Below are 43,941 nucleotides of genomic sequence, written 5' to 3' on the forward strand. Positions count from 1 at the left end.
CGTTCGACATGAAACTGCGCAAAACCAACGCCCAATCGGGCGCTCGCAAAACGCACTAGAGGTAGTACCTGCTGCCCAAGGTTGCAGATTCTCTCGATTCAACGCCTTGCTCGGCTCCCCAAATAATCACGGCTGAGTTCTCCGATTGGTGGCAAATTTGCTCGACCCACCTCCTCCCAACAAAGACAACTAGCGGCGTCTTCCGAAAACGCCGCCTATGATCTCTCCCAACGACCGCGAAAGCGCCCCATCCCAAGTTTTCCTTCCGGAAATAATTGGGCGTGCCTTCGCCAAGGGCGGCTATCTGCAAACCGCTCTCCAGCTCGAACATCGCCCCCAGCAAGAGCAAATGGCCCGAGCCGTTGCCGCTGGCATGGAACTGGACGAGCCGCTCATTTTCGAAGCAGGAACCGGCGTCGGAAAATCGCTCGCCTACCTCCTCCCCGGGATCATCCACGCCACCGAAAGCCAACGCCCCTGCGTCGTCTCCTCCCACACCATTTCCCTCCAAGAGCAGCTGCAAAAGAAAGACCTCGAAATCTGCCGCACCCTCTTCCGCGGAATCCCAGAACTGGAAAAATACGCCGACTTCAAATCCGCCGTCCTCGTCGGCAAAGGCAACTACCTCTGCCCCACTCGACTCGCCAACGCAGTTCGCAACAAGACCGAACTCTTCCCAACCGAAGAAATGGAAGAGCTCAGCCGAATCGCCGCTTGGGCCGAATACACCAAAACCGGACTCCGCCAAGAACTGAATCCAATTCCCAACTACGATGTCTGGGAACAGGTCAATGCCGAGGGCTCCGCCTGTAATCGCAAGAATTGCGACCACAACAGCTGCCACTATCAGCGAGCACGAGCCGAGATGCGCAAAGCGCAAATCGTCATCGTCAACCACTCACTGCTCTTCGCCCTACTCAACGCGGGCGGGCTGGCCCCTGGAGCAAAAGGCATCCTTCTCCCCGACGACTTCCTCGTCATCGACGAAGCGCACACCACCGCCGAAGTCGCCACCGAACACTTTGGAGCCCGCATCAGCAGCTACGGCGTAGACCGCCAGCTCAAGATGCTCTTCAACCCGAAGCGGAAATCGGGCATCGTGCGCAAGTTCGCCCACCCAAAGCAAATCCAAGCGATCTTAGACGCCCAGGAGGCCTGCCAGGAATTCTTCGGCTACCTGATCGCCACACACCTAGCCAAGCACAAGATCGTCCGCATCTCCGAACTCGGCTGGTGCGAGCCTACTCTCCTAGGTCCGCTCAAAGCCTGCGTGCAAACAATGGACGGCATCCTCTCCAAGATCGAGGACGGTCCCATGCACGACGAGATCAAGGACCATCGCGGTCGTATCCACAGCTATTATACTGGCATCCGACGCTTCATCGATCTAGCCGAAGACGACCACGTTCATTGGATCGAAAAAAGCGGTCGTACCGGAAACATCTGTACTCTCCGCACCGCCCCCACCGACATCGCCCCTTACCTCCGAGAGGAGCTTTTCAACAAAGAGATCTCTGTCACCCTGACAAGCGCGACGCTCTCCATCGCCCGCGATATGCAGCCCTTCAAAGAGAAGATCGGCGCGGAAAACGAAACCTCAGAGATGGTCGACTCCCCCTTCGACTACGAGAACAACACCCGCATCTACGTTGCGACCGACGTTCCCGTCCCCTCGCCTCAAGACAAAACGTTAGCCATAGAGACACTCACCGACTATATTCGTTACTGCGTATCCAAAGTTTCAGGCGGCACACTCGTTCTCTTCACAAGCTACTCGGATCTCCGTAAAGTCTCCGACACCCTCGAAGCCGAGTTTCTGAAACAAGGCCGCCCATTCTTCGCCCAAGGCCAGGGCATGGGCCGCACCGACATGGCGAACGCCTTCCGCGAAGCAGGCAACGGCGTCCTCTTCGGCACCGACTCCTTCTGGACCGGCGTCGATGTACCAGGCCCCTCCCTTGAGCAAGTTATCATCACCCGCCTCCCCTTCGACGTGCCCACCCATCCAATACCCGAGGCTAAATCAGAGCTCATCAAAGAACGCGGCGGCAACCCCTTCGCCGAACTCAACCTCCCCGAAGCGCTCGTCAAATTCCGACAAGGCGTCGGACGCCTCATCCGCACCAAGAGCGACCAAGGAATCATTACCATCCTCGATTCCCGTATACTCCAAAAAAGCTACGGACGACAATTTCTACAAAGTCTCCCTAAACCCAAATTCATTCGCATCAGCAAAGTCGACCGCGACGAACGTTTCCAAGAAATCCACAGTCCCCTACCAGGCCGCCGCAACCTCGACCCAGATTCACCGAACAGGTAATAATTTTCCCACGAAGATCACTAATAAATAAACTTCGTGCCCCTTAGTGTCCTTCGTGGGCAGAGCACATTCCATGAAAATCGAACGCTTCCAGACACTCGTATCCAAGAACCCAGACAACGAACTCTTCCGCTTTTCCCTCGCCCAGGCGCTTATCGACGACGAACGCCACGAAGAAGCTATCGAGCAGCTCGACTTCTGCATCAACAAAAAGGACGACTGGATGATGGCCGAAATCCTCAAAGGCAAATCCCTCCTCGCCCTCTCCCGCCCCGCCGACGCCAAGCCCGTCCTCGAACGAGCCCTTCATCTCGCAGTCGACCAGCACCACGAAGCTCCCGAAGCCGAAGTCCGAAAACTCCTAGAGAGCCTGTAAGGTAGCGGCCATCGTCCCCGATGGTCACCCAGCAACCCAGCCGAAAGAAAACGGGTTAGCCCCCTTTCCAAGAAAAGGCAGTGGCACAATTTGACAGTAACACTGTTTTGTGTCTTTATAGCTGTCATGAATTTCAAAACTGTCGAAGAACTAGCATCCGCCGTAAACGACTGGTGCCAGCAAAACCAGGTAAGTCCGGCGAGTGGACAGGCATCAAACACTACCACCGCACGAACCGTGCGCTACTACCGCTCGCAATCTCTAGTCGATGCTCCGCTCAGGAATTCGGAGGAACCATACGATGAAAAGCATTACCTCCAACTGATAGCAGTACGCCTTCTGCAAGCGAAAGGACTACCTCTCTCCAGAATTCAGGAACTGCTCATCGGTCGAAAAATAACAGACCTTCGTCGCATCCAAAAACAAGGCCTCAAGGAAATCGAGTCCACCTCAAGTGATCGACTCCCAGCACTAAGCACCTCTGAAACGTGGCGGATGATTCCCCTCAATGAGGACTGGCTCATTGCTTCCCGTCGCGATCGCGCCCTTTCGCCCGAGCAAATCTCCGCCATCCGAGCGATTTTGACTCCGACCCCCACCAACTCCAACTAAGTATAGACAATGCCAAACCGCCACATTCGACTCAGTAACACCGAGGAAGACTTCGGCCTTATAGCCTGGCTGGAAGGAACTCGATTCAAGCTCCCTCTCAAAGCCGTCGATGTTCGCTTCAATATCGCCGACGCCTTCGCCAAGGTCGAAATAGATTCCGTCTTCCTCAACTCTCAAGACTCCGCGCTCGATGTCTCCTACCTGTTCCCCCTTCCCTGCGACGCCAGCGTCTACCGCTGCGAACTGATTGCCGACGGGAGAACGATCAAAGCCATCGTACAGAAAGAAGAACATGCCCGAGCCATGTTCGAAAAAGCAAAAGCCGAGGGACACCGAGCCGCACTCATCGAGTATCGTCGCGACAACCTATTCAACCTAAGCCTTGGCAATGTTCAGGCCAATGAAGTCGTCGTGCTGCGTCTCGCATACATACAAGAGCTCGAAACAGCAGTCAAAAGCACCTCACTCAGAATTCCCCTCAACCCCTGTTCACGCTACGTGCCTGGTAAACCGCTCCTTCGCAGCAACCAAGGGTCAGGTTCTGCTGACGATACCGACGAAGTGCCGGATGCATCACTCGTCTCCCCTCCTCGAATCGATCAACTTCATCCCGATGCCGCAACTCTACGAATAACGGGAAGATTCCCCAAAGGGGCCATTTCAGTGGATACACTTCACTCTCCCAGTCACTGTATCGTCACGCGTTCAGCAGACTTCCCTTGCGTCAGCTTGGCGACCGACTCCGAGATTCCAGATCGCGAATTTGTACTACGCTGGGAAGAACCAAAACTTCTAGCCGGCACTTCGACACTTCTTTGCTCGTCTGAAGCAGATTCGTCTCCTGGATACCTCACCATAATGCCACCACCTCTCGAAGCGGATGATCTCCATGTTGAACCACGTTCGATCTGGTTCCTCCTAGATTGCTCGGGGTCGATGTCAGGAGCCAAGTGGGAAAACACCTGCAAAGCCCTTATCGCAGCAGTGCAAAAGCTGTCCCACCACGATAGAGTCAGTATCGCCTTGTTCGATACATACGTACGTCACTTCGCTGAAAAACCACTATCCCCCGACCAACTTCTTAAAGATCCCAACTTCAAGAACATAGTTTCACTTTTCACTGGAGGCGGCACCCATCTCCTTTCCGCCATCCAATCAGTACTGACTCAACGAACCCATGCAGGAGATCCGACCCTCGAGGATCATCTCGTCATAATCACCGATGGCGAAGTAGGCAACGAACGGGCCATTCGACAAGAACTCGCAAACTCCGAGAAAGCCCTATTCGTGCACACAATCGGGATTGCTCTCAATCCCAACGACAGCCTTCTCAAGCCGCTAGCCAAAGATCACGGCGGACAGTGCATGATCCTCTCCCCTCAAGAATCAATCGAGGAAGCGGTTGAACTCATACTTTTGGGAACAGGCCAGAGCTCCTTAACCGACCTTAAAGCATCTGACAACGTTACTCCTATAGGAGGCCTCCCAAATCGCTTGTATCCAAACCTACCTCACAAAATTCCCGTAACCGTTCATCAAGCAAACAAGACACGGCTAAACGCAACCACCGCAGATCGAAGAGACTGGCAGAACACCCCAGTACTACTCTCTGGAGACGAAGAACTCCTACGCTTAACCCAAGCCAGAAAGGAAATTGATCTGTTCCTAAAAGCAAGGAGCACAGCCTCTGCCATAAGAATCGCCCGGAAACACAATCTCCTCTGCGAAGGGGCCTCATTCGTCGCCATCGACCAAGAGTCGAAAGCTACGATCGCTACCGAAACCTTCGAGCAACCTTCAATCGAAGAACCCTTTGGCTTCGGCTCCGGCGGTACAGATTTTTGCGCCTCACCGAGCCGGCCAAACATCAGAGCTTCCATTGCCGCGCCATCAATGCGCTTCGGATCAGAAAACGAGGAAGACCTCCACATATCGGAAGTTCCCCCAAGCAAAGACGACTCACCAAAAGTAGAAGGCTTCGACTGGCTACGATGGGTCAGGAATTTGACTGAACGAATCGAAGAATCCAATTCCGGTGAACTAAACTTCAACACGTTGATCAGCGAAGTAGCTCAGCTCCTCGAGGAAGCAACGAGCGAGTTCTCGCTCAAACCAGAAGCTGCACCCAAGCTGCTCGCGCTCCATTGGGCCAACGAAATGAAATGCGCTCGGACAGCCATCACCCAAATAGATGAACGCTGTCCTGAAGTCTCAAAAACGCTCGTACAAATCGGAAACCAACACGACACAACCGACCAAGAAACACCCGATTGGCTGGAACAAAATCCGGAACTGGAATCTCACTACCACGACTTCCAAAAAGAGGTAACCGCTTATCGAAAAATAAGGGAGCTCCTGAAATCGAACCACTTCGTCTTAAGCAGACTAGACGACCTGCGCGTATCCATACTCACGCAGTCTCTACTGACTAGCAAAGCGACACCTTAGCCGACAAAGGCCCAACCTCCTGATCTTCCAATGGGCCGCCAGCTTTTTGGCGGCCTTATTGCGTAGCAGAAGCTACGCAGCCGTCAGCACGATCGGTTCGCCACGCGTGATAATAATCGTGTGCTCGAATTGGGCCGTCAAATTGCCGGGCTTGGTCATAACTGTCCAGCCATCGCCCTTGTCGAAAACTCGCTTAGGTCCCGTCGACAAAAAGGGTTCAATCGTCAAAACAGTACCCTCCACAAAGCGTCGCTCGTCTCTCCGATCACCCCAACAGGGAATATTCTGCGGCTCCTCGTGCAAATGCCTGCCCACTCCGTGACCCACAAGATTCTCGATCACAGAGAATCCGTACTTTTGCGCCACTTTACGAACCGCCTTTTCCACGTCTCGGATCCTCCTTCCATGCCGAGCCACCTTTAGCGCTTCAGCAAGGGCCTGCTTAGACGCACGACACAAGCGCTCTGCCTTTCGGTTTCCTGCTCCGACAGGCATCGTATATCCTGTATCCGAGAAATAACCACCGAGCTCAGCCGAGATATCGATGTTCACCAAATCGCCATCTCGGATTATCCGATCACTCGGCATCCCATGGGCGACCTCTTCGTTTATGCTAATCATCGTCGCGTACGGAAACCCATAACAAAGCTTCGGAGCCGGCTTAGCCCCATGCCGCTTCAATACGGCAGCTCCAATCGCATCCAATTCTAACGTAGTCATCCCTGGCTTCAGTCGATCAAACATCGTCCGTAGCGCCTCAACCACAGCCGCGCTCACTCGCTTCAACCCCTCTATATCCTCACTTCCCTCAACTGACATGAACCCAAGCAAAAACAATTGTCACCAAGCCACAACGACAAAGAAGCCGGCTAGCGCCACTACCAAGTTAAAGCATCGTAAAACAACAGTCACACTCCCACCCCACTAGCAGCATCAGCATCTTCCGGGTCGCCTTTCACGAAGCAGACCGAACAGATCCCTTCTTCCGAAGAGAGATTCATCAAAAGGTCGCGACCGGAGGTTGCGCCAGACAAAGCCATGGACGGCTCCTTCGCTCAACCGAGTCGATAGTATCCTCTCAACTATAAGGCCTTATCCAAATCCCCGGTAGCGCTCGCGTACCGAAACCGACCTTGCTCTAGCAAAAGCTGAGCATCCGTCCGATTCGTCTCCGCTGATGCCAGCCCCAGCTGGGCTTCGATCAGTTCCCGGTTATCGCCGGCGCCGTTCTGGAAACGATCCAGCGCGAATTCGAAAGTCGCTTTGGCCAACTCCAGAGACTCTTCGGCCAACCCAAGGCTAGACTCAGCCTCTTGCAAGCGCTTCGCCGATATATCCACTTCGCTGCGGACACTCCGCTCGAGTTCTCGTATCCGAAATTCAGTGGCAGCAAGATGCGATTCAGCCATCGCCTTTTCCGCTCTATTCTTTCCTCCCTCCCAGATAGGCACCGAAAACGCGAGCCCCACAGTCCAATTCTCCTCCTCTTCTCCATCGAGAGCCTCTTCAGTCACATACCCATAATCTCCATACGCATTGAGCGTCGGCAAGCGTTGCCATTCAGCGGCCTTCACGAGAAGGCGAGCACGGTCCTCCTCTGTCAGACGTGCCAAGTAGTCCTCTCTCTGCATCAACATCGCTTTGTAATCGGGAGCACCAATTGGTTCGAGCTGCAACGACTCCACGGGCAACAACTCTAGGCCCAGCTCCAGATCAATCCCTAACAAAAGCTTCAGCAAATGCTCGCTCTCAAAAACCAGGGTCTCCCTCGCAACCACAACCTGCTTCGCGCTACTGACCTCCAACCTTGCTCGCATAAGATCGATCCGGTTGGCCGCTCCCGCTTCTACCCGCTTCTCCGTTATTACGCTCAACTCTTCCGCACGACTCAGAGCTTCCTCGCCGAGCGACAAAGACCGTCGGGCCCGCATCGCTCCCAAATAAGCCTCCGCCACTGCTAGCTTGATGTCCTCCAGCGCCGCCTGGTATTCGAACTCAGAGATCTGGCTCGCGTACTTGCTATCCCGATACGCGGCAATGCTCACGAGATCGATCAGAGGTACGTCGACAGCCACCCCCGCATTAAACCGATTAAACGGATCGCTCTGCCGAGAAACTCCAAACTCCTCCAACCCAAGTCCCACCGTAACCGACTGGTTGCGCGACTGACCTGCTACCGCCTTTACATTCGGCAACAGGCCAGCGCGTGCCCGCCTCACACTTTCCACTGCCTGCTCCAACCCTTCTCGAGCAGCAAGCAAACTCAAATTTGTATTCTCCACTTCCGCCAACGCGGTCGGCAATGAAAGGACACGCTTTTCAGCCCCAAATGCTGCCGGCGACACAACAAGCATCGCCAGCAGCAACCTACCCCATATAAAATTTCTCATAGCGACCTACCTCGAACTCAGTTAAACAGTCACCGTCTCCGATCTTCCAATACGGAAAAGAATCGAATAAATCGCTGGCACCGCGATCAAGGTAAGCAGGGTCGCAAACGCCAAGCCAGCCATGATCGTAACCGCCATCCCCACGAAAAACGCATCAAAGACAAGCGGAGCCATCCCTAAGATCGTGGTCACAGAAGCCAAGATCACAGGACGTGCCCTGCTCACGCTCGCATCTACCAACGCATCGTAGCGGGGTTGCCCCTCTCCGATCCGAGCATCGATCTCATCTACCAGCACAATGCTGTTTTTCAGCAACATGCCAGTGAGGCTGATCATCCCTAGCAACGCCATGAATCCAAACGCGACTCCCGTCCCCAATAGTCCAAGCGTCACTCCGATGATCGACATCGGCACCACGCTCCAAACCACTATCGGCTGGCGAACCTTTCCGAATAAAAGAACGACAACAACCAACATTCCGATGTACCCCAATGGAAGCCCCTTAAACAATGCGGTCTGCGCTTCCGTAGAGCTCTCGTACTCTCCGCCCCACTCCAGCCTGTATCCATCGGGCAACTGCAACCGCTCCACTTCGGGACGTACTCTCGCGAAGGCCGAGCTCGCTAAAACACCAGCCACCGGCTCTGCCTCCACGGTTAAGGTACGCTCGCGATTTTTCCGGCGAATCAAGCCCTCTTGGCTCTTTAGCTCCATTCCAGAGATTACACTTTCGAGCGGCACCCAACCATTGCGTCCAGGACTCCAGATCAAACGGTTATTCATGTCGCGCGGGTCTATGCGATCCGCTTCCGGTAAACGTACACGAACCGGAATCAGCTCATCGTCTTCACGATACACGCCAAACACGCTCCCCTCGCTCAGCATTTTCATCTGCGCCGCAAAGCGAGCCCGCGACAAGCCCTGCAACTGAGCTCGATCAACGTCGAACTCTGGCACGAGTACCGTTTCCAATTCCCTCCAGTTCGTCCGAACTGCTTCCAACTGCGCATCCTCTACAAAAACGCTCTGAATTCGATCCGATATCTCACGTAGTTTGACAGTATCCGGACCGATGATACGCGCTTCAATCTTAGCCCCGCCACCCGGACCTAGCCGAACCCGCTCCGTCTTCATAAATAGGGCTGGATTTATCTTCGCGATCTTTGGCTTTATGTCTGCGATCAAGCCTTCAATTTCCAACACGTCATGTGTCCGAATGATGAACTGCATATAGCTCGGATCGGGTTGTTCAGGAGCATACACCAACATAAAACGCTGAGCCCCCGCCCCAACAAGAGTCGTCACATCGTCGACACGCTCGTCCGCCATCAGCACCTGCTCTACTTCGCAGGCGATCTCGTCAGTTGCCCGGATATCAGCGCCATAAGGTTGCCAAACGTTCAGATAAAAGACAGGCGTATTCGAATCCGGGAAAAAGCTCTGCTTTACGAATCTGAAACCGACTAGGCTCCCCATAGCCATCAAGCCAAGAGCCAGAACCGTGAGAATCCGGAAGCGAAGCGATATACCCAAGATCGACTTGTAAACTGAATACAGAATCCCCTTGTACGGATCTACCTCATCCTCCTGAGCGTCAGGCTTCTTGAGAATATAGTTACCCAGCAACGGAGTCACTGTCACCGCGAAAACCCAGCTCAACATCAACGAGACCGCGATGACCACGAAAAGCGAAAACGTGAACTCACCCGTAGCATCCTGAGAAAGCCCGATGCCCGAAAAAGCCAAAATACCGACCACAGTCGCGCCAATCAGCGGCAGCCACGTCGAGCGCACTGCCGCGCTCGCTGCCTCAAGCTTATCCATCCCTTTCTGCACACGTACCAGCATCCCCTCAGCCACGACGATCGCGTTATCGACTAGCATTCCCATGGCGATGATGAGGGCTCCAAGCGAGATACGCTCCATCTCGATTCCCAGTATGTTCATTCCGAATACAGTCGCCGCTACAGTAAGGAAAAGCACCCCTCCCACCACAAGACCGGAACGCCACCCCATGAAAACGCAAAGCACGCCCACTACGATGACCACCGACATTGCCAAATTCAGCACGAAGCCGGTAACCGCTTTGTCCACCACCGCATGTTGCTCGTATATCGGAGAGATATCGATCCCCTCCGGGCGCTCGTTCTCCAGCTCAGCGATACGAGCTTCCACTCGCTTGCCCACCTCGACGATGTTTACCTTCGAGCGACCCGCGACTCCCAAGAGAATCGTATTGTCTCCATTAAAACGAACAATGCGCGTAGGACGTTCTTCATATCCACGGCTCACCTCCGCCACGTCGCCAAGCTTCAAATACGCCTCGCCCGCCTTCCGCCCGATCGGCAGGTCCGCTAGCTCCTCCACATCACGGTACATGCCTGTTGGCTGAAGACGAGCGAAACGCCCTCCTACTTGAAATCCTCCCGCATCGGTCACTGCATTCTGAGTGGTGATGCCACTTAAAAGCTCTTCCGGGCTAAGACCGAAAGTCGCCATCTGCTCCGGCGAAATATCCACATGCAACTCTTCCGAGATATCGCCCAGAATCTGCACATCAGCCACATCCTGCACCTGCATCAGCTGCGTCTTCAACCGCTTCACGTAACGGTGCAAACTCGCGTAGTCCACCCGCTCGCTACTCACCGCATAGAGCAACCCGTACACGTCTCCAAAGTCGTCGTTTACCAAGGTCGGTCGCACTCCCGGTGGCAACATCGGCTGGATGTCGCCCACCTTACGCCGAAGCTCGTCCCAAATCTGAGGAATATCATCCGGCCCAGCCGTCCACAATAGCTCCACTTCGATCACCGAACGCCCCGCATAGGATCGCGAACGGATTTCCTTAACGGAACCGAGACGCTGAATCTCCGCCTCGATCTTGTCGGTCACCTCTCGCTCCACCTCTTCCGCGCTCGCGCCTGGATACAGAGTGAAGACCACCGCCTCCTTGATCGTGAACGCCGGATCCTCCAAGCGGCCTACCTTGAGAAAGCCCCAATAGCCCCCCAGCAGAGACGCCACGATCAGCAGCCAGGTCAAAACCGGCTTCTGAATTGAAACTCTTGCGAAATCCATCGTCCTAGGCGTCTCGAAGAGCCACCACTTGAGTGTCGTTTCGCAGCATCGTGGATCCGCTAGTGACCACCCGGTCCCCAACTTCAAGTCCACCTACGATCTCAACCATCAGGCCAGCCACTTGACCGACCTCCACCTTACGCGAAACCGCTTCACTCGCCCCTTCAGCAAGCAGCCAAACGGAAAATCCACCCACAGGATCCGCTACCAAGGCGTCGCTTGGAATCTCCACAGGCAAGTCGCTCAACATCCCAAGACGCTCGATCACCGACAAACGAACCGGAGCTCCCGGCAGCATTGTCACTTGCCGATTCGACTCCACAACGAAGGTCACGCGATACGCCCCGCTCAACGGGTCCGGCGTCGTCGAATAGTCCTTCAGCGAGAGCCCAGAACCGCGCAACGCCCCATCCGCAATCCGCACCGCGGAATCACCACTTTCGACCCCCGCCAACAGGCGAGTCAATTGTACCTCCGTCCGGAAGAAATCCACCTCGGTCTCGCCCGCCTCCTGGAAAACCAGCACCGGCATGCCCGGTCCAACAAAACTTCCCTTCTCCACATGCTTGGCCGCAAGCTTCCCGTCAAACGGAGCCAACAACACGCTATCGTCCAAATCCTCTTGAGCCCGCTCACGTGCGATTCGAGCCAGTACGGTGGCATTCTCCACCCGGTCGAATTCGGCCTGAGTCGAACTCCCCCCCGCTAGCAAGGCACGCATACGCCCGAGTTCCTTCTCCGCGTATACCAGACGCTGTTCAGCTTCCGCCAATGCAAGTTCGTAACGCCTCGAATCCAAACGCCCGAGCTCCTCCCCTGCCTTAAAAAAAGTACCTGTCGAATCCGCGATGCTCACGATCCGACCAGCGAGCTCAAAACCGAGCTCCACTTCCTTGGGAGCCCTAACTCGCCCGACAAACTCTCCCTCGCGCACCTCCAACGCCCTTTCGACGGTAAAGGTCTCCACCAGCCTCACAGGCGTTTCGGGCACGTCCACCGCCTGCGAATCCGCGCAGCCAGCGATGAACAAGCCCGCGGCAGCGAATCCCGCTACTCCTAAAAACTTGGCTCCGACACTCCACCAGCCACCAGCGACGACATTGCGAACGTTCCATTTCATTTCGAATTCCTCTGTTTTGATTAGTTCAAGCATCCTACTTTGCCCCACAGAAAACAGTATGGAACAAAGCCTACCTTTAGTAGTACGAACGTTCTATCTATTTACTGCAACCTCCGTCAAGTCTTTCATAGAATATTCATTCTATCTTAAGAAACGCCTAAACATGTGTAATAATCGGGCTAACAAATTAAACTTGCCTCACATTCGTAGAACCCGCGTTCTAATATTCGATGAGATCCGTTGACCCAACTCTAGTAAGCGAACGCCGCCGGCAGATCCTCGAAGCCGCCCTGTTCTGCTTTCGCGAGAAAGGGTTTCACGGAGCGTCCATGTCCTCCATCTGCAAAAAGGCGCAGATGAGCCCGGGCCACCTCTAGCACTATTTCAAGAGCAAGAACGACCTCATCAAGTCCATCGTCGAGTCCGACTCCGCCTACCATGAGGAAAAGATGGCCTCGCTTGTAGAAGGCGGAAACACCCTCGAAGTCATGCTCTCGCGCATCGAGGAGATTTGGCAGAAAGACAAGGATCTCGACGCCGCTCTCTACTCCGAGATCATGGCCGAAGCCAGTCGCAGCTCTGAAGCGGCAGCGATTATCCGCCAACACGAGATACGCCTGCGCGAACGTTTCGCAAAGGTCATCGCCCACGGCCAAGAGCAAGGCACGATCGACAAAGAAATCGACGCCCACGGCTTCGCCACCGTCATTGTGGCTGCCGTGACGGGACTCCGTATCGCCGATCAAGCGGGCACTCTGCTCGACCGAACGCCCGCCACTCAAGCGCTCGCCACCATCGTCAGCCGCACGCTTCTCCCTAAATAGGAAGCGTCTCGCACAGCTTCTTCCACGGGCGAAAGACTCGCCCTTACGGTCAACCGTTGACTCTTCTCGACCTCGCTCCAAAGCGCTGCCTTAGAAGACTGAAGCTTCACCCCACTACAAACGCTACACCTCAATGAATCTACACCGCAGAGAATTCATCGGTAAGCTGGGCATGGCCTCAGCTGCCTCTATCCTAGCCACTCACCCCCTTTTCGGAAAAAAGGCTAAGTCCACCGACAATCAGTCGGTACTCGTCGAAACCGCCCACTTTTCCAACACCGGAGGCTGGAGCCTCGACAACCAATTCGAAACCCACCTCGGATTCAGCTACCTCTTGGCACACGGCATGGGCAAACCGGTCGCAAATGCCAGCGGCGAAATCCGCTTCCCCCAAGCCGGGAAATACAAAGTCTGGGTTCTCACCAAAGACTGGTGCCAGGGCGAATGGGATGCACCCGGCCAATTCAAAGTCCTCCTCGGCGGCAAAGCCCTCAAAACAACCTTCGGAACCGAGGCCGGATGGGCATGGCAAAACGGCGGAACAGTAAACGTATCCAAATCCCAACTCTCGTCTAAGGTAGAACTCCAGGATCTCACCGGTTTCGACGGACGTTGTTCCGCCATCTACTTCACGCTTGATCAAAGCGAGCAACCGCCCATCGAGCGCAAAACCCTCCCCGCATGGAGACGTAAGAAAGCCGGGCTTCCCGAACAAGCGGAGGAATACGGCGAATACGACGTCGTCATCGTAGGCGGCGGCATCACCGGTTGCGCCGCCGCCCTGGCAGCCGACAAGCAAGGCCTCAAAACCGCCCTCATCCAAAACCGCCCCGTTCTCGGCGGGAACGCCAGCAGCGAAATCCGAGTCCACACCCTCGGCATATACGGTTACTGCAAAGACATTCTCTCGAAGATTGACACGCCACACTACCCGAATGGAGACGCCGAAGCCATTCCCGCTCAGGAACGCAGAGAACAGAACATGGCGGCGGCTAAGAACGTCGAAATCCTCACCAACCACACGATGATGTCCCTTCAGAAGAAGGGCAACCGAATCGTATCCGTCGACGCAGTACAATCCGCCAACGGAATCCTCCGTCGCTTCCGAGCTCCTCAGTTCATCGACTGCACCGGTGACGGCTGGCTAGGAGCCATGTCAGGAGCCGAATTCCGCTACGGCCGCGAAAGAGCGGACGAGCATGACGAAGCTTGGGACGAACATGGCGAGCTCTGGGCCCCCTCAAAGGAACGCGACAACCGCGTGATGGGAACCAGCCTCCTTTGGTACACCAAAGAAACCAACAAGCGGGTGAACTTCCCATCGATCCCCTGGGCAAAGGCGGTCGCGAAGAATCACATCTCCCCCAAGGGCGAATGGCAATGGGAGTACTCCAACAACGACCTCAATCAAGTCGACGACGCCGAAGAAATCCGCGACCACATGCTTCGCGCGATCTACGGCACCTATTCCAACACGATCAAACGCCGCCAATACGCCAACCTCGAACTCGACTGGGTTTCCTACGTCGGCGGCAAGCGCGAGTCACGCCGCATCATTGGCGACCACATCTTCAGCGGATCCGACGCCCGCGACTCTATCGAGTTCCCAGACACAGTTGTGATCGAAAGTCGAAGCATCGACGTTCACTATCAGGAAAAGGAAATCGGCCGCGAGGAAGATTTCCTCTCAGAAGCGCTCTTCCAGAGGCCAAAGAACGGCTACTACTACATTCCATACCGCTCACTCTATTCAAAAGACGTTGCCAACCTGCAAATGGCAGGGCGTTGCTTCAGCTGTACACACATAGGTCTCGGAGGTCCCCGCGTCATGAATACATGCGGACAAATGGGAGTCGCCACAGGCTACGCCGCGTACTTGGCGAAAAAGCATGGAGCAGATCCCCGCGAAATCGGCAAAAAGCACCTTGTCGAACTCCGCAAGCTTTGTGGCTATCCAACAGACGAGCCACCCGCTCTCACGCCCCACCAAGAGAAGCGAGCCCGCGAGCGAGCCCTCAAAAAGGAAGCTCAAAGGAAGACAACATAGTCGCTCAATCAAGAGCCTGTTGTCATGAGTAAATACGAATGACACCTGTTCGCAGAAGGCGACCTGACAATAGTACTTTGTCAGGATCCGCATACGCGGATACAGGTCGACTGCGTCGATTAGGTTTCGATTGAATGTTTGGGGTAATCGATTAGATACGTGTTCCAATGAAGCACTACGTCAACATTAGCCTACTCTTTGCGTTCGCGATCTTGATAGCCAGCGCCGTGCTTCGCTTCACTGAAGCATTCAGCATTATCACTACCCGAGTACACATCGTATTCGGGCTGATGATACTTCTGCTTGTTGGGCTTCATCTGTCTTCACGTTTCAATTACCTCGCACGCGCTATCGTCTATCCGCGACGAAAAGCCGACAGGGCTCCCACCCGTGCAAAACTGCTCGCCCTGCCCGTCCTAAGCTGCGGATACCTCCTTTTCGCCTGCTTCCTCAATTGGTGGCCCGTACCGCAATTAATCTCACTTGGCTACGAAGCGCGTCATAGGGCGATCATCTTCCGCCCTGAAGAAGGTACCGCCATCCGCCCGATCGACAATGGGATCCAACTCAAACGCCAAGGGCAGAACGACATATCCCTCTCCATCGAAGTCGAATGGGGTCCTGCCTTCGATCCAAGCGCCCGCTTCCCTGCCCCTTTCAACAACGCCCGTCCACAGATCGCGATCTGGGCCGAGTCATCCGCTGGCGCCTTGATCGAAACCTTCTTCGTCTCCGAAGAGAGCGCCTTCACCGAGAACCTCGATTGGGCCGGAACCGAAAAACGCCGCGTCGACATTCTCCCAGTTTGGCGACGCCAGTTCACCTTTGTTTCCGGAGTCGACCCAGACGGCAAAGTAGATGCCTATTCTGGCGCGACCCCCGAGCATAGCTTCTCAGTCGATAACTATATCGGCGACGATCCCAAAGGCTTCTATTTGAGCGTAGAAGTCAACGCACCCAACGACCCCAACAAATACTATCACTCAAATCAGGCCCCTGAAAACGACGGGTATTCACTTCCTGGAGTCGGCCAGCCTTCCCTCTACTACAGCGCCTTTATCGACCCTGAGGATCCCAAGGACTACTACCTGATGGAGTACGTTGGCCACGGCGGCACCAACAACCAAGACGGCGATCTCAATTACGATTCCAAACACATAACCTCCGCCCACGACCTAATAGAGAAGATCCTGGTGAATGTACGCCGGAAGTAGCGTACGTAGCGCGGAGCTTTAGCCCGCGTCTCCAGTGCAAGACCCAGTCCCAGATGACGCGGGCTAAAGCGCCGCGCTACCACACGAAAAAGCCCCCGCTTGCCTACAGCGGGGGCCCAATCAAACCTAGCTCGGTTTTACCTAACTAGAAACGGAATGTGTTCGTGAGATAGAACTCTTGAGCATTCGGTATACGGATTCTGGATATGCCACCGTCCGCATCAGCACGTACCGGAATATCATCGTTACCGTCCGCACGGTAGAGATTTCGAGCATTGAACTGGATGATCCAGTCAATCTTTTCGTCGAAGATCTTCTTGCCATAACGTACGAACAGATCGGCGTTCAGTGAGTCTGGTCCCATGATCGGATTCTCAACATCTGGGATCACATCACCATCTTCATTGAGCATGTTCGGGTAACCAATCGCGACGTCGTCTTGATAACGAACTGGAGTACCGAAGGTGAGGCCCTTCAGCTAGACGTATCCGACAACGGGATCGGCATACCCAAAGAAAAGATTCCAAATGTAACAGACCCGTTCTATAGAGCCGATTACAACCTAGGCGACCAGGGCAGCTCTGGCATAGGACTCGCCTTGGTGTCAGGCCTCGTTCAGGTATGGGGAGGACACATTCAAATCGAAAGCGAAACGGGTGGACCCAAGCGAGGTACCGCCGTCACGATCAATCTTCCGCTCAACCTGTTCAAAGGTTCGATCGCAAATCCAGAATTCAATTCAGTCGCGCCAGAACCCGAAGAGTTAAACGAGCAAGAGCTTCAAGAGGAAACCGTATCCAAACCAAGCATACTCGTAGTCGAAGACAACCCAGACGTCTTGAAGTTTCTGAAGGACGAAATTTCCGAGCATTTCGAGGTACGCTCCGCAGAGAACGGAATTGAAGGCTTGGAAAAGATCAGCGAATCGCACCCCGATCTAATCGTAACAGATGTAATGATGCCAGAAATGGACGGCATCGAGTTTTGTAGAAAAATCCGGGAAGACAACGAGACCTGCCACATTCCGGTGATCATCCTCACCGCTCGAACCGCAGACGAGCATTACATCGAGGGCATCGAAACGGGAGCAGACGAATACTTCTCGAAGCCAGTCCGTGCCGAACTCCTAATTGCCCGTATCCACAATCTACTCAACTCCCGTCAACGCCTGAGAGATCGCTTCACCGAGCAAGTCCTCGTCGAACCCCAAAGCGTCACAGTCGTGTCCTCAGACAAACTCTTTTTGGAAAGAGCCATCAAAACACTGGAAGACAACATGCAGACCGAAGGCTACGACGTGGAAGCCTTCGCGAACGATCTCAAGATGAGCCGAGTCACCCTCTATCGTAAGCTCAAAGCGATAACAGGAATGCCAACCGTAGACTTCATTCGAACCATGCGACTGAAACGGGCCGCTCAACTCCTGAAAGCAACGGACCTACCCATAGGAGAAATCCTCATCCAAGCGGGCTACTACGACGCCAGCAGCTTCAGCAGAGCCTTCAAAAAGGAGTTCGACATGACTCCTACCCAATACCGCTACAAAGGATCAGAAAGCCTAGAAACAAGCCCACGCGCTTAAAAACCAGCTTTCGCTCGCTTACGTTTCCAAGCCACCTCGCTTAATCGTCCCCGGGAAGTGCGCCGGCGAAACACCGTATGTATTTTTGAATACACGCGAAAAATGGGCCGAATCCGCAAACCCCACTGCTTCGGCTGCGTTTTTGACCAACACGTTTTCTCGAAACAGTAAACGGGCCGCGTGGTTCATCTTCAGTCGAATGAGTTTCTTGTAGGGAGTCTCCTCATCGAACTTGCTGAAAAGGCGGGCAATATAGGCTTGGTCCAGATTCACCTGATCAGCCAACTCCGCGATCGAATTGAGAGCATGGTATCTCTCTTCGATCATGTCCTTACACTTCCGATAGCTCAAAAAAGCTGCCGACGCCCCTTCGGACTTCTCCTGCTCCGACTCCTCGACCTGCAGCAGCAAAACCTCCGCAAGCAAGTTACACGATCGTTCCGCCTTCGCTCCACCCCGACCGCCAAACTTCAACATCTGCCGAAACGTCTCTTCGATCCAGCGCACTCCAGAAAACTCCAGAACTTGCAGCTCCCCAAGCGGGCTTTTCTGAAAAAGAGACAAGGCCTCCGAGCCATGGATATCCACGAAGTACTTCGTTAGCGGATAGACTCCGCTGTTCTCAATCGTGAGGTCAGAATTCGGCATGTAGCCAAACAAACTGCCCGGTCGCAAATCGAAGGATCTCCCCCCGATCGTCACTTTTGCCCGCCCCGAAACCACATACTCGATCCCCACATAGCTAAACTCGTCACGGCTCACTTTATACTCTGGGGCGCACTTCTCCATCCCGCCGCAACTCACCCCGAAACGGGCCTCCGAGCGGGGATTCAGATTCAAGAAAAAGTAGGAGGCGTCCAAGACCTGCCGGGAAATAAAACTGGGGAGCGAGCTTTCCATTTCACCTTCAAGCAGCCTTCACTTCCCGTCAGAAGCAACCCGAAAGGTCAAAAATATCTATCTAGTGGTCACAAGGAGCCATTCCCAAGCACTTACAAAAACGATAGAGTAACTAGCCTCGACCGCCCACCCCGCGGCATTTCAACACAGACACTCCAAAACCCTCTCCGTCGTACGACACCGGCCATACCATGCCTGTCGCCACGCCCTAGAATCACAAAGACATCAAATATCATCAATATGTCCACACAGACACAGATCGATCCGCAATCCGTTCCAACACGGACCCTCAATACAGGCTCTAAAATGCCAGCCATCGGACTCGGCACCTTCGGCTCCGACCACGTCACCAACGAAACAGTCGCGGAAGCCGTCAAGGCGGCCATCGACATCGGCTACCGCCACATCGACTGCGCCTCCGTCTACGGCAACGAAGCCGAAATCGGCGCCGCCCTCAAGGAAGTCATCGACGCAGGCAAGGTTAGCCGCGAGGACCTCTGGATCACTTCCAAGCTCTGGAACGACAAACACGCCGAGGAGGACGTGCTCCCTTCCCTTCGTCAAACATTGGCTGACCTCCAGCTCGATTACCTCGACCTCTACCTCGTCCACTGGCCATTCCCGAACTTCCACGCCAAGGGCTGCGACGTCGACTCTCGTTCCGAGCTGGCTAAACCTTACATCAACGAGAACTTCATGAAAACTTGGCGCCAAATGGAAAAGGCGGTCGAGCTCGGTCTCGTTAAAAACATCGGCACTTCGAACATGACCCAGGCCAAGCTCGAAGTCATGCTTCCAGAAGCCAAGATCAAGCCAGCCGTCAACGAAATGGAGATCCACCCCCACTTCCAGCAGCAAGAGCTTTACGACTACGTGGTTTCCCAAGGCATCCAGCCAGTCGGCTTCTGCCCCATCGGTTCCCCAGCCCGTCCAGAGCGCGACAAGACAGCCGAAGACACCGTCGACACAGAGGATCCGGTACTCCGCGAGATCGCTGAAAAGCACGGTCTCCACCCAGCGACTCTCTGCGTAAAGTGGGCAGAGCAACGCGGCCAAATCCCGATCCCCTTCTCCACCAATCCTCGCAACATGGCAGCCAACCTCGCCTCAGTCGTTGGTGATCCGCTCACAGACGAAGAAATGGAAGCCCTCTCCAAGATCGACAAGAACTGCCGCCTCATCAAGGGCCAGGTATTCCTGTGGAAGGACGACCAATCCTGGGAAGACCTCTGGGACCTCGACGGCGTCATCGCCCAATAAGCACCTCACCATCTGTAGGGCCGGGCGTTGACCGGCCAATCAGCCGACTCATCGCGACGCCCTACAGCAATCACTCTAAAAAGTTCAATTTCAACCCCCTCTTAAAACACCATGTGCACCTCAGCCACTCATGACCACGCCACAATGAAAGGCGCTGTCCTTCCCGGTAACAGCACCACCGAGTTCAAAGAATTCGAAGTGCCAGAACCAGGGCACGGTGAAGTTCTCCTTCGCGTAAAGGCATCCACAATTTGCGGATCCGACATCCGCTGCATCTACCACGAACACCTCGGCAAAGGCCCAGAAGGTTACCAAGGCGTGATCGCCGGTCACGAGCCTTGCGGCCAAATCGAAAAGGTAGGCCCAGGATGCCGCCAGTACAAAGCAGGCGACCGCGTCGTTGTGTATCACATTTCTGGATGCGGCGTTTGCAACGACTGCCGCCGTGGATACATGATCTCCTGCACGAACGAAAAGTATCGTCGAGCTTACGGCTGGCAACGCGACGGCGGCATGGCCCCCTACATGATCGCCGAAGAAAAAGATCTTCTCTATCTCCCAGACGAGCTCAGCTACGTCGACGGAGCGCAAGTCGCTTGCGGATTCGGCACCGTCTACGAAGGCCTCGAAAAAATCGGCATCAGCGGTAACGATGCCGTACTCGTTACCGGCCTCGGCCCAGTAGGGCTCGCAGCCGCAGTGCTTTGCCGCGCTCTCGGAGCCAAGCAGATCATCGGTACCGACGCCATCGACGAACGCCTCCAAATCGCCAAGGACCTCGGTCTCTGCGATCACGTTCTCAAAGCAGGTCCCGACAATGTAGCGGATATCCGGGCCCTCACCGGCGGCCACGGAGTCGAGCGTGCGGTCGACTGTTCCGCCCACCACGCAGCTCGTAAGACCGCGGTCCAAGCGACTCGCAAGTGGGGCAAGATCGTCCTCATCGGCGAAGGCGGCACCATGGATCTCAACCCATCGCCAGACATGATCCACGACCAGAAAACCATCTACGGCTCTTGGGTTACGTCGACTTGGCGCATGGAAGAGCTTCTCGAAAAGCTCGTCCGCTGGGGCGTACACCCTGCCGACCTTGTCACCCACCGCTTCGCCCTCGAAGAAGTGGGAGACGCTTACTCGCTCATGGCTTCTGGCAAGTGCGGAAAGGTCGCCGTCTGTTTCGACGAAGAGCTCAACGCTTAATCCACTTCAAATTTGGAGCCCATCGCCCAGTGTAAACGGCGATGGGCTTTTCCCGTTTCAGTTTTGTATCCTAAAGTCTACTACATCAAATAATTATGAGTAACGCCACCCTAGACACCCCCCCGAACAAAAAATTCGACGTCGTTCCCAAGAACTACCTCATCCCTTTCATAATCACAACTTGCTGTTTCTCCCTGTGGGGATTCGCCAACGACTTCACAAACCCGCTGGTAAAAGTATTCGAGCAAGTATTCATCATCAGCACCGGCCAAGCCTCCTGGCTCCAGTTCGCCTTCTACACAGGTTACTTCTGTATGGCGATTCCCGCCGCATTCTTCATCCGTCGCTACTCCTATAAAGCCGCGATCATCCTCGGTCTCACCCTCTACGGCTGCGGCGCCCTAATCACGATCCCAGCCAGTATCGCTGCCAATTTCTGGATCTTCTGCTTGGCGTCCTACGTCATCACCTACGGCCTCGCATTCCTCGAAACCTCCTGCAACCCGTACATCCTCGCGATGGGCCCTCAGGAAACAGCGACCCAGCGCCTCAATCTCGCTCAGGCCTTCAACCCGATCGGCTCTCTCACTGGCATGGCGGTAGCCACCTTCATTCTCGCTCCTGGCCTACAAGTCGGCGAGTTCCGCGCAGAGCTCGGTGAGAACAATCCAGAGTACACCCAGTATCTCGTAACCGACGCTGCCGCCCTCCCGACCGGCGCCTCAATCGACGGCGAAGAGGTCACCCTCGCCGACGGCAACATCGTCCCACTCTACAAGGACGGCGTTCCAACCTTCGCTGACGAACTTCCTGGCGTGCTCGACGGCGCCGTACCGCACGCTCTCAAAGGCATGCGCTCAGGCGACCCAGAAAAGTTCCAAGCCATCCAAAGCGCTGACCTCGGCTTCGTCCGCAAGCCTTACATGGTGATCGCCGCAGTGGTATTCTTCTTCCTCTTCCTTTTCGCGGTAACCAAACTCCCGCTCTTCAAGCGTGAAGAGAAGGACGCGCCGTTCCTCACCGTCACCGCCCACCTTCTCAAAAAGGCTCACTTCCGTGAAGGCGTGCTCGCCCAAGGATTCTACGTTGGCGCGCAAATCATGTGCTGGACCTTCATCATCCACTACGGAATGGAGCAAGTGGGTCTCGACCTCGCAACAGCACAGAAGTGGAACATCGCTGCAATGATCATCTTCCTCTGCAGCCGCTTCATCTGTACCTTCCTCCTACGCTACGTCAGCCCAGGCAAGCTCCTCTTCATCTTCGCAGCCGGCGGGCTAGCATGCACAGTGGGAGCGATCTACCTCCCCGGCACGACTGGTCTCACCTGCCTCGTAGCGGTATCCGGCTGCATGTCCCTGATGTTCCCAACCATCTACGGCATCGCTCTTCGCGACCTCAAGGAAGAAGAAGCCAAGCTCGGTTCCGCTTACCTCATCATGGCGATTGTGGGCGGCGCAGTACTTACCAAGCTTCAAGGTGGTCTTATCACAGACTACGGCGTACGCGCGTCCTTCTGGCTCCCAGCAGCGTGTTTCGTTCTGATTGCGATCTTCGCCTTCCGCACGTTCGCGATCCACGAGAAGAAGTTTGACCACAACCACTAGTATTTAACTACCAAATACAAAGTTACCATGCTCATAGGAATATCCCCAAAACTCAGTCCAGAACTCCTCAACGCCCTCTACCGCATGGGCCACGGGGACGAGATCGTTCTCGCCGACGCGCACTTCCCCGGTGAATCCTTCAACGGCAACGTGCTCCGTGCAGACGGCCTCAAAATTGCAGAGTTGCTCGAAGGCATCTGCCCGCTCTTCGCTCTGGACGAGTACGTGGATAATCCACTCGGCATGATGCAAGCGGTCCCTGGCGACGAGCTCGACCCAACCGTCGAGGAAGGATACCTCGCCGCCATCCGTAAGACTTGGCCGGATACAAAGCCATCCGAACGCATCGAACGCTTCGCTTTCTACGAGCGAGCCAAGAACGCTTACGCTGTGGTCATGACAGGCGAGACCGCCAAGTACGGAAATATCATTTTGAAGAAGGGCGTTACACCAATCGCCTAGAAGCAAACCCTACAAACAAACTTCAAAAGCCCGGCCGCAAACGCGCCGGGCTTTTTTGCGTCCACTCCCTGCGACGCTCCCGACAATACAGCAAGTCACGGGATTAAGAATGAGCCACTTTTGAACCACCTTTTAAGCAACAACATCCAATTCAAACGTAATCCTCGTGCGTGTGTTATCACATGCGAGGTCCCACGACCTCGTCGGACAAGATTCGAACCATCACACGGTCCAAATCTGCGACTGGCTCTTGAAACAGAGCTGATACCTTCAACCGACTACGAAACTCATGAAACACACCACGCTCCGAACCCTTTCCCTACTCTTCCTGGGAATTACCGCTTTCATTCTCACCGCAACCGCAAACGCCTCTCAGCGTAGCCTCACCATTTTTAAAGCGGAGAACGATGACGGCTCCACATACTATCGAAATGGAACCGTGACGCTATCCGTATCCATGGATCAAGGAGAGAGCTTCAAAACCATCAAACGCGTCTACCTCCGACGAGGACTCGGAATCAGCTCCACTAGTTTCCTCAGCCACCTGCCGAGCGACTCTCTCGTGAAAGTCGATGCACGTCTCGGCAAATTCCGCGGAGACCGACCTGAACAATACACCTTCGTTGACAATCCCGATGACGTAAAAGACGAGCTGGAAAAGCTCTTCAAATTCTTCCGCACCGAGGTCAACCAATTCAACATCCCCGTTCAGTTTAGAGCAGATCAAACGATAGCCCAAGTGGCGAGCGGCGATCCTCAATTCAGCACGCTAGTCGCAGCGCTCGGAGCCGCAGATCTAGTGGGCACGGTAAACGGAGAAGGCTCGTTCACCGTCTTCGCCCCTACGAACGCAGCCTTTGAAAAACTTGGACAAGACACGATCAACTTCCTGCTCGATCCTGCGAACAAAGCTACGCTAACCGACATTCTCCTTTACCATGTGATAGTAGGAAACGAACTACAATCCGGTAGCGTCCTTGAGCGGGCAACGCTCAAGATGGCTCAAGGCGGCCTTGTTGCAGTTGATCCGGGAGCGGGGACCATCAACAGTTCCGAGCTCATTCTAACTAACATACTAACTTCCAACGGAGTCATACATGTCATCGACACAGTCTTAAATCCTGCTGACTCCGTCACACCTACTCAGAACATAGCCGAAGTCGCCACATCTGCCGGAGTGTTCACGACTCTACTGCAAGCGGTGGGGGACACTGGCATAGGGGGAGCTCTCGTAGACACCAACAACCCAGTCACAGTATTCGCTCCTAGCGACGAAGCTTTTGCAAAGCTCCCCGCAGGCCTGCTCGACTCACTGACCGTTGATCAAATACGCAATATTCTGCTCTACCATGTAGTACCAGGAGAAGTCCGCTCCGAAGACCTGTTTGGACTAGACGAAGCCGACCCACTCCTTGGACAACCGATCCAAGTAAACGGCGAGCTCGAGCGAATCAACAAATCAGACTTTGATCTACTGGATATCGTGACCACTTCGGGAAATATCCACATCATCGACGAGGTTCTCATACCTCCTAGCTTTTAACGTTCCGCTAAACCAGCAACGAAATCGCGCCAAACAGTCAGGACGGATCTCCGTCCTGACTGCCGCTGTATTCAAATATACACTTCAAAATAGTCTATTTCCTATGAACAGGTTTCTCAACTTAGGCGGTTACGCTTTAGCCTACTGCGTGGGGTTAGTCACCGCTTTCACCCTCCTACAGAAACAGCATCCTGAAAGCCAGAATGCTCACCCGATAAAGCAACAGACGGAATCGTCACCCCATCCATCCGACATCGAGAAACAACTCGCCAATGCGGAACGCGAAATAGTGAGGCTCCAAGATGAACTCAACTACGCACTTGAGTCAGCTGTTGAAAGCGGTTCCGTCGAAGAGACAATGATGCTTTCAGATGAAGTTGAGGGAGATGAGCTAGTCCGCGATCTAGACGTTCTCCTTGGTGGAGCCCTCAAGGATGAAGCCACTCGCCAGATGGAAATGGAGATCAACATCCTAGAACGCCTTATCGCTCTCGATAGCACTCAGGCTCAACAATTGAGGGCTGAAGCAGAGTCTCTCTGGAACCAAAAAGGGATTCCCGTCCCTGTTCATCTCACCCGGTTTAACTCGCCGTTGGGCGAGGCAATGCAAAGCATCCTAGATTCGGAGCAGTTATCCCTGTACAGCGAGCTAAGGGAGAAGAGTCGCTCGGATTGGATCGAGTCGCAATCACTTGCTGAGCTGGCCGAGCTACAGCTTAACAAAAGCTACACCGAAGCGGAGAAAAACGAACTCTACGGAGACTTGGTAGACAAGTACGCAACAAAGAGCCAACAGTGGTAAAAACGAAAGCAAGGGTCACTTCTGCAGCTTCCTAGCACGCTCCATCCACGTTTGGGCTTCTTGAGCGTTACCAGCCTTCATCTCGACTCCCGCCATCACCCTATAAGCAATAGCCGCTCTTGGATGTTGTTTGACTGCTGCTCTCGCAGTTGCCCGGGCGCTCTCCAGCTCATCTTGTTCGAGGTAAACGGCTACGAGACGCACCATTGTATCCAGATGTTTGGGATCAATCTTCAGACCTGATTCGAATGACAGTGCCGCTGCCTCAAGATCTCCCTCGAGTAGCTTCGCACTCCCCTCAAGCAGATGGTGCTGCACATTGAGCTCCGTCAAGCCATCCAGCTGCGGGTCGATAGCGACCGCTTCATCAATACACTTTCGAGCTTCGTCGAAATCCTTTTGCTCGAGATAGTGAGCCGCCAAAATAGCACGGCACTTTGGCTCGATCGGAGAGAGCTTTCGAACTTCTTTGTAATGCACAATCGCCTCTGCTTTCTCATTCTTAGCCCAAAGGAAATTGGCGAGAGCACTCTGGTTCTTTGATTCAGTCGGCTCCATCTCCACCGCTTTTCGGAATGCCAACTCGGCTCCACTCAGTTCCCTCGCCTTCTCCAGCAAAACACCACGCTGTCTCCAGAGCCCTGAGGCCTCGCCGGCAAGCTCAACGGCTCTCTGAGAAGCTGCCAGAGCGGCCTCGGATTCCCCGTTTGAATCAAGTTCCGAAACATAGGCGTAGTGAGCACTCTCATACGTTGAATCCAACTCGATCGCTCGCAGCAAAAGTTCAGTCACCTCTTCGGATGGGTCGCTCTTCTTGAGCATCTCAGCCAACTGAAATACCAGTCGTGAATTTTCAGGAGACAGCGAAACAGCCTTCTGCAAGAACTCGATCCCCTCCCTTTCGCGTCCACTCGCCTCTAGTATGCTAGCGATCACACTGAGGCGATACGGCTCTAGGCAAAACGGGTAGAGTTCCTCCATCCACTCGTCCCTTGGCTGATGATAGCGCTCCCCGTTCAACGCAGCTCGTTCGACACGTTTGAGCTGATCTTCACGCCCCATTCTGCGATAGATGTTCGTTAGCAAGGAATAAGCGGATACGATCTTAGAATCCTCCCTCAGTGAGTTTAGCAGCAGGCCCTCTGCCTGCGACCACTGCTTGCGAGCGATCTCTACCCTCCCGAGCCCAATGAATCCGTAAGCCTTTTCCGTCCCTATCTCCAGGTAGCTTCGGTAGGACGATTCCGCTTTCTCCAACTCACCTAGTTTCAGGAAAACCTCCCCCAGATAAAAATGGCTTAAGCCATAGCGATCATCCCTAGCTACCGCCTCATTCAGATGCTCCAAGGCCCTCTCTTGGTCCCCCAAGTCAAGCGCGATGCGTCCCGCGTAATAGTGCCATTTCGCCTTGCTATCGGGAAATGCAAATAACGACGCATAGACAGTCTGCGACTCCTTCAGCAAAAGATTGGCGTGATAAAAATAGGCCAAGGCCTCGAGAGGCTCTGAATCATTCGGACGTTTGGCGACTGCCTTTATCAAGGATTCATACTCCTCCTGAAACGTTTGGTTATAGGAATCCGCGTTCTGGATACCGTATTGCTCTTTTACAGGCTGAACATTCGGGGCACAGGAACAGAGGATAAGAGCTCCCATGATGGAGAGAACAGCGATAAGACCTTTCGAATAACTGCGACTCATTTTCTAGCGGTCCCAAAGGGTTAAGCGGGCAATTTTCTCGTACGGCGGATACGCGTGAAAAGATCCCGTCACGAGCTCCACCTTGCCGTCTTGGTCCATGTCCGCCGCTTCTACTACGATCAAGTGAGTCGGCGTCCTTGCCAACGGTTTCATCGTGAAGCGAAAGGCACCATCATTCTCAAAATACGCCATAGAGACCGAATTCGGACGATCCCAGAAATTGAAACCACTGACCGCAACGACGTCCAAGTCTCCATCTTCATCGATATCCACGGCAATCGGACTATAAGCTCCCGCCAACTCTCCGATTCTATGAAACTTGAAGTATCCATTTTTCCGATTCTCAAGCCATTGCACACCGTGCCAGGGTCGCGGTCCCGGCATCGCATAATCAAAGGCATCCCCATTGCTGTAGAGAATATCAGGCAAGCCATCGCGATTCAGATCTTCGATCGCAATCCCGGAGCTTCCGTAGTCTTCATTCGCCGAACCATAGACCGATCTTCCATCGAACGTCCCCTCCCCTTGATTCCTGAAAACATGGATTTCCTCCCATTCCTGAGACACCAAGGCGGCGATGTCCGGCAGTCCATCACTATCAAAATCGGCCACTGGGGCATGTATTCCACCGGAAAGATCGAGCAATGATTCATCCTTAAATTCCCAGTTACCTAAATTCTCCATCCAGCTGATCTCACCCTGATCGTATCCAAATTTAGCGATAGATAGATCCATATCTCCATCGAGATCGAGGTCAGCTGCCTGAACGTCCGTTACACGATCTACCCCTTCAGCCAATACCCGTTTCTCAAAGGTCAGTGCGTCGGTCTGCTCGAGAACGATAACCGAGCCAATCCGCTGATTGTTCGGGAAGATCACCCCCATGCTGGCAACGAGGATGTCTAAGTCTCCATCCAAGTCGATATCCGCGGCTTCGACATGAGCAGGCCCCTGTATCGAATCACCCACTACTTGCTCTTCGTAAACGCCTAGGGAGCTCTGCCGTACCCAAGCCACACGATTCTCTTTCCCTTCACAAATCAAGACGTCGAGCAATCCATCCTTATCTAAGTCGACAATTGCCAGATCGGTAATCCAAGGTCGTCCAGAAAACTCTCGGCCGATCGGTTCCGGAGTGAAGAGAGAAAGGCTGGAGTCATTCGAAGACTTTTGTGACGATGATTTCTTGTTCGAAACCGACTGTGGATCGGGAGAGCACGCTGCTAAAAACAGCAGGCTAAGGACTGGTAGAATTAAAGTTCTCAAGGGGTTGTTTGGGTTGGACCACGGGATCGGGTTGATACTCTCAGTCCGCCGGATTTTTGCAATATGTTGCCGCTTCTTTTCAAAAAAAGTGAGGCGCTACCTGAGCGCCTCACTTGTCAGATTAATTCAACATAAGAGGTTTTCTAGAATTCGAATGAGTTCGTGATCATCCAGGTACGCGGAGCCTTCTGTTCCCACTGGAGTATCGAACCATCTGTGTGCGCCACGACCGGGTAGATGTCGTTGTCGTCGAAGAGGTTTTTGACGTTCAGTTGAATACGCCAATCGATCTCACGATCAGCGACCGTAAAAGAGTGACGATACTTCACCCATGCGTCGAAGTCCCACAGCTCTTCACCCCAGATGGGGCGCGTAATATCAGGCACCAGAGTGAAAGACGCCGGGTTTATCGGATTGGTCTTACCCATGTATCCAATCGCTGACTCTGAGCGCCAACGAACCGCGCCTCCAATACCAAGTCCCTTGAACTTACCATCGTTAAATCGGTAATTCGTTATCAGGTTGGTGCGATACTTGCGTGAACGCGTATTGGCAGTTCCGACCTCCTCACGCGCCAAAGCCACAAGCGCTAGGCCATTCGGATGCACGAGGTTGTTGTTTCCGATGGAATCCGTACGGTTGATCGCCCACTGATCGCTCGGGTCGGCAAGGTAGCTTGGATTCCAATCAACGGTATCGTTGCTTACGTTTGCAAAACCATCAACCATGACGCCATCGATCTCAACCGACGGACCATAGAAATCCGCATCGGTTGGGTTCTTTGGCAAGTTGTAGTACTTTTCCCATACATCGATTCGCTGATCGATCGCCTGTAACGTATATGGCAAAGAGTTGAGATTCTTGGACTCGTTTTTCCCGAAGGTCAGAACGACGTCCCAATTCTCCAAAGGCTTCGCGTGTAGCTCTACTTCCATTCCCTCGGATTCATAGTCGCGCGTCATGCGAGTGAAGTCGGTAAACTCGATCCCTTCTGGCGAATAATCGTTTTCGAATGAAAGACCGAGGTCCGCAGCCCACTGTTTACGGTCATCCAAAGCTGGATCGGCAACGCCTCCAAAATTCTCGGGGGTCAGCTCTTCCCAGAAGTCCTCGATCCAACGATTCGAATTTCGGATAACGGTGAAACGTGTGCGATTGTAGATCCAGTCGAACTCAAGAGCGCCAAAGGCTGTCTGCTCATACCAGCTCACACGGGTAAAGAGCTTTCCTTCGAGCAAGTTCAACATGAACCCGTAATCCTCACCCTCACCATTTGCTGGAGGTAGTGAACCTCCCAATACAGACTGATACTGACCTTGCGGCAGGTAGCTATCTGACTCGTTGTAGAAGAGGCTCAGCCAATCAGTTGCCTTGAAAACAACACCCTTGGTCCGAGTTGTGCCATCGTCCGAGTAGTAAGGGTCGTCTGGAATCGGGTCCGGCTGGTACTCACCACGTTCGTCGCGAATCGTCGCCGGATCGCGAGTACCAAACTGGGTTTCCTCATCGTTTCTGACTCCAAAGGTAGTGATCAGCCGATTGTCCATGAAACGGCTTTGCAGCACAGCCATCTTACCCTCAATCTCGCGACGGTTGAGGATAGGACGCCCATCCCCAGAAAAGCCACCGATGACCTGTGGCCAGAAGTCTGGATCCTGCAGTTCGTAACGCCCTGGATAACGGATACTGTTTTCACCGCCGGTGAGTGGCATACCCGGAAAATCGATGTAGTAGCGATTCAGCAAATTGTTCTGACCGTCGCCGATATCGGAGAGGTTATTACCATTACTCAGCTTATAGTCGAATGCGTTGAACGCTCTCAGCTTACGCTGAAACTGCTCGATCTCATCCTTCTGATAAAGTACCGCGAGCGCATGCCGACCGAGGTGCTTGTTTTGCTCAGTGAAATCCATCTCGTACGAGGCGGTAAAACGAAGATTGTCCTGGTCGATCGTCTCGTGGAAGCCGATCAGCTGTCCTTCCGTGTAGTAACGACCTACGTTCGGATTTTCAATGAGAACGAACTCTCCATCACCGTCCCGAAGCTTATCCTGGTTTCGGTTCGGACGTGAGGCCCAGTTATAGGATGGATTGTCCGGTCCGCCAACGGTGCGGTTGAGTCTCCAGAGCGGAATGTAGTAATTGATATCTACATACACGATCGCATTTTCGCCACGAATTGGGTCGACGAAATAGCGACTCCACTCCTCGTGGTTCACCGCGAGTTCGACATACAAATCATCGGTAAAACGATGCTCGATACTGGCTCCGTAATTCTCGCCCTTGAAGTCAGTCGCAGACGTAAGGCCATGAATGTTGAAGTTAGTCGGAACAAGCGTGTCTTCGGGTGTGAACGTCCGGAAAGGCACATTCGGATCCGGGTCACCCACAGTGATCGCAGAATCCAAGAAGATGAGACCTTGGTAACCAAGGCCCTCGTAAATCGCCCGTGTTTCCGGATCCTCGATCACGGAGAACGCCGAGGGATCGAGATCGAGATGCCCATGCATATAGGTACGGCTTTCACCACTACGAAACTTTGAACCTGAATCGCGATTGAAGCCGAGAGCGTGTTGCTCGGGCTCTTGCAGAGCGCTTACCGCTATCGTCTGCCCTTCACGAGCTAATCCGTAGCCCGATGGAATAACCAGCTCGTCAACCCAAGTGGCACCATTGTCATAAGTCACACGATCGTTGAAGGAATCGATGAATGGCCGACCTGCAGCTTCCCATTGCTTGATCTCCTCCTTCGCCAGACGCCCACGAGCCTTGGACCGCGTGTTCTTCATGTGCTCGTAATTCGCACTGATCGTGGTGTTTTCGGTGGGTCTGAAGGTCAACGCTCCATAACGCCGAGCTTCGTCGTCGATTTCCGGATCCTTCCACGTCTCGATCTCCTGCTCCACTGCAGCAAAGCGAATCGCCAACTTATCCTCGATCAGCACCTTGTTGAAATCGACCATCACCCGATTTCCATCCTCAGAGTCGAACCGGTATTCCACTTCGTAGGAATCTTCATTGGTACGCGCCTTCTTCAGAGTCGCGTTCATCAAGCCAGCCGGACTTCCGATACCGTACAGAATGGAGTTTGGCCCCCGTGCGAGAGTGAAACGTTCTGAGTTGTAGGTATCCGCACGAAAACGGGTATCGAAGAACCCTCGCGTAGTCGTGCTCGCGACCAAGCCTCTTACGCGGCTTGAATTGGTGGAGGATACACCATGCCCCTCCGTATCATTAGATGAATACTCATTCTCATTCTCCGTGTTAACGGAGTACAAGTAAGCATCCTGGATATTGGTCGCTCCAATATCATCAAGGAACTCTTCGGTGAAAACCGAGATTGATGACGCGATATCGCCCAGGTTTGATTTCAAGCGGGTTCCCGCAAGAGTGTTCTGGGCTCGATACCCTTCGTTGTCGCTCGCTTCGACGCTGAAAGGTGAAAGTTCGAATATTTCGTTATCTTCAGTTCCATCCTGAGCAATCGAGATGGTAAACGGCAAAATGCCCGCAAGCATTACCGGAACAGTCCTCTGGGGACACCAGGTAGTCTTTGTTCGCATAGGTGTTTGTAGGTTGGGTTAGAAACACTCGCTCACGTATCCTGTGTAAGAATACACCTCTACGTGCTGCGATGATTCAAACTGAAGGGAAGAGTTGCTATCGACCTCGACGGGCGACCGAGAGATCGGCTGAAAGATCAGCAGCAACTGACTTGGTTCAGTTTGATTGATATGGGGTAAAGAAAACGGCGAAGAGATTCACTTACGCCAAAATGTTTTAATGGGGGTATTGGGTTGGGGTGCTAACTATGGGTAACGCGGCTGGGGTTAGCCTAGTGATTAGAGAAATTAAACAGATTCGTTAGAATAACAACTTTGGCTCTATTCATTTTTCGCTCTTTTCAAGCGATCTTATGCACTTTTTGTCCTTAGGGATAAATTTTCTAGCTAACATGTCGGGAAATTTACGATTGGTCCCGCGGCGGTCTTGGAAGTTTTCAACAAATCCTCCTCGGAAATTTCAGGCGCGACGTCCCGCACTACGCCTACAAAGCCCAAGATGAATGAGTACAAAGATCCCACCCATGACGAGGCAACTGCACCCTGTGGCTTAGGGTGTTTCTCAGTTCTCAAAGATTGGGGTATTATTTTGTGTTCTCGTATTCGCTTCACACTTACAGCGCACTCGAAATCTTCTTTGGCACAAACCGATGGTCCGCAAACCAAGTTTTATTGAACAGTTCGACAATTAAATTGATCGCGATACGTAATGCACTACTGTCACTTCACTCCCTTTCCCCATGTCAGATTCCAAACCAACCCTGCGAGATCTCGCCAAACACTTAGGGCTCGCCTTGAGCACCGTATCAATGGCTCTCAAGGACCACCCTCGCCTTGCCCAGTCGACCCGTGACCGCGTTAAGAAGGCAGCCAAGGAGCTCGGCTACACTCCCGACCCAAGAATCTCAAATGTGATGGGCTACTTGAAGAAGAAGCGGGCTGACAAACCGGTCGCCGCGCTCGCCTACGTGACCCGCTATTCAGAAGAAATCCAGCTCGATAAACACCCCGTTTACCACAACTATCTGCTCGGTGCCCGTGAACGTGCTGCAGAGCTGGGCTACCGTCTTGAATACTTCAATATGACCTTGGAGAGTCTTTCCGGCAAACGACTGACTTCGGTGCTCCAACACCGCGGGATCGAAGGCGTTCTCATCCCTCCAATATTCTCGCTAGATGATTCGCTGGACCTGGACCTCACGCAATTTGCGACAATCACCTTCGGATACAGCATCGATCACGAATTCATCAATCGAATCTCGCTCAACCACTATTCCGCTATTTTCAACTCCCTCGAGGAAGTCGCGAACCAAGGTCACAAGCGGATCGGCTTCATAATGGAGGACATGAAAGAGCGCGTTCAACACCGCTGGAAAGCCGCTCACCTCATGTTTCTGGACCTAAACAAGGATCAAGAGAAGATCCCAGCCTACGAGGGAAAGTTCAATCGAGACCGTTTCTTGAAGTGGTTTTCCGTATACAAACCTACAGCTCTCCTCAGCCAGAATATCGACTGCATCAAAGCGCTTCACGAAGAAGGTCTCACCTGCGGCAAAGATTACGGATTCGCCACCCTCTCCCGAGAGTCTAACGTCTACTATATTTCACAAATCGAAGATCCAAAACTACGAGTTCAACTCAAAGACCTGTCAGGCTTGGACCAAAATTCATTCTACACCGGTCGCTACGCTGTGGAATTCCTCGCCCAGCAAATTGCCCTCAACCAAAAAGGATTCTCCGAACACCCCAAGGTGACGCTCATTAAGGGAAAATGGCACAAAGGAAGCACCCTGCACGCAGTGTAAACAAACAGCCGAATCAATCCTCCACCGTCTCAGCTTCCAAAACATCTCGATTTAACACCTGACCATCCACTCCGTGGTGCGTTAAAACAGCCTGGGCCCTGCCATTCTCTCGCTTGATTTGGACCGATAAAAAACCGCCTCGCACCTTCAAGTACTCATGCATTGGAGTTCTCCGGTCTTCGCTGTAACCACCTGCGTGTTGATCAGAGGCTGAGCCGCAGGCGTATTCCCTCACTCCCGTCTCAGTATCTTGTGAAACGTACTGCCAGTGCCGATCGCCGCAGATAACGAACATGTTCCTCTGCTTCGAAATGAAGGTTCGTATTTCATTCCCTTCGTGGGAAAAATTGACGTTCGCGTGATTGTCGAACTTGTTTCCTCGATCAGGTCCCACAACAGGCGTAGGGCTTATCAGGATACGAAAGGTTGCATCCGACTTCTTAACCGATTCAAAAAACCACTGTTTCTGCTCTTCTCCCCAAATCGTCTTCTCAGGACCATCGGGTGCATCGTTTGGACTTCGAAAGTCGCGCCCCTCAACCAACCAAATCTGCAGGTCTTTACCCCATCGAACCGTGCGATAGGTTTCCTTACCCATTGGCACTTGCTCGCGAAATATCCACAAGCCTTGATCCCAAGTGAGATCTCCGTATCGATCACCAGGGGTACTATCGTTTTTCACTGTATCATGGTCATCTTTGATAAAGTAGGATGACACCTGATTGTGGAAGGCTTTCTGATAAGGTAAGGAATACATTCGGTTCCATTTGTAGCGGGCGAGCTCAGAATTCCGTGCCTTGGGATTCGAACGTTTGTAGTCGTAGTAGACAATGTCCCCGGTATGCACAAAAAAATCCGGATCCACATCCAGCATTGTCGAATAGATGGTGTGACCGTTTGGCTTATCGTCCCTGCGGCTAAACTCCTGGCAAGAGACAACCGTAAAACGAACCGGTTCAGCTTCATTCTCAGAGGGAGCAGTGCGGAATCGCCCTTTGATGGTCTGCCCTGGTGCTCCGTCTGGCGTTCGTGAATACACAGCGACACGATACTCCTGATCAGGTAACAAGTCGCTGAGTTTGATCTGTGAGGTAAAATCTTTTTGGGGATCGACAGCGCCCCAGCCAGATCCACCAACTCTTACGCCTTCAAGCCACCAGTCGACTTTAACGTCTCCCCTTGCTCCAGGAACCGAGTACTCCATCTCCTCCAGCGATTTGCCTGCCGGCAAAGACTCATTATCCCCCCAGGATAATCCCTTCAGATTCCGATCAGAAAATTGAGTTAGGCGGGTCCATACGATAGCGGAGTTCGAATCGACTTCGCCGATTTTAATTCCGTTTGCCAGGAAGACCTCAGCTTTGATTTCAGCGACTCCAAGCGAGCATAGAGCAAACCCTAGGGCCATTAATAAAAGACGTAATCGAGGCATACCTATTCCTTTCCTGCTGGAGTTGAAGCATACCAGGCTTCGTGCATGCCGATCAACTGAGTTAGCTTTTCTGGATACTGTTCGGCTAGGTTCACGGTTTCGGTTAAATCCTGAGACATATCGTAGAGCTCCCAGCCCTTTCCATTATCAAGGGCTTTCCATTTTTCGTGGCGGACCGCTTTGGTCTTCTTCCATTGCCAGAATAAAGGTGAGCTCCGTTGCGACTCTTCTCCCTTGAGCTGGGATAGAAAGCTCTCCCCAGCCATAGGGAAAACATGTTCTCCCCTATGCTCGCTTGGGTACTCGGCTCCTGTAATCTCAAGCAAGGTAGGCATCACGTCTATGAAATGCCCGGTGAAAGTGGAGTTGATCGAACCGGGCTTCGCCTCAATTCCAGCCGGCCAATGTACCACGAACGGCGTACAAAGCCCACCTTGGTAGCTATTCACTTTGTAACGACGAAACGGCGTGTTTGAAACATTCGCCCAATCCTCTAACAAGGACGCCCAGTAACCCATGGTTCCAATCAGCTCGATATCGTTCCCATCTTCGACACGTGGCGTTTCCTTATTGCCCTGTTTCTCAGCGTTCTCAGCCGAACTCCCGTTGTCTGAGGCAAACATGATCATCGTATTCTCAAACTCGCCCAACTCTTTGAGTTTCGCAATAAGCCGACCGATGTTCTGATCCACTCGGTCGATCATCGCCGCATAGACTGCCATCTTTCGGACTTCGATTTTACGCTGACGATCACTCAGCGAATCCCATTTTCCGTGAGTGGCTTCCGAAAGCGGCGAGAGCTCATCTACAAGCCCTAATCGCTTCATCTTCTCGTAACGAGCAGAGCGGATCGTTTCATAGCCAACTTCGTATGTATCCAAATACTTGGCAATATCCTCAGGCCAGGCGTGCAACGGATCATGCGGAGCCGTGTAGGACAGATAGAGAAAGAAAGGCTTATCCTCCCCTTTGTACTCTTCCAGGTAATCAAGAGCGTAATCAGTATAGGAATCCGTCGAGTAGAAGTCCTTTTCTGGAGGCGTGTAGGGACGAAGCGTTTTATCATCGATCGCCCAGCCCCGTCCATTGATGGTCTTGCGAGCAGGGTCCACCTCCCCTTCGCGTTGCACCCCGGGGTTGAAGTGATTCGTCGCCCCATCGAGCAAACCGAAGTAGCGATCGAACCCGCGGTCGAACAAGGACTCTTGCGAGTGATGTTTGCCGGAGGCCAAAGTCCGGTAACCCGCCCCCTTTAAGACCTCGCCCAGCGTTACTGAATTAGTGAAGCGTTTGTACTTCGCATGCATCCCGTTTTGCTGGGCATAGAGCCCTGTCAATAGGCACGCCCGAGTCGGAAAGCACTTGGACGTGTTGTGCATTTGAGTAAAGCGAAGTCCATTCTCAGCGAGACTATCTAAGTGCGGGGTGGCAACTTCTCCGCCATAGCAGCCAATGTCACTATAACCCATGTCATCGACCAGGATGAAGATAATGTTCGGCTTATCGCTGCCCGATACAAAAAAGGCAGAGATAAGAGAGTATAGAATAATTAGATACAATCGCATGAACACTCGGGGTTGGGGTTTATCTTAGCTCACGACTCTAAAAAACTGTAGGTCGCCGCGTCGAGGCGACAATGGAGGCGGGTCAGCGCCCCGCCCTACAATTTGTGACTCAGGTGGCTTAGTTCAAGCGTAGTCGCTCGAACGACTTCTCCATCTTGGTTGATGGCTTTAAAGGTAATCGTCGGATCATCCGTGGAAAAATCGAAATCCAACTCCCCCCAAAAATTCCCGATATTGTAGGACCACTCAGCTTGTTTACGCGTATTGTGGGTGTGGATATTGGTTACTTTTGCAGAGAGAAACTCGTAAAGCGGGTATCCATCCGCCCTCTCAGTTTTCCAAAGATCCGTTCGATGCCTATCCCCTGCGAGCAGCACGACTCCATCGATCTTCTGCGCGTTGATGAAATCGAAGATCTCATCGCGTTCCGCTTTGTAGTGTTTGCCAGCCCAAGAGTCAGCCCCTCCCTTGTCCGCAAGATCATGCCACATGGTTCCGGAGCAGAGCACCTTAAAGGTAGCCGTAGATTTCCGCAGAGACTCCAATAACCAGAGCTTCTGCTCTTCCCCAAGCATGGTATTGGATGTATCTGTTTTGTCCTTACGATCGGTACGATAGAAACGCCCGTCCAACATGAAAAACTCGACATCGCCCACGGTGAAATTGTGCCAGGTGCCGGGAACCTTCGGGTCGTGACTATAAAATGGATTGTTCCAATTCTGCTGAAACACTTCTAGGTTTGGGAGCTTCCAAGGCTTTTCTAGACCGGGACCACCGGCGCAATCGTTAGCTCCGATATCGTGATCATCCCAAACCGCGTACATGGCTGTTCCTGCGATAAACTCCCGGTACTCCTCCCTCAACATGCGGCGATAGTAGTGAAGCCTCTGCACATCACGCCGCTCAGTCGCGTCGATGTAAACATTATCCCCCAAGCCAAGGTAAGCCAATGGCTCGGTCCCAGCCATCGTCCGCCAGATCCCTTCGTGTACCGGCACGTAACGAGAACAAGCGCCAAACGCTACCGAATAGCGTTCCTTAGTCCCTTTCTCCGGATAGGTCTGAAAACGGTAGGTTTCATCGGCGATCACCTTACCGTCCAAAACCACTGTGTATTCGTATTCAGTAAGTGGATTGAGCCCCTCAACCGTAACCACTCCCGTAAAATCGCTACTGGCGGTCGTTTTCACCGCTTCGGAACTAAGCTCTCCTATCACAACCTTAAACTCCGCCTCACCCGCTGTACGAACCCAGAATCGAGCCGAACTCGAAGTCACCGCCCCGACCATCGGACCATTAAACAGCTTGAGATCGTGTTTCTTGATCAACTTGCGAAACGTGGGCTCTTCGAGCAGATCAATCAGACTTCCCTCCGAACCGAAGCGTCCAGGGGGAATCGTGTCGTCCGTCCCTTCAACACCTCCGCGCAGAGCTTCGATCATGTACGGATCGAGATCCAGCATGACGGGATCCGTCTCACCTTGGGTAATTGGCGGTTTCGCAGACAACTGCAGGGCAAAAGCGCCAAGCAAAGTCAGGGGTACGAGCTTGTTCATAAATAGTCTAGTTATCTGGTTATGTAGGGTTGGACCTGGGTCCAGACCGCGTCGCGCAGCTCCTTCACTGATTTGCTATCTGGTGCGGTCCATAACTCTAGCGTCTAATTAATTTAGTTTTTAAACAAATAGAGCAAAATGCAAGAGAGGATGTCTTTCTCTCGGCATTCTCGGCCGCCCCACCTTCGAAACTTCCCTATTTCGCCTCCAATCCTCTAACGATGAAAATGGCATCCGCCTCGTAACGCCAGGGACGCCAATCCCAGAAACCGAGATCCTTGTATACATAGGGAACCTCTTCAGTGAACTCGCCGGTCAAGGTATTGAACCACTGCTGAGTCGCGTTCTCGTAGTTGAAATCGCGCGAGATTTGAACCTTCGGCGAAGCGTAGTGATTCTCCTTGGGCACATAGAGCATGATGATTCCGTCTTCTTTGTTCGTCAGGTTGTATCCACTGGAATTTCCTCGTGGATACGGTTCACAGTTCTCGAATCCAACAGTATCGAAAAGCTTCCGCATATGCGTGAAGTACTCGAACTTTGGCTTAATGAAGTCATCCGGTTGCTCGTATGGATTGTAAATCAGAGCATTCCAAGATGCTCCTTGCCAGTAGTAGGTCGTGTATCCGCCCGCAAACAAGCACATGTAGTTTCTCCGTAAACACGCCTCCGCATTCGCGTACGCTCCTGGGAAAACAACATAAGGCGATTCTTCATACCCACCGTGCTCGATGTTGAAGATCGGCATTTTCGGAAACTCGTTTTTCGCCTCGAGCATATGTTGGTAGAGGGTGTGTTTCCAATTCTGCATCGAGATGAAATCCACCTCATCCGGATGGTTCCGACAAAACCCGTAGTCGTGCACAGATACCAGACGATCGTAGGAATCCACCCGTCTAGTACGCTCTATCCGTTCTGAAATATACTCCTTGGTTGCCCGTGTTCGGTGCAGCGCTTCCTTGGATACATCCCAAACGATATTGGGAAACGCCTGGTAGCGCTTGATCACATAATCGTAGTAGCGATTGTCCGCCTCGGACTCCATTTCTGGCCAAGCGACCAGCTTGTTCCAAACGTAGATCATGAGATGGCTCACTATCTCGTTCTCATGCATCTCAGAAATCACCTTGTCGAAGTGCCGGAAGAACTCGACGTTTAAGGAGCTGTAGTCAGAGTCCGAGTTCGATCCGAGAAATGGAAAAATGTCTTCACGTCCACCAAACTCATGGTGCGGATTCTCCGCCAATCGCGGATCCTTAGGCCAAGAAACGTCATAGGAGTAAACGTTCATCACGATCTGATTGAACCCGTATTGATTCAACAATGACAGTAGATGCTCGGTCTTCTTGATGTTCCCATTTCCGTAATCGAGGGCGAATAACCAATCGCATTCGAATGCCAGATTGAAGTAATGCGTTCCATCCTCGTAGAAGAGGCGGTCGGGATGCTCCTCGCTCAGTACAATACCGCCATGCCGGTCATCCTTCTGATTCTCGCTTACGAGAATCCTCCCCTTCTTTCCATTCAGGTCCTCGAGCTCAGACTCAATCGCGAAACGCTTCTCGCCCACCGTAGCACTCGAGTAACGGAAAACCCACTCGTCATCCCCATTGTAGAAAAGTGGGATACGCTGAGTGTCAGCACTGTCCTCGACCACGGCATAGGCCTTAACTTCAAAAGGATCGAAGACGTCTCGTCCCAGCTTGTAGACGAGATCGACGACTTCCCACTGCTGGCATCGGACAACATCCTTCTTTCCATTAGAATTCGACTCCTTGATTTGCGCGAAACCCAACGGGCTTCCAACCAGAGCAAGTAAGAGTGCAGCGATAAACGTCTTCATAGGGGCAGTGGTCTCAATAGCATCTAATGCCCCACAAAGTGGCGAGTCTACCGCACGCTTAAACGCTACAACAGGTCAACAGTTACAGCGGATGCCTACTTGCCTAGGCCCCACTGTAGGGCGGGGCGCCGACCCGCCATCGTTAAGTGAAGCCAATGTCGCCTCGGCGCGGCGACCCACAGTTATGCGACCCTAGCCCTAGCTACCGACGCACGACCTTCAAGGAGAACGCATGCTCACACGGTCGCTCCTCTGGCATCTTCACCAGCAAGGCGTCCGGCGTGTGCTCCCACTCGAGCACTCCGTCGTGACCTAGCAAGCTCACCGATTCGATCTCGCCAGGATAGAGTTTCCCTCGTGAACCCAAAGTTCGAATACGCAGCTCCTCACCCGGCCAATCCATCACGATCGCATAAAGAGCCTCCTCGTTTTGGGTGAAACGTATATCCTCCTTTGTCCAGTTCGGGATATGCTTGTCAGGGACACCCCACTTACCGTGGGCGTGGTGCCCCGGATAGGTTTCCTCGGTCGGCCCTTCGCCGAAGAAGTGCCATGGCATAGTATCGTAAATCGCTTCTCCATTGACCTTCAACCAGTCACCCAGGCCATATAGCTCAAGCTTGATCTCCTCCGAAAACGTACCATCCGGCTTAGGCGGGACATTTAGCAGGATACGCCCATTCTTGCTGACCATATCGACCAGCAAATCCACCAGGTGGTTTGCAGACTTCACCCGATTCTTCGGATTGTAGAACCAAGGGGCCGGATAGTGATCATGGTGCATCAGATTGATGTCGGCCATCCAAGGGTCGTACTGCAAACCAACGAGGCTACCGTTCTCGATATCACGCACCCCTACTCCCGGCGGAAGATCAAAGGTCTTGTAGATAACCTCGACCTCCTTGCCCCACTCCAGACCTTTGTTGAAATAGTGAGCGATCAGCTTCTTTTGGTATGCCTCGCGGATTCCGAGAACTTCATTGTCGGCGTCTGGCAGCAAACGCCCCTCGATCGCATGCCCCTTTAAGTGCTTTCCAACAGTGCTGCCGAAACCGGTATCAAGCCAGACCATGTCCGGCTGGTACTTGTGGATCGCTTCCGAAATCCGATCGAACCACGAATCAAAGATGTCATCGCCTATCCGACCTTGATTGGAGGTCGCATAAGCGGAGTTGTCCTCACGCGGATCGAGGTGGGTTTCGTTATCCCAGGCCATCCGTCCCCACATGACTCCCCAGATATTGTTCGTATGAAAGGAGTTGATCACCTTCATATCTCGTTCCCTCAACTCAGCCGCCAGGTCCCCATAGATATCGATTCCAGGGCCCTTCTCGACCGAATCCCAATCCGTCAGGTCGCTATCCCAATTCAAAATGCCGCTGCCATGCCAAGCAACAGGTCCTCCAAACTGCGCTCCAGCTGCCTGGAACAGGTCCACCCACTCCTTCGCATCGAAGTTCTCGCCTTTCCAACGTTCGATCGCCTCTAGACGCGAAAGCTCCTCATCCTCGAATTGAGTCTGCACAGCCTGGAATCCCCAGTGGCAGTAGATGCCAAGCTTCAAACCATCAAACCACTCTGGAGTATGGTGCTTCCGCAGAGACATCCAGCTCGGCTCGAAGGCATCTGGTTGTTTACTCTCTTGGCCATTCATGCCGAGAGGAAGAGCGAGGCCCAACAAGAGGGATAGGCCAACGTATTCACGTTTAAAGGACAGGTGTTTCAGTTTCATAGTGCTACTTCGAACTGATGCTTTGAGTAGGTATTTGTTATAGGTTGTTTTAGGCAACTGCTACAGAAACCTAGATTACCGTCTACAACACCGATCCAAGTAAGACGAACCTGAAGCCCCCTTAAACGCTATAACGAAGCCGCTACATCCATAAGCCTACATGCCTATCCTAACTCCCAGCAGGACAGAGTCATCGAGCCACACAGCTTGCGGTCCCAAAATCGACAGTCAGTCTCCCGATCCACATCTAATTCTTCATTTGTGGCTCTGTTCGCAATGGACGCCACTTATCCACCGGCTTGTACGAGTCTCCTAGATAGTCGCCTCCCGCGTGACTCTTCTCCACGCTTTCGAAGAATGAAGCCAACTCCTTTTTCATCTCGGACACGAGTTCCGGTTTCATGTTGGCGAGGTTCTTTCGCTCAGCGCGATCTTTCGACAAATCGTAGAGTTCGTGCTCGGGTAGCAGCAGCTTGTACTTGCCCCGGATGATCGAGCTGTTCTTGGAACTAAAACGGAACGGGATCGACTTAGAGCGCCACTCTCGTTCGCCCTGCAAAATATCCAAAACGTTTTCACCATCAATCGGGCGATCATCTGGCATCTCATACCCAACAATATCAGCAATCGTCGGAAAGTAATCCAGAGTGGTGAGGATCGAATCGTTACGTGTTCCCGCTTCAATCTTACCCGGCCAAACCGCAAAGGCTGGCACCCGCACTCCACCGTCGTGCAACGCCCGTTTACGCCCCCGCAAGCCATCGGTCACTCCCATGCGACGCCCTTTGGCCTCCTTACCTTCTGGTCCATTGTCGCTGCAAAAGAAAATGAGTGTGTTTTCAAATTGACCTGTCTTTTCGAGTGTATCCACAATCCGACCGACCTGCTCATCCATTTCCGTGATACAGCCATAGTAGTGAGCACCCTCAGCGTGGCCTTCATACATTTTTAAGTACTCGGGACCGGCCGCAATATCCTCATGTGGTGCATGGAACCAACAGACAGTGAAGAACGGCTTTCCTTCCTCAGCCGCATCTTCGATGAATGGTACCATTCGATCCACTACCACTCGGGCAGCTCCTCCTCTTAAACTCTCATCCTCCCCATCAACCGCGACACCGTTCTCGTAAAACGGATTCCCAATCGCCCGCTTTCCTAGGCCAGGATCCCAAGTAGATACGGCCGACTCAGTAACGAAGGAAGCATCATAGTCACGCAACCAAGGTGGAGCAAAATTCAGTGCGGGCTTTCGCTTAGCCCCTTTGGAGGACTCGGTCTTACTGAGCGTGCCTAGATGCCACTTTCCAAAATGCCCTGTTGCATAGCCTTTCTCCTTCAACATCCGAGCCAGCGTAATCTCTTCGTTTGGCAAATGCCCAGCGTTGGCTGTCCAAATCCCCATCCGGTCGTGGTGACGGCCCGTCAAACAGGTCGCCCGGGTTGGAGAACAAACGGAGTTGCCGGAGTAAAAATGCGTCAAAACGACTCCGCGTTCCGCAAGTCGATCCATGTGCTGGGTATTTATCAGCGTATTACCGTTAAAGCCTGTATCTCCATAACCGAGATCGTCAGCCATAATCAGGATTACGTTGGGCCGTTCGTTTGAGAAAGCGGTCCCATGTAAAACTAAACCGAGTAGTGAGCAAACCACTACTGTTCCGAAAAATCGAGCTCTGTTCATTTTGAAAATCTG

32 protein-coding genes are annotated in these 43,941 nt (G+C 53.2%); 16 read left to right on the forward strand and 16 right to left on the reverse strand.

What is annotated here, in order from left to right; translation table 11 throughout:
- Positions 1–217: 217 nt before the first annotated feature.
- From JIN87_RS22605 to JIN87_RS22620, 4 genes are all read left to right on the forward strand, one after another.
- Entirely contained in the window at positions 218–2,320 is a 2,103-nt protein-coding gene (locus JIN87_RS22605; RefSeq protein ID WP_200357906.1) for an ATP-dependent DNA helicase, read from the forward strand.
- 73 nt (positions 2,321–2,393) lie between these two features.
- Positions 2,394–2,696, forward strand: a complete 303-nt coding sequence (locus JIN87_RS22610) for a tetratricopeptide repeat protein (RefSeq protein WP_200357907.1) — start codon at positions 2,394–2,396, stop codon at positions 2,694–2,696.
- A gap of 126 nt (positions 2,697–2,822) precedes the next feature.
- A complete protein-coding gene (locus JIN87_RS22615; protein WP_200357908.1) occupies positions 2,823–3,308 on the forward strand; it encodes a MerR family transcriptional regulator in 486 nt (161 codons plus the stop codon).
- Positions 3,309–3,317: 9 nt separating this feature from the next.
- Positions 3,318–5,756 (forward strand): VIT and vWA domain-containing protein, encoded by a 2,439-nt coding sequence (locus tag JIN87_RS22620; protein WP_200357909.1) that lies wholly within the window; start codon positions 3,318–3,320, stop codon positions 5,754–5,756.
- 72 nt (positions 5,757–5,828) lie between these two features.
- Here JIN87_RS22620 and map read toward each other — a convergent pair whose 3' ends face one another.
- From map to JIN87_RS22640, 5 genes are all read right to left on the reverse strand, one after another.
- A complete protein-coding gene (map, locus tag JIN87_RS22625) occupies positions 5,829–6,575 on the reverse strand; it encodes a type I methionyl aminopeptidase (RefSeq protein WP_200357910.1) in 747 nt (248 codons plus the stop codon).
- Between the two features lie 89 nt (positions 6,576–6,664).
- The gene (locus JIN87_RS28625; protein WP_267909437.1) at positions 6,665–6,796 is read right to left on the reverse strand and encodes a hypothetical protein; all 132 of its coding nucleotides are present in this window, start codon (positions 6,794–6,796) and stop codon (positions 6,665–6,667) included.
- Positions 6,797–6,838: 42 nt separating this feature from the next.
- Positions 6,839–8,146 carry a TolC family protein gene (locus tag JIN87_RS22630; RefSeq protein WP_200357911.1) on the reverse strand — a complete coding sequence of 436 codons (1,308 nt, stop codon included), beginning with the start codon at positions 8,144–8,146 and terminating at the stop codon, positions 6,839–6,841.
- Between the two features lie 21 nt (positions 8,147–8,167).
- A complete protein-coding gene (locus tag JIN87_RS22635; protein WP_200357912.1) occupies positions 8,168–11,224 on the reverse strand; it encodes an efflux RND transporter permease subunit in 3,057 nt (1,018 codons plus the stop codon).
- Between the two features lie 4 nt (positions 11,225–11,228).
- The gene (locus JIN87_RS22640; RefSeq protein WP_200357913.1) at positions 11,229–12,344 is read right to left on the reverse strand and encodes an efflux RND transporter periplasmic adaptor subunit; all 1,116 of its coding nucleotides are present in this window, start codon (positions 12,342–12,344) and stop codon (positions 11,229–11,231) included.
- A 230-nt stretch (positions 12,345–12,574) separates the two neighbouring features.
- Here JIN87_RS22640 and JIN87_RS29100 point away from each other — a divergent pair, with 230 nt between their 5' ends.
- The 4 genes from JIN87_RS29100 (at position 12,575) to JIN87_RS22660 (ending at position 16,429) form a co-directional block, all read left to right on the forward strand.
- Complete coding sequence (locus JIN87_RS29100; protein WP_200357914.1) at positions 12,575–12,721, forward strand: TetR/AcrR family transcriptional regulator; 147 nt, start codon at positions 12,575–12,577, stop codon at positions 12,719–12,721.
- Between the two features lie 72 nt (positions 12,722–12,793).
- Positions 12,794–13,168, forward strand: coding sequence for a TetR family transcriptional regulator C-terminal domain-containing protein (locus JIN87_RS22650; RefSeq protein WP_200357915.1), 375 nt, complete (start codon positions 12,794–12,796; stop codon positions 13,166–13,168).
- Between the two features lie 133 nt (positions 13,169–13,301).
- A complete protein-coding gene (locus tag JIN87_RS22655) occupies positions 13,302–15,215 on the forward strand; it encodes an FAD-dependent oxidoreductase (protein ID WP_200357916.1) in 1,914 nt (637 codons plus the stop codon).
- 167 nt (positions 15,216–15,382) lie between these two features.
- Positions 15,383–16,429 (forward strand): hypothetical protein, encoded by a 1,047-nt coding sequence (locus JIN87_RS22660; protein ID WP_200357917.1) that lies wholly within the window; start codon positions 15,383–15,385, stop codon positions 16,427–16,429.
- Positions 16,430–16,574: 145 nt separating this feature from the next.
- Here JIN87_RS22660 and JIN87_RS22665 read toward each other — a convergent pair whose 3' ends face one another.
- Positions 16,575–16,841 (reverse strand): hypothetical protein, encoded by a 267-nt coding sequence (locus tag JIN87_RS22665; protein WP_200357918.1) that lies wholly within the window; start codon positions 16,839–16,841, stop codon positions 16,575–16,577.
- Between the two features lie 27 nt (positions 16,842–16,868).
- On the opposite strand from JIN87_RS22665, the gene JIN87_RS22670 reads away from it, so the two are divergent.
- The gene (locus tag JIN87_RS22670) at positions 16,869–18,011 is read left to right on the forward strand and encodes a response regulator (protein WP_200357919.1); all 1,143 of its coding nucleotides are present in this window, start codon (positions 16,869–16,871) and stop codon (positions 18,009–18,011) included.
- An 18-nt stretch (positions 18,012–18,029) separates the two neighbouring features.
- Here JIN87_RS22670 and JIN87_RS22675 read toward each other — a convergent pair whose 3' ends face one another.
- Positions 18,030–18,911 (reverse strand): helix-turn-helix transcriptional regulator, encoded by an 882-nt coding sequence (locus JIN87_RS22675; RefSeq protein WP_200357920.1) that lies wholly within the window; start codon positions 18,909–18,911, stop codon positions 18,030–18,032.
- 240 nt (positions 18,912–19,151) lie between these two features.
- On the opposite strand from JIN87_RS22675, the gene JIN87_RS22680 reads away from it, so the two are divergent.
- The 6 genes from JIN87_RS22680 to JIN87_RS22705 all read left to right on the forward strand — a co-directional run bounded on the left by JIN87_RS22680 (position 19,152) and on the right by JIN87_RS22705 (position 25,785).
- Positions 19,152–20,171, forward strand: coding sequence for an aldo/keto reductase (locus tag JIN87_RS22680; RefSeq protein ID WP_200357921.1), 1,020 nt, complete (start codon positions 19,152–19,154; stop codon positions 20,169–20,171).
- A 111-nt stretch (positions 20,172–20,282) separates the two neighbouring features.
- Entirely contained in the window at positions 20,283–21,371 is a 1,089-nt protein-coding gene (locus JIN87_RS22685; protein ID WP_234033574.1) for a zinc-dependent alcohol dehydrogenase family protein, read from the forward strand.
- Between the two features lie 95 nt (positions 21,372–21,466).
- On the forward strand, positions 21,467–22,978 hold the full coding sequence (locus JIN87_RS22690) for an MFS transporter (RefSeq protein WP_200357922.1): 1,512 nt from the start codon (positions 21,467–21,469) through the stop codon (positions 22,976–22,978).
- A gap of 27 nt (positions 22,979–23,005) precedes the next feature.
- Positions 23,006–23,440 (forward strand): L-fucose mutarotase, encoded by a 435-nt coding sequence (fucU, locus tag JIN87_RS22695; RefSeq protein ID WP_200357923.1) that lies wholly within the window; start codon positions 23,006–23,008, stop codon positions 23,438–23,440.
- Positions 23,441–23,729: 289 nt separating this feature from the next.
- Positions 23,730–24,983, forward strand: a complete 1,254-nt coding sequence (locus tag JIN87_RS22700) for a fasciclin domain-containing protein (protein WP_200357924.1) — start codon at positions 23,730–23,732, stop codon at positions 24,981–24,983.
- Positions 24,984–25,086: 103 nt separating this feature from the next.
- Positions 25,087–25,785, forward strand: a complete 699-nt coding sequence (locus tag JIN87_RS22705; protein ID WP_200357925.1) for a hypothetical protein — start codon at positions 25,087–25,089, stop codon at positions 25,783–25,785.
- A gap of 15 nt (positions 25,786–25,800) precedes the next feature.
- Here JIN87_RS22705 and JIN87_RS22710 read toward each other — a convergent pair whose 3' ends face one another.
- From JIN87_RS22710 to JIN87_RS22720, 3 genes are all read right to left on the reverse strand, one after another.
- Positions 25,801–27,486: a tetratricopeptide repeat protein gene (locus tag JIN87_RS22710; RefSeq protein WP_200357926.1), complete on the reverse strand. Its 1,686-nt coding sequence runs from the start codon at positions 27,484–27,486 to the stop codon at positions 25,801–25,803.
- Positions 27,487–27,489: 3 nt separating this feature from the next.
- The gene (locus JIN87_RS22715; protein WP_200357927.1) at positions 27,490–28,752 is read right to left on the reverse strand and encodes an FG-GAP repeat domain-containing protein; all 1,263 of its coding nucleotides are present in this window, start codon (positions 28,750–28,752) and stop codon (positions 27,490–27,492) included.
- Positions 28,753–28,895: 143 nt separating this feature from the next.
- Positions 28,896–32,315, reverse strand: coding sequence for a TonB-dependent receptor plug domain-containing protein (locus JIN87_RS22720; protein ID WP_200357928.1), 3,420 nt, complete (start codon positions 32,313–32,315; stop codon positions 28,896–28,898).
- 740 nt (positions 32,316–33,055) lie between these two features.
- Here JIN87_RS22720 and JIN87_RS22725 point away from each other — a divergent pair.
- Positions 33,056–34,120, forward strand: a complete 1,065-nt coding sequence (locus JIN87_RS22725) for a LacI family DNA-binding transcriptional regulator (RefSeq protein WP_200357929.1) — start codon at positions 33,056–33,058, stop codon at positions 34,118–34,120.
- A gap of 13 nt (positions 34,121–34,133) precedes the next feature.
- Here JIN87_RS22725 and JIN87_RS22730 read toward each other — a convergent pair whose 3' ends face one another.
- The 6 genes from JIN87_RS22730 to JIN87_RS22755 form a co-directional block, all read right to left on the reverse strand.
- Positions 34,134–35,552, reverse strand: coding sequence for an alkaline phosphatase D family protein (locus tag JIN87_RS22730; RefSeq protein WP_200357930.1), 1,419 nt, complete (start codon positions 35,550–35,552; stop codon positions 34,134–34,136).
- Positions 35,553–35,554: 2 nt separating this feature from the next.
- Positions 35,555–37,117: an arylsulfatase gene (locus tag JIN87_RS22735; RefSeq protein ID WP_200357931.1), complete on the reverse strand. Its 1,563-nt coding sequence runs from the start codon at positions 37,115–37,117 to the stop codon at positions 35,555–35,557.
- Between the two features lie 95 nt (positions 37,118–37,212).
- Positions 37,213–38,673, reverse strand: a complete 1,461-nt coding sequence (locus JIN87_RS22740) for an alkaline phosphatase D family protein (protein WP_200357932.1) — start codon at positions 38,671–38,673, stop codon at positions 37,213–37,215.
- Positions 38,674–38,869: 196 nt separating this feature from the next.
- Positions 38,870–40,516, reverse strand: a complete 1,647-nt coding sequence (locus tag JIN87_RS22745) for an apiosidase-like domain-containing protein (RefSeq protein WP_200357933.1) — start codon at positions 40,514–40,516, stop codon at positions 38,870–38,872.
- 202 nt (positions 40,517–40,718) lie between these two features.
- Complete coding sequence (locus tag JIN87_RS22750; protein ID WP_200357934.1) at positions 40,719–42,248, reverse strand: alpha-L-fucosidase; 1,530 nt, start codon at positions 42,246–42,248, stop codon at positions 40,719–40,721.
- Between the two features lie 247 nt (positions 42,249–42,495).
- Positions 42,496–43,929 carry a sulfatase family protein gene (locus tag JIN87_RS22755; RefSeq protein WP_267909438.1) on the reverse strand — a complete coding sequence of 478 codons (1,434 nt, stop codon included), beginning with the start codon at positions 43,927–43,929 and terminating at the stop codon, positions 42,496–42,498.
- Between the last annotated feature and the right edge of the window lie 12 nt (positions 43,930–43,941).

Source organism: Pelagicoccus mobilis, from assembly GCF_016595505.1.
Lineage (GTDB): Bacteria > Verrucomicrobiota > Verrucomicrobiia > Opitutales > Opitutaceae > Pelagicoccus > Pelagicoccus mobilis.

Excerpts from the sequence above, each read along its gene's own strand:
- JIN87_RS22650 (WP_200357915.1), top strand. The coding sequence starts at position 12,794 with ATGGCCTCGCTTGTAGAAGGCGGAAACACCCTCGAAGTCATGCTCTCG.
- JIN87_RS22675 (WP_200357920.1), bottom strand. The coding sequence starts at position 18,911 with ATGGAAAGCTCGCTCCCCAGTTTTATTTCCCGGCAGGTCTTGGACGCC.
- JIN87_RS22685 (WP_234033574.1), top strand. The coding sequence starts at position 20,283 with ATGTGCACCTCAGCCACTCATGACCACGCCACAATGAAAGGCGCTGTC.
- JIN87_RS22755 (WP_267909438.1), bottom strand. The coding sequence starts at position 43,929 with ATGAACAGAGCTCGATTTTTCGGAACAGTAGTGGTTTGCTCACTACTC.
- JIN87_RS22735 (WP_200357931.1), bottom strand. The coding sequence starts at position 37,117 with ATGCGATTGTATCTAATTATTCTATACTCTCTTATCTCTGCCTTTTTT.
- JIN87_RS22690 (WP_200357922.1), top strand. The coding sequence starts at position 21,467 with ATGAGTAACGCCACCCTAGACACCCCCCCGAACAAAAAATTCGACGTC.
- JIN87_RS29100 (WP_200357914.1), top strand. The coding sequence starts at position 12,575 with ATGAGATCCGTTGACCCAACTCTAGTAAGCGAACGCCGCCGGCAGATC.
- JIN87_RS22750 (WP_200357934.1), bottom strand. The coding sequence starts at position 42,248 with ATGAAACTGAAACACCTGTCCTTTAAACGTGAATACGTTGGCCTATCC.
- JIN87_RS22700 (WP_200357924.1), top strand. The coding sequence starts at position 23,730 with ATGAAACACACCACGCTCCGAACCCTTTCCCTACTCTTCCTGGGAATT.
- JIN87_RS22635 (WP_200357912.1), bottom strand. The coding sequence starts at position 11,224 with ATGGATTTCGCAAGAGTTTCAATTCAGAAGCCGGTTTTGACCTGGCTG.
- JIN87_RS22620 (WP_200357909.1), top strand. The coding sequence starts at position 3,318 with ATGCCAAACCGCCACATTCGACTCAGTAACACCGAGGAAGACTTCGGC.
- JIN87_RS22615 (WP_200357908.1), top strand. The coding sequence starts at position 2,823 with ATGAATTTCAAAACTGTCGAAGAACTAGCATCCGCCGTAAACGACTGG.
- JIN87_RS22730 (WP_200357930.1), bottom strand. The coding sequence starts at position 35,552 with ATGCCTCGATTACGTCTTTTATTAATGGCCCTAGGGTTTGCTCTATGC.
- JIN87_RS22655 (WP_200357916.1), top strand. The coding sequence starts at position 13,302 with ATGAATCTACACCGCAGAGAATTCATCGGTAAGCTGGGCATGGCCTCA.
- JIN87_RS22725 (WP_200357929.1), top strand. The coding sequence starts at position 33,056 with ATGTCAGATTCCAAACCAACCCTGCGAGATCTCGCCAAACACTTAGGG.
- JIN87_RS22605 (WP_200357906.1), top strand. The coding sequence starts at position 218 with ATGATCTCTCCCAACGACCGCGAAAGCGCCCCATCCCAAGTTTTCCTT.
- JIN87_RS22640 (WP_200357913.1), bottom strand. The coding sequence starts at position 12,344 with ATGAAATGGAACGTTCGCAATGTCGTCGCTGGTGGCTGGTGGAGTGTC.
- JIN87_RS22705 (WP_200357925.1), top strand. The coding sequence starts at position 25,087 with ATGAACAGGTTTCTCAACTTAGGCGGTTACGCTTTAGCCTACTGCGTG.
- JIN87_RS22680 (WP_200357921.1), top strand. The coding sequence starts at position 19,152 with ATGTCCACACAGACACAGATCGATCCGCAATCCGTTCCAACACGGACC.
- fucU (WP_200357923.1), top strand. The coding sequence starts at position 23,006 with ATGCTCATAGGAATATCCCCAAAACTCAGTCCAGAACTCCTCAACGCC.
- JIN87_RS22710 (WP_200357926.1), bottom strand. The coding sequence starts at position 27,486 with ATGAGTCGCAGTTATTCGAAAGGTCTTATCGCTGTTCTCTCCATCATG.
- JIN87_RS22745 (WP_200357933.1), bottom strand. The coding sequence starts at position 40,516 with ATGAAGACGTTTATCGCTGCACTCTTACTTGCTCTGGTTGGAAGCCCG.
- map (WP_200357910.1), bottom strand. The coding sequence starts at position 6,575 with ATGTCAGTTGAGGGAAGTGAGGATATAGAGGGGTTGAAGCGAGTGAGC.
- JIN87_RS28625 (WP_267909437.1), bottom strand. The coding sequence starts at position 6,796 with ATGGCTTTGTCTGGCGCAACCTCCGGTCGCGACCTTTTGATGAATCTC.
- JIN87_RS22630 (WP_200357911.1), bottom strand. The coding sequence starts at position 8,146 with ATGAGAAATTTTATATGGGGTAGGTTGCTGCTGGCGATGCTTGTTGTG.
- JIN87_RS22720 (WP_200357928.1), bottom strand. The coding sequence starts at position 32,315 with ATGCGAACAAAGACTACCTGGTGTCCCCAGAGGACTGTTCCGGTAATG.
- JIN87_RS22610 (WP_200357907.1), top strand. The coding sequence starts at position 2,394 with ATGAAAATCGAACGCTTCCAGACACTCGTATCCAAGAACCCAGACAAC.
- JIN87_RS22660 (WP_200357917.1), top strand. The coding sequence starts at position 15,383 with ATGAAGCACTACGTCAACATTAGCCTACTCTTTGCGTTCGCGATCTTG.
- JIN87_RS22740 (WP_200357932.1), bottom strand. The coding sequence starts at position 38,673 with ATGAACAAGCTCGTACCCCTGACTTTGCTTGGCGCTTTTGCCCTGCAG.
- JIN87_RS22665 (WP_200357918.1), bottom strand. The coding sequence starts at position 16,841 with ATGCTCAATGAAGATGGTGATGTGATCCCAGATGTTGAGAATCCGATC.